Raw genomic sequence first — 45,444 nt, 5'->3', positions numbered from 1 at the left:
GGACGACGAGTTGCTCGCGTTCGGCACGGTTAAGGGTGCCGGAGCAAAGCACGCCCCGAACTCGCCCGAGATTCCGCGGCTAGATCAGGATCCCATCCACACGTTTTGGCCTATAACCCCCGGCTTCATCGTTCCCGGGCGCCGATGCGCGCCCCGGTCGAGTTCACCCGCTGTTCACCTCGCGGGCGGCTCCGCGCCACTCGGTCTTCCTACCGTGGTCGAGGCGAGCGGATGCGCGCCGTCCCAGGGTCCCCAGCCCTGCACCGACCTTCCGAAGGGAACACCGTGAAGTTCACGAAGCTCGGCCGCGCTGCGGTCATCGCCGCAGCCGGCACGCTCCTCCTCAGCTCCTGCGCCGCCAACGAGCCCGCCGCCGATGGAGCCGCCCCCGAGGGCACGCAGGCCGCCGGCTCGACCCTGTCGGGCGACGTCGCGGGCGCCGGCGCTTCGTCGATGGGCGCGGCCCAGGAGGCCTGGATCGCCGGCTTCCAGACCGAGAACCCCGACGTCAACGTCACCTACGACCCGGCCGGCTCGGGTGCGGGGCGCGAGCAGTTCATCGCGGGCGGCGTCTCGTTCGCCGGCTCCGACGCCTACCTCAAGGACGAGGAGCTCGAGGGCGAGTTCGCCGCGTGCGTGCCCGACACGCTCCCGGTCGACCTGCCCGTCTACATCTCGCCCATCGCGATCATCTTCAACGTCGAGGGCGTCGACTCGCTCAACCTGGACGCCTCGACGATCGCCAAGATCTTCTCCGGTCAGATCACGAGCTGGGACGACCCGGCGATCGCCGAGCAGAACGAGGGCGTCGAGCTGCCCGCCACGCCGATCCAGCCCGTGCACCGCTCGGACGACTCGGGCACGACCGAGAACTTCACCGAGTACCTCGCCGCGACGGCCGCCGCCGACTGGACCGAGGGCGTGTTCGAGACGTGGCCGTCGTCGGTCTACAGCACGAGCGAGGGCGCCCAGGGCACCTCGGGCGTCGTCGACGCCGTCTCGAACGGCACGGGCACGATCGGCTACGCCGACGCCTCGCGCGCGGGCGACCTCGGCACGGTGGCGCTCAAGGTCGGCGAGGAGTACGTGCCGTTCACGGCCGAGGCCGCCGCTGCAGCCGTCGACGCCTCGCCGCGCGTCGAGGGCCGCCACGACGGCGACATCGCCGTCGAGCTCGACCGCACGACGACCGAGGCCGGCGTCTACCCGCTCGTGCTCATCTCCTACGCGATCGCGTGCACCGAGTACCAGGACGCTGAGGCGGCCGAGCTCGTCAAGGCCTACCTGAGCTATGTCGCGTCGGAGGAGGGCCAGCTCGCCGGCGAGGCGAACGCCGGCAACGCCCCCATCTCGGATGCGCTGCGCGGCGAGATCCTCGACGTCGTCGAGACGATCAAGTAGCCATACTGGTCTGAGACCCCGCGGCACCGCCGCACTGGACCGGCTGGGGCGCTCGTCGCCCCGGCCGGTCGCCATGACCGGCCCACCCCGATTCGCTGGAGCCCCATGACCACCGCAGCACCGGCCGCGACGACGAGAGCCTCCGCGCCCAACCGTCCGGCCGACGTCATCTTCCGGGCGGTCTCGACGACCGCCGGCGTGCTCATCCTCGTCGCCCTCGCCGGCGTCGCGATCTTCCTGGTCGCGCAGGCCGTCCCCGCGATCATCGGGCCGCTCCCGGATGACGACAGCTTCTGGGCCTGGGTGTGGCCGCTCACGTTCGGCACCCTCTGGTCGGCGTTCCTGGCGATGGTCATGGCGGTGCCGATGGCGATCGCGATCGCGCTGTTCATCACGCACTTCGCGCCCCGCCGCCTCGCCGCGATCCTCGGCTACCTGATCGACCTGCTCGCGGCGATCCCGTCGGTCATCTACGGGCTGTGGGGCATCGCGGTGCTCGCGCCCTTCATGCAGCCCGCGTACACGTGGCTCGCCGACAACCTCGGCTGGATCCCGCTCTTCTCGCCCCCCGCCTCCGGCACGGGCCGCACGATCCTCACCGCCGCGATCGTCCTCGCGGTGATGGTGCTGCCCATCATCACCGCGCTCTGCCGCGAGATCTTCCTGCAGACCCCGCGGCTGAACGAGGAGGCATCGCTCGCGCTCGGCGCGACCCGCTGGGAGATGATCCGCATGGCGGTCCTGCCGCACGGCCGCTCGGGCATCATCGCCTCCTCGATCCTCGGCCTCGGCCGAGCCCTCGGCGAGACGATGGCGGTCGCGATGGTGCTCGCCTCGGCCGGCGCGGTGACCTTCGTCGTCGTCGGCTCGCAGAACCCCTCGACGATCGCCGCGAACATCGCGCTGCGCTTCCCCGAGGCGCACGGCATCACCGTGAACATGCTCATCGGCTCCGGCCTCGTGCTCTTCGCGATCACGCTGCTGGTCAACGCCATCTCGCGCTGGATCATCGCGAAGACGACCGTCGACGGAGGTCGCTAGACCATGACCACCACGATCGGCGCGCCCCGCCAGGCGCAGAACCCGCTCACCGCCGGCCAGCTGCCGCGCTGGAGCCCGTGGGCCGTGCTCGGCGGCGCGCTCCTCGTCGGCGCGGCAGTCGCAGGCCTCGTCGCCGGCGCCTCCGGCGGCCAGTTCAGCATCGTCACGACGGCCGTCGTCGGCTTCGTGCTCTACCTCGTCGCGATCACCGTCGTGAGCCAGCTCATCGAGGGCGGGCGCAAGGCGACCGACCGCTTCGTCACCGGGCTCGTGACCGGCGCGTTCCTGCTCGCGCTCATCCCGCTCGTCTCGCTCGTCATCACGGTGACCGCGAACGGCCTCGCCCGGTTCGACCTCGAGTTCTTCACCTACACGATGCGCAACATCGTCGGCGAGGGCGGCGGGGTGCTGCACGCGATCGTCGGCACGCTCCTCGTGACGCTCTGGGCGGCGATCATCTCCGTGCCGGTCGGCATCTTCACCGCGATCTACCTCGTCGAGTACGGCAAGGGCAAGCTCGCGAAGGCCATCACGTTCTTCGTCGACGTCATGACGGGCATCCCCTCGATCGTCGCGGGACTGTTCGCCTACGCGCTCTTCGCGCTCTTCTTCGGGGAGGGCGTGCGCTCGGGCATCGGTGGCGCGGTCGCCCTCAGCCTGCTCATGATCCCGACGGTCGTGCGCTCGACCGAGGAGATGCTGAAGCTCGTCCCGAACGACCTGCGCGAGGCATCCCTCGCCCTCGGCGTGCCGAAGTGGCTGACGATCGCGAAGGTCGTGCTCCCCACCGCGCTCGCCGGCATCGTCACGGGCGTGACGCTCGCGATCGCCCGCGTCATCGGTGAGACGGCGCCGCTGCTCATCATCGCCGGCTTCACGACGAACATGAACTACAACGTGTTCGAGGGCCGCATGATGACGCTGCCGGTGTTCGCCTACAACCAGTACGTGAGCCCGGGCGTCCAGGAGCAGGCGTACTTCGACCGCGCGTGGGCCGCGGCGCTCGTCCTCATCCTCATCGTGATGATCCTCAACATCGTGGCGCGACTCATCGCCCACTTCTTCGCCCCGAAGGCCGGAAGGTAATACGCACATGTCCAAGCGCATCGAGATCAACGACCTCGACGTCTACTACGGCGCGTTCAAGGCCGTCGAGGGCGTCTCGCTCGAGATCGAGCCCCGCTCGGTCACGGCGTTCATCGGGCCCTCCGGCTGCGGCAAGTCGACCGTGCTGCGCACGATCAACCGCATGCACGAGGTGATCGCGGGTGCCTACGTCGACGGGGAGATCCTGCTCGACGGCGCCAACCTCTATGGCACGGGCGTCGACCCGGTCAACGTGCGGCGACAGATCGGGATGGTCTTCCAGCGCCCGAACCCGTTCCCGACGATGACGATCCGCGAGAACGTGCTCGCCGGCGTGCTGCTCAACAACCGCCGGATGTCCAAGGGCGACCAGGACGACCTCGTCGAGCGCTCGCTGCGCGGCGCGAACCTCTGGAACGAGGTGAAGGACCGCCTCGGCATCCCGGGTTCGGGCCTCTCGGGCGGCCAGCAGCAGCGCCTCTGCATCGCTCGCGCGATCGCGGTGAGCCCCGACGTGCTGCTGATGGACGAGCCGTGCTCGGCGCTCGACCCGATCTCGACGCTCGCGATCGAGGACCTCATCGAGGAGCTCAAGCAGGAGTACACGATCGTGATCGTGACCCACAACATGCAGCAGGCGAGCCGCGTCTCCGACAAGACGGCGTTCTTCAACATCGCCGGCACGGGGAAGCCGGGGAAGCTCATCGAGTACGACGAGACGACCCGCATCTTCTCGAACCCGTCGGTGCAGTCGACCGAGGACTACGTCTCGGGCCGCTTCGGCTGATCCGCCGCGCGCCCCGCCCGCAGCCCCGCCCCCGTTGGTCGAGTAGTCGTCCGGAGGACGACGTATCGGGGCCGGTGGACCATCCCGTTGGTCGAGTAGTCGTCCGGAGGACGACGTATCGGGGCTGGTGGACCATCCCGTTGGTCGAGTAGTCGTCCGGAGGACGACGTATCGGGGCCGGTGGACCATCCCGTTGGTCGAGTAGTCGTCCGGAGGACGACGTATCGGGGCCGGTGGACCATCCCGTTGGTCGAGTAGTCGTCCGGAGGACGACGTATCGAGACTGGTGTGCTGCGTCTCGATACGGCGCCTCCGGCGCCTACTCGACGGGCGGGGTGCGGCGCCCACTCGACGACCGGGGGGGCGACGTCCACTCGACGAACAGGGGTGCGGCACCTACTCGGCGCGCCGCTCCCGGTACCCCGCCCAGTCGCGCTTCTTCGCCGCCGCGGAGACCGCGTCGAAGTCGCCGCGGATGAGCGCCTCTCGCTTCGCTCGGCTCCAGCCCTGGATCTGCTTCTCGAGCGCGAAGCACGCGGCGATCGAGTCGTCGTAGTGCGCGAAGGCCAGCTCGACGGGTCGACGCTGCTTCGTGTACTTCGCGCCCTCGCCGCGCTGGTGCTGGTCGAGGCGACGCTCCATGTCCCATGTGCTGCCTGCGTACAGGGAGCCGTCGGAGCAGCGGAGGAGGTAGACCCAGGGCATGCGGGGATGGTGCACGAAGAGCCGGGGCTCGCAGTCGCTGCTCGGGCGTCGCTGTGGAGAGGCGTCTCGATACGGCGCCTGCGGCACCTACTCGACGAGCGGGGAGGAGGCACCTACTCGACGAGCGGGGAGGAGGCACCTACTCGACGAGCGGGGAGGAGGCACCTACTCGACGAGCGGGGAGGGGGCGCCTGCTCGACGAGCGGGGAGGGGTGCCTGTTCGACGAGGGGGAGGGGGCGCCTGCTCGACGAGCGGGGAGGAGGCGCGTGCTCGACGAGCGGGGAGGAGGCGCCTGCTCGACGAACGGGTGGGCGGTACCTGCTCGACGAGCGGAGGGGACGGCGGGGAGCGCGCGGTCAGTCGGCCGGCGGGCCGTGCGTCTCGAGGGCGACGAGCGACGGCTCGGCGCCCGCGCTCACGTGCAGCACCGTGAACTCGGCCGTGTGCAGCATCGACGCGCGGTGCGTGCGCTCGGTCTCCGCCGCATCCGTCACGTGCACGACCGCCGAGACGATGTTGCCGATCACCGGCGCGTGGCTGCACAGCACCGTCCCGCGGCGCTTCCGCACCGCCTTCGCGATGCGCCGCTCGATCTCCTCGCGCTGCCCGACCGGCCACTCCTGGCTCAGCTCGTGCAGCGCCTTCGCCGCGACGCCGAGCACCGCCTCGAGCGGCTCGACGGTCTGCAGGCACCGAAGGGCGTCGGAGGAGAGGATGCGCTCCGGCCCGAAGGCGGCGATCCCGCGCGCGATCGACGCCGACTGGCGCTCGCCGCGCGACGTGAGGGGCCGCGCGACGTCCTCGCCGTCGAAGGAGTAGGGATCCGCGGCCTTCCCGTGCCGCAGCGCGACGATCGGGAACGTCTGCTCCTGGCCGCGCGCGAGGCGCTCCTCGAAGCGCGCGATGATCGCCGCGTCGTGCTCGTAGCTCACGCGCCGCCGCGCCTCGTCGAGCGGCAGCCAGTGCAGCGCCATGATCTCGTCGTTCGGCTCGAACGGGCCGAGGCCCGCATCGCCGAGCGGCGCCTGCCAGTAGTAGACGACCTTGTCGCGGCCGTCGGGCAGTCGGTACTCGCTCGTGCCGAGCGGCGCCCCGAGCGTCACGGCGCAGCCGGTCTCCTCCTCGATCTCGCGCGCGGCGCACTCGGGCAGCGACTCGCCCGGGTCGAGCTTGCCCTTCGGCAGCGACAGGTCGCGGTGCTGCGTGCGCTCGACGAGCAGCGCCTCGACGCCGCTCTTCCCGCGCCGCCACACGAGCGCGCCCGCGGCGAGCACGGGTGCGGCCGCGGCGGTCACCGGCCGCCCGCGCGCTTGCGGCGCTGGATCTGGATCATCCGGTCGCGGTGCAGGTCGTCGAGCGGCGCGCCCTCGTCGTCGTAGAAGCGGCGCGTCCAGGTGCCGTCGGCCTCCGCCCACCACGACGCCGTCTGCGGCGACATCGCGCGATCGAAGTGCTGCGAGATGTCGCGCATGTGCTCGGTCGAGGTGAGCTGGATGAGCGCCTCGACGCGGCGGTCGAGGTTGCGGTGCATCATGTCGGCCGAGCCGATGAAGACCTCCTCGGCGCCGTCGTTCCAGAACGCGAACACGCGCGAGTGCTCGAGGTAGCGGCCGACGATCGAGCGCACCGTGATGTTCTCGCTCAGCCCCGGCACGCCCGGCTTGATCGAGCAGATGCCGCGCACCCAGATCTGCACCTCGACGCCCGCGCGGCTCGCGCGGTAGAGCGCGTCGATGAGCTGCTCGTCGACGATCGCGTTGATCTTGAAGCGGATGCGCGCCTTCCGGCCGGCCTTGGCGGCCTCCGTCTCGCGCTCGATGCGGTCGAGCAGCCCCTTTCGCAAGTGGCGCGGAGCGACGAGCAGCCGCTGGTACGACTTCTCCTTCGCGTAGCCGGAGAGCTCGTTGAAGAGCCGCGTGATGTCGCGCCCCACCTGGTCGTTGTCGGTGAAGAGCCCGAAGTCCTCGTAGATGCGGCTCGTCTTCGGGTTGTAGTTGCCGGTGCCGATGTGGCAGTAGTGGCGCAGCCGCCCCTGCTCGCGGCGCACGATGAGCATGAGCTTGCAGTGCGTCTTGAGACCGACGATGCCGTAGACGACGTGCACGCCCGCGCGCTCGAGCTGCTTGGCCCAGCGGATGTTCGCCTGCTCGTCGAAGCGGGCCTTCACCTCCACGAGCGCCAGCACTTGCTTGCCAGCTGCGGCCGCGCGGATGAGCGCCGCGACGACGGGCGAGTCGCCCGAGGTGCGGTAGAGCGTCTGCTTGATCGCGAGCACGTCGGGGTCGTCGGCCGCCTGCTCGAGCAGCGCCTGCACGCTCGTCGCGAACGACTCGTAGGGGTGGTGCACGAGCACGTCCTTGCGCGTGATCGCCGCGAAGAGGTCGGGCTTCTCGTCCTGGTCGCCTGGCAGGAACGGCGTCGCGGTGACCGGCACGCGCTTCGTGTAGCGCAGGTCGGGCCGGTCGATGCCCGCGAGCTGGAAGAGCCCGGTGAGGTCGAGCAGCCCCGGCAACGGGTAGACCTCGTGCTCGGTGATGCCGAGCTCGTCGACGAGCAGGTCGAGCGTGTCGGCGTCGATGTCCTCCGCGACCTCGAGCCGGATGGGCGGGCCGAACTTGCGCCGCGAGAGCTCCTCCTCGAGCGCGCTGATGAGGTTCTCGGTGTCGTCCTCGTCGATCGAGACGTCCTCGTTGCGCGTGACGCGGAAGACGTGGTGGTCGATGATGCTCATCCCCGAGAACACCTCGTCGAGGTTGTTCGCGATGAGCCCCTCGAGCGGCAGGAACCGCTGCGCGCCGTCGGCGGCGCGGGGGAGCTCGATGAAGCGCGGCAGCACCGCCGGCACCTTGAGGCGCGCGAACTGCGGCTCGTCCTCGCCCGGCACCTGCACGCGCACGGCGAGGTTGAGGGAGAGGCCGGAGATGTAGGGGAACGGATGCGCGGGGTCGACCGCGAGCGGCATCAGGACGGGGAAGATCTCGGCCTCGAAGCGCGCCGACATCGCCTCGCGCTCCTCGTCGGTGAGGTCGTGCCACGTGACGACGTGGATGCCGGCCTCACCCAGGTCGACCTGGAACGACTCGCGCGCCGCGCGCGCGTGCCGCAGCTGCAGGTCGTGCGCGCGCTGCACGACCGCGTGCAGCAGCTCCTGCGGCGAGCGGCCCACGTTCGTCGGCACGGCGAGGCCCGTCGCGATGCGGCGCTTGAGGCCCGCGACCCGCACCATGAAGAACTCGTCGAGGTTCGATGCGAAGATCGCGAGGAAGTTGGCGCGCTCGAGCAGCGGCACGCGCGGGTCCTCGCCCATCTCGAGCACGCGCTCGTTGAAGGCGAGCCAGGAGAGCTCGCGGTCGAGGAAGCGGTCGGCGGGCAGGCCGTCCTCGGTCGCGGTGCCCTGCAGCTCGGCCGACCAGCTCGACTCATCGTCGTAGTCGTCGAAGTCCGCCTTGTTGGCGTCGTGGAAGCTGCGCTCCTCGCCGAGGGTGCGAGCCGGGCGCTCGCGGAGCGTCTCCGAGCTCGCGGGAGCGCTGGTGGCGGTGCCGTCAGTCATGGCGCCATCCTCTCAATCCGAGGTGCCATCGTCCTGGGTGACCGTCCCGTGCCTCCATCGCACGTCGATCGCCCACTGCGAGAATCCTGCCCGTCGGTAGAGCCCGAGCGCAGCCTCGTTGTCGCCCTCGACATACAGGTGCGCGGTCGTCGCGCCCACCGCGCGCATCCGCGCGAACGCGGCCTCGAGCATCCGTCGCCCGATGCCCGCGCCCTGCCGGCCGGGCGCGACGCCCAGCACGTAGAGCTCGGCGACGTCGCCGCCCGGCTTGACCCACGCGAAGCCGTCGAGGCCCGCCTCGCCCGGCAGCACGACGAGGTTCGCGTCGTCGTGCCACGGCTCCGCCATGCGCGCGGCGAGGTCGCTCGCGCTCATGCGGCCCTGCTCGGGGTGGTCGGCGAACGCGGCGGCGTTGAGGGCGAGCAGGGCGGCTGCGTCGTCGGGCTCGAACGCGCGCACCCCGTCGGGCAGGCGGTCGGGCTCCGCGCCGTCGGCGGCGGCCGGCACGGGGGAGCGCAGCTGCAGCAGTTCGCGCACGCGCCGCATCCCGAGGCGCTCGGCGATCGCGCGCGCCGCGGGCAGGTCGCCGTGCGCCCACGCGTCGAAGTCGCCGAGCTCGGCCGCGACGCGCTCGGCGAGCGCGAGGCCGAGCCCGCGGCCGCGGTGCTCGGGGTGCACGGCGAGCTCGACCTCCCGATCGGCGTCGCTCACGACCGCGAGCGCGGTCTCGTCGCCGATCGCGCGACGCTGCCCGCGGGCGAGCTCGACGAGCGCCTGGTCGTTGAAGGGCGGCATGCCGTCGCGCGCGGCGCACGCGGCGCCGAGGGCGCGAGCGGTGTCGATCATGCGGTCTCCAGGTCGAAGCGGTAGCCGACGCCGCGCACGGTGCCGATGAGGCCCTCGAGGTCGCCGAGCTTCGCGCGCAGCCGTCGCACGTGCACGTCGACGGTGCGGGTGCCGCCGAAGTAGTCGTAGCCCCACACCTCGCTCAGCAGCTGCTCGCGCGTGAAGACGCGCGAGGGGTGCGCGGCGAGGAACCGCAGCAGCTCGAACTCCTTGTAGGTCAGGTCGATCGGTCGGCCGTCGACCCTCGCCTGGTAGCTCGCCTCGTCGATGCTGAGGCCGCTCGCGACGATCGGCTTGGCCTCGGTGCGCGCGCTGACGGCGAGGCGGATGCGCGCTTCGAGCTCGGCGGGACCGGCCGAGTCGAGCACGACGTCGGTCACGCCCCACTCGGCGCTCACGGCCGCGAACCCGCCCTCGGAGAGCACGAGCAGCACCGGCGCCGCGTCGCGGTCGAGCAGCCGGCACAGCGCCTTCGCGCTCGCGAGCTCGACGGCGCCGTCGACGACGAGCACGTCGCCGGCGGGGGCGTGCGCGACGGCCTCCGCCGTGCCGGGGAGCGTCGTCACGCGGTGCTCCAGCAGCTCGAGACTGGGCAGCGCTCCCTGATCGCGGCGGGTGAAGATCACGACGTGCGCCATCAAGCCTCCTGCCGATTCCGATCCTAGGGTCTGCGCGGAGGCCGTCCTGACGGCGCCGGCGCGCTCGAGGGCGGGCGGCCTGGCGCGCGGCCCGGTTCGACGGCCCGAGGCGACTGCGGCATGATGAGGCCATGGCGAGCAAGGCCACGTCGTGGCGATGGGGGAGCGTGTGGCCCGTGTGGCTGCTCGCGGCCATAGGCGGCACCGCGGTCGGGGTGCTGCAGCCCTCCGACGGCATCGTCTGGCTGCCGATCGTGCTCGGCGTCTGCACGCTCGTCGCCTTCGCGATCCAGCTCGGCGGGCCCACGGAGCCCGGCGTCGTCGCGCGGCTCGCGGCGGCGGTCTTCGGCTCGGTCGTGGTGCTCGCGATCGCCTCCGCCGTGCTGGTGCCGCTCACGCAGCTGTAGCGCCCGCGCTCGGGGCGCGGGGGTAGGATCGAGCCATGGACGCCATCCCCATCATCGCCTTCGAGATCTTCTACCTCGGTCTGCTCGGGCTCGCCATGATCGCGATCCTCGGCGTCTCCTACGTGGTCATCCGCAACCTCTTCAAGGGCCAGCGCTAGCGCGGTGCTCGAGCTCGATCCCACGCTGCCCGCGGAGCTCGGCCCGCTCCAGTGGCTCGTCGGCGACTGGGAGGGCACAGGCGTGCTCTCCTTCCCGGTCGGCGACCGCACGGTGGAGCACGAGTTCGGCCAGCGCGTCTCCTTCGCCCACCACGGGCATCCGTACCTCTCCTACGAGGCCTACGCGTGGATGCTCGATGACGAGCTGACGCCGCTCGCGGCCGAGTCGGGCTTCTGGCGCCTCGCCCGCCCCGCCGAGGCGGCCGACCCCGGCCCCGGCATGCTCCCGCCCGAGGGCGAGCCCGCGTTCGGTTCGCTCGACGCGGTCGAGTCGCTCCGCCGCCCCGACGGCGCCTTCGACATCCAGGCGCTCATCGCCCACCCCGCGGGCGTCGCCGAGCTCTACCTCGGCACGATCGCCGGCCCCCGCATCGACCTCGCGACCGACGCGGTGCTGCGAGGTGCGAGCGCGAAGGAGCACACCGCATCCACCCGCATGCTCGGGCTCGTCGAGGGTCACTTGCTGTGGGCGTGGGACCTCGCGGCGCTCGGCCGCGGGCTCGAGAGCCACGCCTCGGCCCGGCTCGCGCGCGCGACCCCCGCAGGCGGCGACGAGGCGTGAGCATGCTCGCGACGTTCGCCTCGCGCATCCCCGGCGCGGTGCTCGACGAGTCGACCGGCCTGCCGCTGCACGTCGGCAATCCGATGGCCGAGCAGCGCCGACTGCGGGCCGGCGCGCTCGTGCTGCTGCCGCGCGACGTGCTGCGGCTGACCGGCCCCGACGCGCTGCCGTGGCTCGACTCGATCTCGAGCCAGGCGATCGCCGCGCTCGCCGACGGCGCCTCGAGCGAGACGCTCGTGCTCTCGCCCGAGGGGCGCATCGAGCACGTGCTGCGCCTGCGGCGCGACGGCGACGCGCTCTGGGTGATCGTCGACGCCGGCAGCGGTGACGCGCTCGAGTCGTGGCTGACGCGGATGCGCTTCTTCAAGCAAGTGGAGATCGAGCGACCCGAGGCGGTCGTCGTGGGCACTGCGGGCGAGCCTGCGGGCCCCGTCGCGTGGCTCGACGGCTGGCCCGAGGTCGCGCCCGGCGGGGTGCGCTTCGGCCAGCCGACGGGGGAGCCGTGGAGCTGGTCGGAGTCGGTGCTGAGCCCGGAGGAGGCGGCCGCGCTCGAGCCGGAGCGCTTCATCGGCACGCTCGCGGCCGAGGCGCTGCGCATCGCCGCGGGCAGGCCCGGCCTCGCGGAGGTCGACGAGCGCTCGATCCCGCACGAGCTCGACTGGCTGACGACGGCGGTGCACCTGCAGAAGGGCTGCTACCGCGGGCAGGAGACGGTCGCGAAGGTGCACAACCTCGGCGCGCCGCCGCGCCGCGTGGTGCTGCTGCACCTCGACGGCTCGCAGAACGCGCCGGTCGCGGCCGGCGACGTCGTGCTCGCGGGCGACAAGGAGGTCGGCGCGGTGACGTCCGCGGCGATCCACGACGACCTCGGTCCGATCGCGCTCGCCGTCGTGAAGCGCTCGGCGCCCGCCGACGGCGACTTCGTCGTGCGCAGCGCCGAGGGCCTCGACGTCGCGGCGGGCCAGCAGGTGCTCGTGCCGCCGAGCGCGGGCCACGCGAACCGGCCGCCGCGGCTGCCGAGGCTCGGCGCCGTCAAGCGCCCGACGCGCCCCGACGCGCCGCCCGCGTAGCGCGCCTGCCCGCGGCGCCGCCCGCGGAGCGGCTCCACGTGCGCCCGGCGGAACGGACCCGTTCTCGGCACGCGGACCCGATATGTCGGGTCCGCGAACCGAGATGGGGTCCGCTTCGCGCCGCGCGCTCACGCAGCGGCGAGTCGAACCGCTCGCGTCGACGCGACCGGTTCCCGCAGCGACTCGAACGCTTCGCGTCGACGCCACCTGCTGCAGCGGCTCCCGTCGGCGTGAAGCGGTCCGCGCGCCGATCGAGGGCCGGCAGGGGACCTCTTCCACCGAGCGGGACTTGGTGGACCGGGTCTCCGCTGCTGGGAGGCGTCGCACTGCGCGTGGCGGAGCGCCGACGCCCACGCATCACGGCAGCGGCGCGACCGCCTCCCACGCGACCGTCAGCTCCCCGAGCCGCCACCGCGCCGGGCCGCCGCTCACCGGCCAGCCCGAGTCGCGCATCCGCCCGACCGTCGCGACCCACCGCTGCGTCGCCCCGAAATCGGCGAGCGGCGCGTGCGAGGCCCACGCGCGGTCGAGCTCCGTCAGCAGCGCGTGCACGCGCTCGCCCGGCACGTTGCGGTGGATGAGCGCCTTCGGCAGCCGCTCGGCGACGACCGAGGGCGCCTCCATCGGCGCCGAGCCGAGCTCGTCGACCTTGAGCGCGATCGTGAGCGAGCGCGGCCCCGCGGCGTCGAGCGCGACCCATGAGCACACCCGCCCGACCTCGTTCGACGTGCCCTCGACGAGCAGCCCGCCGGGCGCGAGCCGCGCGAGCATCGTCGCCCAGTGGCCGGCGACCTCGTGCTCGTCGTACTGCCGCAGCACGTTCATCGCGCGGATCACGTGCGGCGGCCGCCGCGCCGGCACCTCGAAGCCGCCGAGCGCGAACGACACCCGCGCATCCGCCGCGATCGCGCGCCCGTAGCGCGAAGGGCCCGCCGCGCACGCCGCCTCGAGCTCCGCCGTCGCGAGCGCGACGCGCTCCGGATCGATCTCGAGCCCGAGCACCTCGACCGTGGGATTGCCGCGCGAGAGCCGCTCGTGCAGCTCGAGGCTCGTCGTCGCGCTCGCGCCGTAGCCGAGGTCGACGACGAGGCAGCCCGGCACGCGCGCGGCCGGCTGCGCCGCGATCCAGCGGTCGACGCGGCGCAGCCGGTTCACGCCGGTCGTGCCGCGCGTGATGCGTCCGGTCGGCTTCGCCACCCCACCATTGTCGCGCCCGTCGGGGCGTGGGTACGGTGGCGGGCATGGATGCGTGGCGCCGGGCGGTCGAGCACGTCGCGTCGCGCTCGAGCGGCGGGCCGCTCCCCGCCGACGCCCGAGCTCGGCGTGCCGGTCGCGTGGCACCCGGGGCTCGAGCTCGAGGTCGACCGCATCGAGGAGCTCGAGGCGTATCGCGGCATCGATGCGCTCGCGCTCGCCGTGGAGCTCGCCGTCGCCGGCCGCATCGACGCGCGCATCCTCGGCGAGGCGGCCGAGGGCCGTGACCCGCAGTCGGTCAAGCGTGTCTGGCACCTCATCGCCAGGTTCGGGCATCGCGCGCCGGGCTGACCGCCCAGCGCGCATCCTCGAGCCCGAGCGGGGCCGCTGCGCCCGACCGGGCTCGGCGCGCCAGCCCCGCTCGGGCGCAGCGGCCCCAGTCGCACTCGAGCGGATGCGCCGGGTTAGGCTGGCGGCATGACCGAGCGCACCCTCATCCTGCTCCGCCACGGCCAGTCCACCTGGAACGAGAAGAACCTCTTCACCGGCTGGGTCGACGTGCGGCTCACGCCGAAGGGCGAGGAGGAGGCGAAGCGCGGCGGCGAGCTGCTGCGCGAGCACGACGTGCTGCCCGACGTGCTCTACACGTCGCTGCTGTCGCGCGCGATCCAGACGGCGAACATCGCCCTCGACGCGGCCGACCGCTCGTGGATCCCGGTGCACCGCTCCTGGCGGCTCAACGAGCGCCACTACGGCGACCTGCAGGGCAAGGACAAGGCGGAGACCCTCGAGCAGTACGGCGAGGAGAAGTTCATGATCTGGCGCCGCTCGTTCGACACGCCCCCGCCCGAGATCGCCGACGACAACGAGTTCTCGCAGGCCGGCGACCCGCGCTACGCCGACATCGACGGCGAGATGCCGCGCACCGAGTGCCTCAAGGACGTCATCGAGCGCTTCCTGCCCTACTGGGAGTCGACGATCACGAAGGACCTCGAGGCCGGGAAGACGGTGCTCGTCACCGCCCACGGCAACTCCCTGCGCGCGCTCGTGAAGCACCTCGACAAGATCTCGGACGACGACATCGCGGCGCTCAACATCCCCACGGGCATCCCGCTGCTCTACCGCCTCGGCGACGACAACATGCCCGTCGCGCCCGGCGAGTACCTCGACCCCGAGGCGGCGGCGGCTGGTGCGGCTGCGGTCGCGGCGCAGGGCAAGCGCGGTGGAGCTTAGGGCGGAGACCCTTTCGGGTCTCCGCCGCGACCCCAGCGCCGAGGCCCGTCTCGGGCCTCGGTAGGAGCCGAGACGGGGAAGGGCCCGACCGCAGCGGTCGGGCCCTTCCCCGTGTGCGCCTCAGCCCTGGTCGGGCGACGCCGGCTGCACCGGCTCGGGCGCCATCTCCGGGTGCGGGTCCTCGTCGCCGACCCAGTCGCCGGTCGCGAGGTACTTGACCTTCTTCGCGATGCTCACGCCGTGGTCCGCGAAGCGCTCGTGGTACCGGCTCGCGAGCGTCGCATCCACCGTCGTGTGCGCCGCGCCCTGCCACTCGGTGCCGAGCACGTGCGCGAAGACGTCGCGGTGCAGCTGGTCGACGATCTCGTCGGCCTGCTCGATCTGCTCGGCGATCGCGAGGTCCTGCGTCTCGAGCAGGTCGCGCAGCAGCTTCGCGATCTCGATGTCCTTCGCGCCCATCTCGGCGAACGTGGGCGCGAGCGAGTCGGGCACGACGTTCAGGGGGAAGCGGTAGCGGGCCAGCAGCGCGATGTGCCGGGCGAGGTCGCCCATGCGCTCGAGCGACGCCGAGATGCGCAGCGCCGAGACGGTGATGCGCAGGTCGCGGGCGACGGGCGACTGGCGCGCGATGATGTTGATCGCGAGCTCGTCGAGCGACGACGCCTTGTCGTCGATGATCGGGTCGGTCGCGATCACCTGCTCGGCGAGCTGCACGTTCGAGTCGCCGAAGGCGCGCACGGCCGCCTCGATCGAGACCACGACGTGGTTGGCGATGTCGACGAGGCGCTCCTGCACCTCGGCGAGCTCCTGCTGGAAGACGTCGCGCATTTGCTCCTGCTCCTTCGGTGCGCCGACGCTCGACGGCGTCGAGCGGCAGCGGCACGGTACGGACTGCCAGTGTCCTGGGGCCAGGTTACCGGGCGGTGTCCGGACGCTGAACCGCGGGAGGCGCGCGTCGCGCTGGCTACGATGGGGGCGTGGATGCGTCCTGGTATGTGCTCCTGGCGCTCCTGCTGGGCTTCGGTCTGGGAGCGCTCTCGGTGCATCTGCTCGGCATCGCCGCGCAGCGCGGACGCCAGGTGATGGCGATCGCGAGCGAGCCCGTCCCCGACGGCATCGCCGCGATGGTCGACGTGCTCGAGTCGGCGGGCGTCGTGCTCGACGGCTCCAACCAGGTGCTCCTCTCGTCGCCCGGCGCCGTGACGCTCGACCTCGTCGACGGGCGCGCGCTGCGCAGCCACGACATCCTCGAGGCCGTGCGCCGCGTGTGGCGCACGGGGCACGAGGAGGTGCTCGACCTCGTGCACCGCCGCGGCCGCATCGGTGTCGGCACCGAGCTGCACCTGCGCGTGCGCGTCGCCCCGCTCGGCAACCGCTTCATGCTCGTGCTCGCCGCCGACCGCACCGAGGAGCTGCGGCTCGCGGGTGTGCGGCGCGACTTCGTCGCCAACGTCAGCCACGAGCTCAAGACGCCCATCGGCGCCGTCGCGGTGCTCGCCGAGGCGATCGAGGCGGCCGCCGAGGATCCCGATCGCGTGCGCACGTTCGCGCAGCGCATGCAGCTCGAGGCGGATCGGCTCGGCCGCATGACGAAGGAGCTCATCGAGCTCTCGCGCATCCAGGCCGACGACCCGCTCGATCAGCCGGAGCTCGTCGAGATCACCGAGGTCGTCGACGTCGCGGTCGACCGCACGCGCGTGCTCGCGGATGCGAAGCGGATGCGCGTGGTGACGCGCGTGCTGGAGGACGCCGAGGTGCTCGGCTCGGCCGAGCTCATCACGATGGCGGTGCAGAACCTCGTGGCGAACGCCGTGCAGTACTCGCCGGAGGCGACGCACGTCGGCATCGGCGTGCGCGTCGTCGACGGAGTGGTCGAGATCGCGGTGACCGACAAGGGCGTCGGCATCGCGCAGGAGGACCGCGAGCGGGTGTTCGAGCGCTTCTACCGCGTCGACCCCGCGCGCAGCCGCGTGACCGGCGGCACGGGCCTCGGCCTCAGTATCGTGAAGCACGTCGCCGTGAGCCACGGCGGCGAGGTCACCCTCTGGTCGCGCCCGGGTCAGGGCTCGACGTTCACCCTGCGACTGCCCGTCGCCGAGACGCCTGCCCGCGAGGAGACTGCATGACGCGCATCCTGATCGTCGAGGACGAGCTCGCGCTCGCCGAGCCGCTCGCCTACCTGCTCGAGCTCGAGGGGTACGAGACGGCGCACGCGGCCGACGGGGACGCGGCGGTCGAGCGCTTCGAGCGGGAAGGGGCCGACCTCATCCTGCTCGACGTCATGCTCCCGGGGCGCAGCGGCACCGACGTGTGCCGGCACATCCGCCGCACCTCGAAGGTGCCGATCATCATGCTGACCGCGAAGGACTCCGAGGTCGACACGATCGTCGGGCTCGAGCTCGGTGCCGACGACTACGTCACCAAGCCGTACTCGACCCGCGAGCTCGTGGCGCGCATCCGTGCCGTCCTCCGTCGCCGCGCAGTCGAGGAGGAGGACGCGGATGACGACTCGGTCGTCGAGGTGGGGCGCGTGCGGCTCGACGCCGACAGCCACACCGTCACGGTCGACGGGGCAGAGGTGGCGATGCCGCTGCGCGAGTTCGAGCTGCTCGAGTACCTCATGCGCAACGCCGGCCGCGTGCTCACGCGGGGGCAGCTCATCGACCGGGTGTGGGGGAGCGACTACTTCGGCGACACGAAGACGCTCGACGTGCACATCAAGCGGCTGCGGGCGAAGATCGAGGAGCAGCCCTCGAGCCCGACCCAGCTCGTGACGCTGCGGGGGTTGGGCTACCGCTTCGAGCTCCGCGCTGGAGCTTGAAGCGCAGACCCTTTCAGGTCTGAGCCCGGTGGGCTACTGGGCCGGGCCGAAGTCTGCGTAGTCGGGGAACTCGGTCGAGTGCACGGGCACGCCCACGCCCGTCGGCTCGGCGCCGTCGGCCTGGAACGAGACGTTGCGCAGCCCGCCGAACTCGATCTCGCCGACCTCGAAGAGCAGCTGCTCGCCGTCGGGGAAGCCGAAGGTCGTCGTGCCCTGGCCGACGCGGACCTCCTCGGCCTCGTCGTCGACGCGCACCTCGACGAAGGTCGCCTCGCCGGGGTTCGTGAAGGTGACGAGCAGGTTGAGCGTGTCGCCGTCCGGGTCGCCGATGAGCAGCGCGTTGTGCCACTCGACCGTGCCGGTCGAGCCCGAGACGCCGTCGGAGGGGTCGTACTCGATCGTCGTCGCCTGCGGGGTGAGCAGGTTGCAGCCGGTGGCTGCCAGGACGACGACCGCGGCTGCGGCGGCTGCGGCGAGGGGGCGGTGCTGCACGGGATCCCTTTCGACGATGGCCGCGGGCGCAGAGTGCGCGACCGCGGTCACGACCACTCTAATACCCGCCCGATGGACGCTCCGCGCGGGGCTGAGGGGCGTGATCCAACCACGCCCCGCGGGCCTGAGCGAGCGACACGCTGTGATAAAATCGAGGTTCTGGCTATGACGAGGAGCATTCGATGAACTTTGAGGTCGGAGAGACGGTCGTCTACCCCCACCACGGTGCCGCGACGATCACCGAGGTCAAGGTGCGCAAGATCAAGGGCGTCGAGACCACCTACCTCAAGCTCAACGTCGCACAGGGCGGGCTGACGATCGAGGTGCCGGCGCAGAACGTCGACATGGTGGGCGTCCGCGACGTCATCGGCGAGGAGGGCCTCGACAAGGTCTTCGAGGTGCTGCGCGCCGACTTCACCGAGGAGCCCACCAACTGGGCCCGCCGCTACAAGGCGAACGTCGAGAAGCTCGCGTCCGGTGACGTCATCAAGGTGAGCGAGGTCGTCCGCGACCTCAGCCGCCGCGACCAGGACCGCGGCCTCTCGGCCGGCGAGAAGCGCATGCTCGCGAAGGCGCGGCAGATCCTGGTCTCCGAGCTCGCGCTCGCCGAGCACACCGATGAGGACGCCGCCGCGGCGCGCCTCGACGAGGCGCTCGCCCCCGCGAGCTGACCCGCAGGCCTGCAGGCACGTACCTGGGGCGAGGCATCCGATCTCTCGATCGGGTGCCTCGTCCCACGTCCGGGCGCGGCCGCGCGAGGCATCTAGGCTCGAGCGCGTGACCGACACCGCCATCATCGTCGTCGCCGCGGGCAGCGGCACGCGCCTCGGGCGCGGCGTGCCGAAGGCCTTCGCCGAGCTCGCGGGCGCGACGATCCTCGAGCATGCGCTGCGCGGGCTCGCCGGCATCGACGCATCGATCGTCGTCGTCGTGCCTGCAGGGTTCGAGGCGGATGCGTCGGCGGCGGCCGAGCGCGCCGGTGCCGTCGCGTCGGTGGTCGTCGGCGGCGCGACGCGGGCCGACTCGGTCGCGGCGGGACTCGAGCGGGTGGGCGAGGAGCGCTTCGTGCTCGTGCACGACGCCGCCCGGGCGCTCGCGCCGCGCTCGCTCGTCGAGCGGGTCGTCGAGGCGCTGCGGGGCGGGGCGCGCGCCGCCGTGCCGGTGCTGCCCGTCGTCGACACCATCCGCGAGTCGGGGGCTGCGGGGCTCGGGCGCATCGTCGACCGCTCGACGCTCCGCGCGATGCAGACGCCGCAGGGCTTCGACGCCCAGCTGCTCCGTGCCGCCTACGCGGAGGCGCTCGCGCGCGCCGACTCGACCGACGACGCCCAGCTCGTGCAGGCGCTCGGCGAACCGGTCGCGTCGGTGCCGGGCGACGAGCTCGCGTTCAAGATCACGACGGCGGCGGACGCCGACCGCGCGGAGGCGCTGCTCGCGCCGGAGGGGGGTCGCGTGGACGAGCTGCGCACCGGGATCGGCGTCGACGTGCACGCCTTCGGCGGCGACGGGCCGCTCATGCTCGCGGGGCTCGAGTGGGAGGGGCAGGGCCTCGCCGGCCACTCCGACGGCGACGTGGTGTGCCACGCGATCGTCGACGCGCTGCTCGGCGCCGCGGGGCTCGGCGACATCGGCTCTCTCGTCGGCGTCGACGACCCGCAATACGCCGGCGCACGCGGCGAGGTGTTCGTGCGCGCCGCGCTCGAGCGGCTCGGCGCGGACGGCTGGGCGCCCGTGAACGTCGCCGTGCAGGTGCTCGGCGTGCGCCCGCGCATCGGCGCCCGCCGCGACGAGGCGCAAGCGGCGCTCAGCGCGATGCTCGGCGCCCCGGTGAGCGTGAGCGGCACGACGGCCGACGGCCTCGGCGCCATCGGCCGCGGCGAGGGCGTGCAGGCGATCGCGACGGCCCTCATCCGCCGCCGCTCACCGCTCGTCGAGTAGTGCCGCAGGCACGTATCGAGACGAATCCGCTGGCGCATGCCGATCTCGATACGGCGCCTGCGGCGCCTACTCGATCAGCGGTGGAGGCGAGATGAGCCCAGTAGCCTTGGGCACCGTGACCGTGCGCATCTACGACTCGAAGCAGCAGGCGATCGTCGACCTGCAGCCGCTCAAGGCCGGCGAGGTCTCGATGTACGTCTGCGGTCCGACGGTGCAGTCGGCGCCGCACATCGGCCACGTGCGCAGCGCCGTCGCCTACGACGTCTGGCGCCGCTGGCTCGAGCACCGCGGCCACCGCGTCACGTTCGTGCGCAACGTCACCGACATCGACGACAAGGTGCTCGTCAACGCGGTCGACGAGCCGTGGTGGGCGCTCGCCTACCGCGTCGAGCTCGAGTTCTCGGCGGCGTACCGCGCCGTCGGCGTCGCCGCGCCGACGTACGAGCCGCGAGCCACCGCCTCCGTGCCCGAGATGCACGCGCTCATCGCCGAGCTCATCGAGCGCGGCCACGCCTACCCGGCGCTCGACGGCTCGGCCGACGTCTACTTCGACGTGCGCTCCTGGCGCGAGTACGGCGCGCTCACGCGCCAGTCGCTCGACAACATGGAGCCGGCCGCCGACGCCGACCCGCGCGGCAAGCGCGACCCGCGCGACTTCGCGCTCTGGAAGGCGCAGAAGCCCGAGGAGCCCGCCTCGGCCTCGTGGGACTCGCCGTGGGGCCGCGGCCGGCCGGGCTGGCACATCGAGTGCTCGGCGATGTCGCGCCGCTACCTCGGCGACGCGTTCGACATCCACGGCGGTGGGCTCGACCTGCGCTTCCCGCACCACGAGAACGAGCTCGCGCAGTCGACGGCGGCGGGGCTGGGCTTCGCGAGCGTCTGGAGCCACAACGGCCTCGTGCACGTCGACGGCGAGAAGATGTCGAAGTCGCTCGGCAACTCGATCTTCGCCGCCGACCTCGTGCGCGCGGTGCGCCCGATCGTCGTGCGCTACTTCCTGCTCGCGCCCCACTACCGCTCGACGATCGACCTCCGCACCGCGGGCGGCGACCTGGATGGCGGCTCGCTCGGCGAGGCAGAGGCCGCGTTCGGCCGCGTCGAGTCGATGCTCGAGCGCGCGGCGCGCGCGGGCGAGCTGCCGGAGTCGGACGTGCCGCTTGCGTTCGGCGCGGCGATGGACGACGACCTCTCGACCCCGCAAGCGATCGCGGTGCTGCACGAGTCGACGCGCGCCGCGAACGCCGCGCTCGACGCGGGGGAGGCGGATGCCGCGCTCGCGCGAGCGGGGGAGGTGCGGGCGATGCTGCGCGTGCTGGGCCTCGACCCGGCGGACGAGGTGTGGCATTCTGGAACGTCGGCCGCGACCGGGGCGCTCTCGAGCCTCGTCGAGTCGCTGCTGGCAGAGCGCCGCGAGGCGCGCGCGAAGAAGGACTTCGCCGCCTCCGACCGCATCCGCGATGCGCTCGCCGCCGCCGGCATCGCCGTCGAGGACGGCAAGGACACCACCACCTGGAGCATCTCATGACCAAGTCGCAGCGATCGCCGCGCAAGAAGGGCCCGCAGAAGGGCACGGGCGGCCACGGCCGGAAGGCGCTCGAGGGCAAGGGCCCCACGCCGAAGGCCGAGGACCGCTCGTGGCACGTCGCCGGCAAGCGCAAGTCGGCGCGCGAGCGCTTCGAGGCAGCCGCGCAGAAGGGCCGCCGCCCCGAGCCGCCCCGCCACCGCAAGCCCTCGTCGGCGAAGGACGACTCCGAGCTCGTCACCGGCCGCAACAGCGTGCTCGAGGCGCTGCGCACGAAGACGCCCGCGACGACGCTCATCCTCGCCGCCCGGCTCGAGATGGACGAGCGGGTCAAGGAGATCCTCTCGATCGCGAACAAGCGCGGACTGCCGGTGCTCGAGGTCATGCGGCCCGAGCTCGACCGGCTCTCGGGCCACGACGCCGTGCACCAGGGCGTCGCGCTCAAGGTGCCGCCGTACCAGTACGCGCACCCGATCGAGCTGCTCGAGCAGATCGTCGACCGGCAGCAGACGCCGCTGCTCGTCGCGCTCGACGGCATCACCGACCCGCGGAACCTCGGCGCGATCATCCGCTCGGCCGCCGCGTTCGGCGCGCAGGGCGTCATCGTGCCGCAGCGCCGCTCGGTCGGCGTGACCGCGTCGGCGTGGAAGACGAGCGCCGGCGCCGCCGCGCGCGTGCCGGTCGCGATGGCCACGAACCTCACGACGACGCTCAAGGAGCTGAAGTCGCAGGGCGTGTTCGTCGTCGGGCTCGACGGCGACGGCGACGTGCCGCTGCACGAGCTCGACCTCGCGGGCGGTCCGCTCGTGATCGTCGTCGGCAGCGAGGGCAAGGGGCTCTCGCGGCTCGTGGCCGAGACGTGCGATGCGATCGTCTCGATCCCCATCTCGTCGGCGACCGAGTCGCTCAACGCCGGCATCGCCGCATCCGTCACGCTCTACGAGGTCGCGAAGCGCCGCTCCTCCCGCTGATCGAGCAGCGGCCGCCCCTCTGCGACCGGGGCGGTTCCGCCTGACGGGGGCGGGCACGCCGGCCCCGCTCGGGCGGATGCGCCCCGGTGGGCGGTACGTCTTGCTGCGAGGGTCAGACGCGGTCGCGCCAGTCGCCCTCGTCGTCCTCCTCGTCGAGCAAGCCCTGCACGGTGATGATGGGCATCGTCATCGTGAGCGGCAGGTCGAGCAGCGCCGCCTCGTCGCGCCGGAACGCGAGCTGCGTCGCGATGTACTGCTCGGCGGCCTCGGCGAGCGGCACCTCGCGCTGCTCGCGCTCGGAGAGGAACCAGCGGTGCTCGAGCACCTCGTGGAAGATCTCGGCGGGCTCGAGCTTGCCGCGCAGCTCGATCGGCACCGACTGCACGATCGGCTGGAACACCTGCTCGAGCCACTCGTGGACGAGCGCCTCGTCGCCGACGTACGGCCGCAGGTCGCGCTGCGTCGCGACGTACTGGTCGAGGTCGTTGAGCAGCCGCCGCGCCTGGTTCTCCTGCGCGTCGATCCCGGTGAGCGACTGCAGGCGGCGGTGGTGGTGGCCCGGGTCGACGACCTTGGGCTGGATGCGCACGGTCGTGCCGCCGTCGCCCGTGCGGATCGCGAGCTCGCCGATGTCGTAGCCGAGCGCGTTGAGCCGCTCGATGCGGGCCGAGATGCGCCAGCGCTCGTCGGCGGGCAGCACCTCGTCGCTGTGGAGCTCGTGCCAGAGCGAGCGGTACTGGTCGACGATCGAGCCGGCGACCCGCACGGGGTCGATCGACTCGTCGAGGCGGTCGCCCGCGGCGAGGTCGAGCAGCTCACCCGCGATGTTGACGCGCGCGAGCTCGAGGTCGTCCTCGCGGCGGCCGTCCGAGAGGCCGTCGCGGAGCAGCGTGCCGGTCTCGGCGTCGACGAGGTAGGCGGCGAAGGCGCCGGCGTCGCGGCGGAAGAGCGTGTTCGAGAGCGAGACGTCGCCCCAGTAGAAGCCGACGAGGTGGAGCCGCACGAGCAGCCCCGCGAGCGCGTCGACGAGGCGCTGCGCGGTCGGCGCCTTGAGCGCGGAGGAGTAGAGGGCGCGGTAGGGGAGCGAGAAGCGCAGATGTCGGGTGACGAGCGCCGCGGCGAGCGGGTTGCCGTCGGCGTCGACGCGGTCGGCGATCACCGCGAGCGGCTCGACGCACGGCACCTCGAGCCGCTGCAGCGTGCGGAGCATCGCGTACTCGCGCGCCGCCATCTCAGGCGTCGTCTCCTTGATCGCCACGACGCGGCCGCCGAGCCGCGCGAAGCGCACGAGGTGGCGTGAGATGCCCTTCGGCAGCTGCACGACGTCGGCCTCGGTCCACTGCTCGAGCGGCTCGTCCCACGGCAGGTCGAGCAGCGTCGCGTCCATCACGGCGGAGGTGATGCGCAGGTCGGACCGCATGCCGCCATGGTAGGCGCGACCGGGCGCGCGCGCTCGGGCCGATCGCACGCATCCGTCGACGACGACGGCCCCGTCGCCAGGACGGGGCCGTCGCTCGGTGCCGGTCAGAGGCGGTTGCCGCTGTCGGAGTCGAACAGGTGCATGTGCTCCGGGTCGGGCGTGATGTACACGGTGTCGCCGAGCGAGGCGTGCGTGCGCCCGTCGACTCGCGCGACGATGTCGACGCGCTTGCCCTCGACGTCGGCGTGGCCGTAGAGGTAGCCGTCGGCGCCGAGCTCCTCGACGAGGTCGACGAGCACCGGCAGGCCGTCGCCGCCCGACTCGGCGACCGAGATGTCCTCGGGGCGCACGCCGACGACGACGTGGCCCTTCGCGGCCGCGAGCTGCTCGCGCGGGATGGGCGTCACGTGCGTGCCGAACTCGATGCCGCGCTCGGAGACGGGCAGCTCCATGAGGTTCATGGCGGGGCTGCCGATGAAGCCGGCGACGAACTGGTTCGCCGGCTGGCCGTAGAGCTCGCGCGGGGTGCCGACCTGCTGCAGCACGCCGTCCTTGAGCACCGCGATGCGGTCGCCCATCGTGAGCGCCTCGGTCTGGTCGTGCGTGACGTAGACCGTCGTGACGCCGAGGCGGCGCTGGAGCGAGGCGATCTGCGTGCGGGTCTGCACGCGCAGCTTGGCGTCGAGGTTCGACAGCGGCTCGTCCATGAGGAACACCTGCGGCTGGCGGACGATCGCGCGGCCCATCGCGACGCGCTGGCGCTGACCGCCCGAGAGGGCCTTCGGCTTGCGGCTCAGGTACGGCTCGAGGTCGAGCAGCTTCGCTGCCTCCTCGACGCGCTTCGCGCGCTCCTCCTTGGCGACGCCGGCGATCTTGAGCGCGAAGCCCATGTTCTCGGCGACCGTCATGTGCGGGTAGAGCGCGTAGTTCTGGAACACCATCGCGATGTCGCGGTCCTTCGGCGGCATGTCGGTGACCTCGCGGTCGCCGATCAGGATGCGGCCGTCGTTGACCTCCTCGAGGCCCGCGAGCATGCGGAGGGTCGTGGACTTGCCGCAGCCGGAGGGGCCGACCAGCACGAGGAACTCCCCGTCGCCGATCTCGAGGTCGATCGCGTCGACTGCGGGGCGGTTGCCGCCGGGGTAGACCCGGGTGGCCTTGTCGAACGTCACAGACGCCATTGTCGATACTCCCTTTCCACCGGCAGGTACGTGCCGGACGATCCGTCGTGGTGAGGACGGGCGTCGTCGCCCGCGTGCTCATCCTGGCACGTCGGCCTGCCGGTACCCTAGAAGACGGCGCGCCTTCCCCAGCGGCGCCCACCGCCGTGACCACGGCCGACCCAGGACAAGGACGCATGAGCGAGAAGCTGACGAAGAACGAGCGTCGTGCGCAGGCCCGCGAGCAGGCCCGCCGGATGCAGGAGGAGCGCCGCAAGAAGGAGCGCCTCAAGAAGGGCCTGACGATCGGCGGCATCATCGTGGCTGCCGTGGCGATCGTCGCCATCGTGGCGGTCGTGATCGTCAACAGCATCCGCCCCGCGGGCCCCGGACCCGAGAACATGGCGAGCAACGGCATCGTGATCGGCGCCGGCTTCGAGGCGGAGCGCACGCCGGCGACGCCGCCGGAGGGCGAGCCGACGCCGACCGAGCCGCGCGACGACCAGATCCAGATCCGGATCTACCAGGACTACATGTGCCCCGCGTGCGGCGCCTTCGACGAGGCCAACCGCGCGACGCTCGAGCAGCTGCTCGAGACCGGCGCGGCGACCGTCGAGGTGCACCCGATCTCGATCCTCGACCGCGCGTCGCTCGGCACGAAGTACTCGACGCGCTCCGCCTCCGCCGCCGCGTGCGTCGCCGAGCACGCGCCCGACCAGTTCTGGGCGTTCAACTCCGCGATGTTCGACAACCGCCCCGAGGAGGGCGCGCCGGGCCTGACGAACGACGAGATCGTCGATGTCGCCGAGTCGGCGGGCATCGACACGTCGGGCGGGCTCGCCGACTGCATCACCGAAGGCCGCTTCATGAGCTGGGTCGAGGACGCCACCGTGCGCGCCGGCACCGAGCCGCTGCCCGGCACGGACGGCGAGGTCGCCGACCGCACGCCGACGGTCATCGTCAACGGCGAGCGCTACCCCGGCGCCCCCGGCGATGCGGCAGGCTTCCAGGCGTTCGTCACGGCCACGGCCGGCTCGCTCAGCGAGTCGCCCGAGCCCGCGGAGTCGCCCGCCCCGAGCGACGGCTGAGCGCATGCGCACCCTGTCGGCAGGTGGCGCGCTCGTCGCGCTCGCCGTGCTGGCAGGGTGCGCGGCGTCGCCGCCCCCGCCCATCACCACGATCGGCGAGCTCGGCGCCGCCTACCTCGACGCGGGCGGGCAGTGCGACGACCTCGTCGAGCAGTACCGCGAGAGCGACGTCGACCCGGTCGTCGCGACGTGCGGCGCCGACACCGAGCTCATCCTCGCCGCCAGCGCCGATGCGGCGCTCGCGGTCGCGACCGAGCGGCAGCTGCAGGAGCAGACCGTGCTCGTCTTCGACCGCTGGGTGATCCGCGACCCCGAGCTCGAGACGATCCAGCAGGAGCTCGGCGGCCAGATCGTCACCCTCGCGCCCGCCGACGGCCCCGCGAACATGGCCGACGCGATCGCCTTCGACGCCGACGGCGCGATCGAGCGCGACCCCGTGCCCGCCGAGGGCGCGCCCGAGCCGCTGCCCGACGCATCCGACGTGCCCGATGTGCTCGTCGTGGTCGACCCGGCGTGCGAGTACTGCGACCGGCTGCTCGAGGCGAGCGGCGAGCGGCTCGAGGAGCTCGCCGACGCGGGTGAGGCGCGCGTGGCCTACTTGCCCGTCTCGCTCGGCGATTCGATCGGCAACGGCTACGCGTCGACGCTCGGTGCCAACGGGCTCGCGTGCGTCGCCGATGCGGAGCCCGAGGCGTACCGCCCGTTCCAGACCGCGCTGCTGGCGATGCTGCAGCGGCAGCCCTTCGATGCGGCCTCGGTCACCGCGCTCGCCGCCGAGCACGGCGCTGAGGCGGGCGACTGCATCGCCGAGGGTCGCTTCGCGTGGTGGGTGCGGCAAGCGACCGTGCGCGCGATCGAGGAGCCGCTGCAGGGAGTCGAGCCGCTGCGCGGCGTGCCGACGGTGACCGTCGACGGCGTCACGTTCGACGGCGACGTTGACGATGCGGATGCGCTGGCGGCGTTCATCGCGGAGGGCCGGTAGGTCTCGGTACGCCCGGCCTGCGGCCGGGCTACTCGACCTTGCGTCCTCCGCGCTCAACGCGCCGTCGGCGCATTGAGCGCTGCGGACGCAAGAGCCCCCTGTCAGGATCGAACTGACGACCTACGCTTTACAAGAGCGTTGCTCTACCACTGAGCTAAGGAGGCGCGGCGCGGGTTCGCCCGCGGCGCCCAGCCATTCTAGGCTTGCCCGGTGAGCCGCTTGCGCCCCTGGGATCCCGAGCGCGACGCCGCCGCGGTGCTGGCGGCCTTCCTCGCCTCGCCCGACCTGCACCGGCAGGCGCCGCCCCTCGAGACGCTCGACGCCGCGCGCGACTACCTCGGCGCGATCGCGACCGACGCGCTCGCGATCGACCAGGGCGGCGAGGCGGTCGGATGCGTCGTGGCCGCCGAGCGGGAACCCGTGCACGGCACCGCCTGGATGTCGTACTGGCTCGCGCCCGCGGCGCGCGGCCGAGGGCTCGCGAGCCGCGCCCTCGACACGCTCTCCCGCCGCGTGTTCGCCGAGGGGCTGCACCGGCTCGAGCTCGGCGCTCGCGCGAACAACCCGGCCTCGATCGCGGTCGCCGAGCGCGCGGGCTACGTGCGCGAGGGCGTCGAGCGGGAGCGGCTCCGCTACGTCGACGAGCACGGCATGGCCACGCGCTTCGACGTCGTGCGGTTCGCGCGGCTCTCGCCCGACCCCGCGCCCGACCTCGAGCCATTGGCGGTCGCGTGATCCACCTCCTCTGGCTGCTCGCGTCGATCGCGGCCGGTGCGGGCCTCGCGGTGCAGAGCCGCATCAACGGCGAGCTCGGCGCTCGGCTCGACCACGGCATGCTCGCCGCCCTCATCTCGTTCTGCGTCGGGCTCGGGCTGCTCGCCGTGCTGCTGCTCGTCTCGCCCGGCGCGAGGGCCGGAGTGCGCAGGCTTGTCGGCGTCATCCGCGACGGATCGATGCCGTGGTGGTACGCGACGACGGGGCTGCTCGGTGCGTTCCTCGTCGCGACACAGGGCGTCGTCGTCGGCACGACCGGCGTCGCGCTCTACACCGTCGGCGTCGTCGCTGGGCAGACGACGAGCGCGCTCGCCGTCGACCGGGCAGGCTTCGGCGGGCTCGCGCGGAAGCCGATCACCGCGCCGCGCGTCATCGGGGCGCTGCTCGCGCTCGTCGCCGTCGGCATCGCGCTCGTCGGCGCGGGGGAGCTGCAGGGCGCGTGGCTCGTCGTGCTGCCCTTCATCGCGGGCCTGCTGCAGTCGTTCCAGCAGGCGTTCGGCGGCCTCGTGCAGCGGCACTCGCGCTCGGCGATCGCGCAGACCGTCTCGAACTTCCTCGTCGGCACGGTCGCGCTCGCGGCGTTCGTCGGCGTCCAGTCGCTCGCGGGCGTCACCGCGCGCCCGCTGCCCGCCGAGCCGTGGCTCTACGCGGGCGGCATCCTCGGCATCGTCTTCATCGCGCTCATGTCGGTCGCGGTGCACCACCTCGGCGTGCTCACGATGGGCCTCGGCGTCATCTGCGGGCAGGTCGTCGCGTCGCTCCTGCTCGACTGGCTGTTCCCGGCCGGCCACCCCGTGACGGCGTGGTCGCTCCTCGGCGCGGGCCTCACGATCGTCGCGGTCGCGGTGTCGTCGCTCCGTCGGCCCGTCAGGGCCGTCCGCTCGGCCTGAGCTCCATCGTCAGCGCAGGCCGAGGAAGCGGGCCGCGGCCTCGCCGCCCTCGATGCCGAGCGTCCACGTCGGGCGCCGCAGCGCATCCGCCGTCAGCCGCAGGTCGAGCTCGCGCTCGACGACGCCCTCGCGCGGGGAGTGGCGGCTCTCGCCGTTCGGCTGGTAGCCGAGCGCGCGGCTCACGCCGAGCGACGCGGCGTTCCAGTCGTACGCGGTGGTCTCGGCGACCTCGGCGCCGAGCGAGTCGAACGCCCAGAGCAGCGCCGCGAGCCGCATCTCGGTGCCGAAGCCGCGGCCCTGCGCGTCGCGACGCAGCCAGGAGCCCGTCTCGATCGTGCGCTCGGCGGGGAAGCGGCGCGCGACGACGTCCTGCGCGCCGATGAGCGCGCCGTCGGCCCACACCCCGAGCATCACCGCCCAGTCGTCGCGCTCTGCGCGCACGCGCGCCTGCCAGATCCAGCGCGCCGAGCTCGCCGCCAGGTCGGGCGACTCGTCCCACGGCCGGCCGAAGGGAGTGCGCGGCGCGTGGTCGTGGATGCCCGCCGCTGCCGCGGCGACGTAGTGCGGGATGTCGTCGTCGGCGAGCGGCCGGAGCTCGAGCCGCGGGGTCGTCAGCCGCAGGCCGAGCAGCGGCCAGATCTCGTCGAGCGTCATCACGCCGCCACGCTAGCGGCGACGCGGTGCCTCGACGCGGTGCCTCAGGACTCGGGCGTGAAGCTCATCGCGACGGAGTTCATGCAGAAGCGGTCGCCCGTCGGCGTCTGGGGCGCGTCCTTGAAGACGTGGCCGAGGTGGCTGTGGCACTTCGCGCAGCGCACCTCCGTGCGCACCATGCCGAGCGAGCGGTCCTCGACGAGCTCGACGGCGTCCTCGCGCGCGTCGAAGAAGCTGGGCCAGCCGCAGCCGGAGTCGAACTTCGTCTCGTCGTCGAAGAGCTCGTTGCCGCATGCGCCGCACGCGTAGACGCCCTGGCGCGACTCGTCGAGCAGCGCGCCCGTCCAGGGACGCTCCGTGCCGGCCTCGCGCAGCACGCGGTAGGCGTCGGGCGAGAGGGCCTCGCGCCACTCGGAGTCGGAGCGTTCGATGGGATCGGTCATGTCGCAATGGTACGCGCGGCGCCATTGCGCTCCCTGTGTTTCGCGGCGGGCGGAACGCCCCGCCGCCCGTAGGATCGGCACCATGCCGACCGAGCCGCGACCCGCCAGCGCACCGGCTGCCGACGACGCTGCGGCCCCGGACTCCGCCGCGCTGGACTCCGCCGCATTGGCCTTCGCGGCCGCCGACTCGGTCGTCGAGCCCGAGGGGCAGTCGACGACGGATGCGTCGGCCCACGACCTGCAGTCGGCGCGCGAGCAGCGCATCCGCCGCGTGCTCGACTTCGAGGGCGGCTGGACGAGCCACGGCGGCGCGAAGGCCCGCGCGATCCGCGCCGAGTTCGGCTGGACCACGACCCGCTACTACCAGGTGCTCGACGGGCTGCTCGAGACGCCCGAGGCGCTCCACCACGACCCGATGCTCGTGCGGCGACTGCTGCGCGTGCGCGAGGGCCGATGAGCCGCACGCAGCGCGTCGGCGCCCACCGCTCGAGCGCATCGCAGCGCACGCCGCGCTGGGTGATCCTGCTGTGCGCGCTCGCCGCGACGATCGTGCTCATCGCGATCGGCCTCTTCCTGCTCGACCGGCTGCGGCCGCAGTCGGCGCCGCCCGCGCCGATCGCGAGCGAGGCCGCCGAGGTCGTCTCCGACCCGGGGCAGATCGATCCCGGCGTCGACGCATCCATCACCGTCCTCGACCAGTCGGGCGAGCACGAGCTCGCCGCCGGCGTGGGCCAAGCGCTCTCGGACGCGGGCTGGAGCGTGCTCGCGACCGGCGGCTCGGAAGGCGGCGACGTCGAGCGCACCGTCGTCTGGTACGACGACGAGTCGCTCGCGCCCGTCGCGCGCGGGCTCGCGCAGGGCCTCGGCGTCGGCGAGGCGCGGCTCTCGGACGGCCGCATCACCGGCACGCCGATCACGATCGTGCTCGGTGCGGATGCGGTGGGCACGGCCCCGAGCGCCGAGCCGCAGGAGGGCGGTGCGGTCACGCACTCGCCCACGCCCAGCGCGCCCTGACGCCGACCCCCGCGCGGCTTGCACTCGTCAGGTGAGAGTGCCAGACTCGTGTACTGGCACTCCTATCGTCGGAGTGCCAGATGAACGTCCACAGCGTCCAGGAGGGACGAACTGCAATGGCAAAGATGATCGCATTCAACGAGGAGGCCCGCCGCGGGCTGGAGCGTGGACTCAACACGCTCGCCGACGCGGTGAAGGTGACCCTCGGCCCGCGCGGCCGCAACGTCGTGCTGGAGAAGAAGTGGGGCGCCCCCACCATCACGAACGACGGCGTGTCGATCGCCAAGGAGATCGAACTCGAGGACCCCTTCGAGAAGATCGGCGCCGAGCTCGTCAAGGAGGTCGCGAAGAAGACCGACGACGTCGCCGGTGACGGCACGACGACGGCGACCGTGCTCGCGCAGGCGCTGGTCCGCGAGGGCCTCCGCAACGTCGCAGCCGGCGCCGACCCGATCAGCCTCAAGCGCGGCATCGAGAAGGCCACCGCCGCGGTGAGCGAGCAGCTGCTCGCCAACGCCAAGGAGGTCGAGACCAAGGAGGAGATCGCCGCCACGGCTTCGATCTCGGCCGCCGACGAGGAGATCGGCGCGCTCATCGCCGAGGCCATCGACAAGGTCGGCAAGGAGGGCGTCGTCACCGTCGAGGAGTCGAACACCTTCGGCACCGAGCTCGAGCTCACCGAGGGCATGCGCTTCGACAAGGGCTTCCTGTCGCAGTACTTCGTGACCGACCCCGAGCGCCAGGAGACGGTCTTCGAGGACCCGTACATTCTGATCGTCAACTCGAAGATCTCGAACATCAAGGACCTGCTCCCGATCGTCGACAAGGTGATCCAGGCGGGCAAGCAGCTCGTCATCATCGCCGAGGACGTCGAGGGCGAGGCGCTCGCGACGCTCGTCGTCAACAAGATCCGCGGCATCTTCAAGTCGGTCGCCGTCAAGGCCCCCGGCTTCGGCGACCGCCGCAAGGCGATGCTCGCCGACATGGCGATCCTCACGGGCGGCCAGGTCATCTCCGAGGAGGTCGGCCTCAAGCTCGAGAGCGCGACGCTCGACCTGCTGGGCCGTGCCCGCAAGGTCGTCATCACGAAGGACGAGACGACGATCGTCGAGGGCGCAGGCGAGGCCGAGGCCATCGCGGGCCGCGTTCGCCAGATCCGCTCGGAGATCGAGAACACCGACAGCGACTACGACCGCGAGAAGCTCCAGGAGCGCCTCGCGAAGCTCGCCGGCGGCGTCGCCGTCATCAAGGCGGGTGCCGCGACCGAGGTCGAGCTCAAGGAGCGCAAGCACCGCATCGAGGACGCCGTCCGCAACGCGAAGGCTGCTGTCGAGGAGGGCATCGTCGCCGGTGGTGGCGTCGCGCTCATCCAGGCCGCGAAGACCGCGTTCGAGGGCCTCGAGCTCGTCGGCGACGAGGCGACGGGCGCGAACATCGTGCGCGTGGCCGTCGACGCGCCGCTCAAGCAGATCGCCACGAACGCCGGCCTCGAGCCGGGCGTCGTCGCCGAGAAGGTGCGCAGCCTCGAGGTCGGCCACGGCCTCAACGCCGCGACCGGCGAGTACGTCGACATGCTCGCCGCGGGCATCGCCGACCCGGTGAAGGTGACGCGCTCGGCGCTCGCCAACGCCGCGTCGATCGCCGGCCTCTTCCTCACGACCGAGGCCGTCGTCGCCGACAAGCCCGAGAAGCAGCCGGCGATGCCGGCCGACCCCACGGGTGGCATGGACTTCTGATGCCGCAGCGCTCAGGTCCGCACAGCGGACCTGAGCGCGGAGGCATCAGGGTCGAGTAGCGAGCGGCGCAGCCGCTCGCGTATCGAGACCCAGGAGCTCCACCAGTCGAAAGGCCCCAGCAGCAACGCTGGGGCCTTTCGCCGTGTCCGGGTCTCGATACGCCCGGCCTGCGGCCGGGCTACTCGACCAACGGGAAGTGCGGCCGGCGGCCGGGCTGCTCGACCAACGGGACGGGTGGCCTGCGGCCGGGCTGCTCGACCAACGGGGGAGTCAGCCCGCGAACAGCCGCGTGTTGCCCTGCTCCACCTCGTCGTACTGGCGGCCGGCCATCGCGAGCGCCTCGTTGATGCTCGCGAGCGACTCCTCGACCCGCAGCTGCGTCGCGCGCCAGTCCTGCACGACGCCCTGGAAGGCGATCGACGCCTGGCCCGTCCACGAGTCCTGCAGCGCCTGCAGCTGCGCGAGCATCGCCGCGGACTCCGACTGCAGCCGCGACGCGGTCGACCGCACCGCGAGGTGCGCGCCGTGGATGGCGTCGCCGTCGACGACGTACCTGCTCATGATCCCTCGATCCCGCGCGGAGCATCCGCGCTCGAGTCAGACGGTAGGGGGATGCGTCGGGTCAGCGGCGCGAGCCGGCGTGCGCCTGTGGATGGTCGCCCGAGATCGTGTTGGGGTAGTCCGCCGGGCGGAGCTTGTGGCTGAGCGCCATCACCGCCTCGTCGGAGGCGAGCGGGATCGCGAAGCGGAACGTCGCGCCGCCGCCCGGCGTCTCGACCACGTCGATGCGGCCGCCGTGCGCGCGCACGATGCCGCGCACGATCGCGAGGCCGAGGCCCGAGCCGCCCGTCTCCCGAGCGCGCGACTCGTCGGTGCGGAAGAAGCGCTCGAAGACCTTGCCGCGCTGGTCGGCCGGCACTCCCGGCCCGTGGTCGACGACCATCACGACCGCGCGGCGCCGCCGCGCGGTGACGCCGACCGCGAGCTCGATCGGCGAGCCCTCCGGCGTGTAGCGCAGCGCGTTGCCGATGAGGTTCGAGATCACCTGGCGCAGCGCGAGCTCGTCGCCGAGCACGATCGCGGGCGGGGTGAGCGGCGGCGGGGTGAAGATCGCGTCGGGCAGCGCGTCGTCGACGTCGTCCTCCACGGGACCCATCGCATCCGCGTCGATCGGGAGCACGTGCACCTGCCGGTCGGGCGAGCCGGCGCGCGTGTCGGAGGCGGCGTCGTTGACGAGCGGCACGAGGTCGAGCGGTTGCAGGTCCATCGGGCGGCGCTCGTCGAGCCGCGCGAGCTGCAGGAGGTCCTCGACGAGCCGAGCCATGCGCTTCGCCTCGCCCTCGATGCGCTCCATCGCGCTCGCGACGTCCTCGGGGCGCGAGATCGCGCCCATCCGGTAGAGCTCGGCGTAGCCGCGCACCGACACGAGCGGCGTGCGCAGCTCGTGGCTCGCGTCGCCGACGAACTGCCGCATCTGCTTCACCGACTCGTCGCGCTGCTCGATCGCGGCCTCGATGCGATCGAGCATGCCGTTGAGCGAGCGCTGCAGCGAGCCGACCTCGGTGCGCGGGTGCTCGGTCGACAGGCGAGTCTCGTAGTCGCCGTCGGCGAAGCGCTCGGCCTGCTTCGCCGTGCGCCGCAGGCCGCGGAGCGTCGAGACGGCGAGGATGCGCGTGAGGGCGGCCCCGAGCACGACCGCGAGCACCGAGAAGCCGGCGAAGACGAGCATGAACGTGCCGGTGGTCGCCTCGAGCCGCTCGGTGTTGACCGCGACGACCGAGATGAGCAGCTCGCCGGTGCCCTCGACCGTCGTGGGCGCGACGAGCGTGCGCCACGTCGACTGCCCGTCGATCGAGGGGATCGTGAACGCCTTCGGCTGCTCGACGAGCGTCGCGAGCGAGAGCCCCGACAGGTCGGGGTTCTCGGGGTTGGGCAGCTTGTTGTCGCAGACGATGACGCCGTCGGCCTGGGCGACGCCCAGGTAGTAGGTGTTGGGCATCCGCTGCGCGAGGTCGCACTGCTCGGGCGAGTCGCGGCGAGTGACCGGCTCACTCGTGAACGCGAGCAGCGCCTCCTCGATCTCGACGTCGATGTCGGCGACCTGCGCGTCGCGGATGATGCTGAGCGTGCCCATGCCCGCGAGCACGAGCCCGAAGGTCATCACCACGACGATGAGTGCACTGATCCGCCCGGCCAGCGACGCGCGGCCGAGCAGGCGGATCAGCGCCCGTCGCACCTACGCCTTCGGGGACTTCAGCATGTAGCCGAAGCCGCGCTTGGTGACGATCATCGGCTCGCTCGCGCCGTCGTCGATCTTGCGCCGCAGGTAGGAGATGTAGGACTCGACGATGCCGACGTCGCCGTTGAAGTCGTACTCCCAGACGTGGTCGAGGATCTGCGCCTTCGACAGCACGCGGTTGGCGTTGAGCATGAGGTAGCGCAGCAGCTTGAACTCGGTGGGGGAGAGCTCGATCTCCTCGCCGCGCACCGTCACCTCGTGCGTGTCCTGGTTCATCGCGAGGTCGCCGACGTGGATCGTCGCGTCGTCGGTCTCGGCCATCGTGCGGCGCAGGATCGCCTTGATGCGGGCGATGATCTCGTCGAGCGAGAACGGCTTCGTGACGTAGTCGTCGCCGCCGACGGTGAGGCCGTTGATCTTGTCCTCGGTGTCGTCCTTCGCGGTGAGGAAGAGGATGGGCGAGGTGAAGCCGGATGCGCGCAGCCGCTTGGTCACGCCGAAGCCGTTGATGTCCGGGAGCATGACGTCGAGCAGGATGAGGTCGGGCTCGTCCTCGAGGACGGCGGAGATCGCGGCGGCTCCCGCGCCGACGGCGCGCACGTCGAAGCCCGCGAAGCGCAGGCTCGTCGTCAGCAGGTCGCGGATGTGCGGCTCGTCGTCGACGACGAGGACTTTGGCGTTCGGCTCGGTCATGCGGACAGTCTCTGGTGATTGCCTGAGAAGAGTCTGGGAGTCGCCGGAACGCGCTCAGACCGCTGCGCGGTCGGCGAGACCGAGCTCGTGCTCGTCGAGGATCGTGTAGGCGTAGCCCTGCTCGGCGAGGAAGCGCTGGCGGCCGAGCGCGAACTCCTGGTCGACCGTGTCGCGCGCGACGATCGTGTAGAAGCTCGCCGTGCGGCCGCCCTTCGGCCGCAGCAGCCGGCCGAGCCGCTGCGCCTCCTCCTGGCGCGAGCCGAACGAGCCCGACACCTGCACGGCGAGGGATGCGTCGGGCAGGTCGACGGAGAAGTTCGCGACCTTCGAGACCACGAGCACGCGCTCCTGCCCGGTGCGGAAGGCCTGGAAGAGCTCCTCGCGCTCGGAGACGGGCGTCTCGCCCGTGATGAGCGGCGCGTCGAGCGCGGCGGCGAGCTCGTGGAGCTGGTCGAGGTACTGCCCGATGACGAGCGTGGGCTCGTCGGGGTGCTGCGCGAGCACGCGGCGGACGGTGTCGATCTTGCGGGGGCTCGAGGCGGCGATGCGGTAGCGGTCGCGGTCGCCGGAGGCGGCGTACTCGAGCCGCTCGTCCTCGTCGAGGTCGATGCGCACCTCGAAGCACTCGGCGGGCGCGATGAAGCCCTGCGCCTCGATCTCCTTCCACGGGGCGTCGAAGCGCTTGGGCCCGATGAGGCTGAAGACGTCCGACTCGCGGCCGTCCTCGCGCACGAGCGTCGCGGTGAGGCCGAGCCGGCGCCGCGCCTGCAGGTCGGCGGTGAGCTTGAAGACCGGCGCGGGCAGCAGGTGCACCTCGTCGTAGACGATGAGGCCCCAGTCGAGCGCGTCGAGCACGCCGAGGTGGGCGTACTCGCCGCCGCGCTTGACCGTGAGGATCTGGTAGGTCGCGATCGTGACCGGCTTGATCTCCTTCGACGCTCCGGAGTACTCGCCGATCTCGTCCTCGGTGAGGCTCGTGCGGGCGAGCAGCTCGGCCCGCCACTGCCTCGCCGAGACGGTGTTCGTGACCAGGATGAGGGTCGTGGTGTCGGTCGCCGCCATCGCGGCCGCGCCGACGATCGTCTTGCCGGCGCCGCACGGGAGCACGACGACGCCCGAGCCGGCGTCGGCGAAGTGCGTCACCGCATCCGCCTGGTACGGCCGCAGGGTCCAGCCGTCCTCGACGAGCTCGATGTCGAGCGGAGTGCCGGGCGTGTAGCCCGCGAGGTCCTCGGCGGGCCAGCCGAGCTTGACGAGCTCCTGCTTGAGCTCGCCGCGCGCCCAGTCGACGACGCGGATGCCGCCGTCGGCGGGGCCGTCGAGCAGCGGCGCGATCTTCTTCGAGCGCCGCACCTCCTCGAGCACGGGGCGGTCCTGGCTGCGGAGCACGAGCCCCTCGTCGTCGCGCTCGATCACGAGCCGGCCGTAGCGACCGATCGTCTCGCGGATGTCCTGCGCGACGCCGGCGGGGACGGGGAACTTCGCGTAGCGGTCGAGGGTGCCGATGATCTCGTCGGCGGTGTGGCCGGCGGCGCGCGCGTTCCACAGACCGAGGCGCGTCACGCGGTAGGTGTGGATGTGCTCGGGAGCGCGCTCGAGCTCGGCGAACACCTGCAGCGCCTGCCGGGCTGCGGCCGCGTCGGGATGCGCGACCTCGAGCAGCACGGTCCGGTCGGACTGGACGATCAGGGGGCCGAGAGTCATAGCGTTCCAGCCTACTGCCCTGCAGGGGTACAGCCCCAGCGTTCGCCGACGGCGTTCCGGCCCGATGGCGCGTCAGTTCGCGACGCCGAGCCCCGCGACCTTCGTGATCGCGCTGAGCGGGAGGGTGCGCTCGACGTCGCGGTTCGCGTCGCGGGCGCGCAGCCTGCCGTTCGCGACCGCGAGCGGCACGAGCTCGACGTCGACCGGCTCGCTCGACGTCGTCACCGTGAGGCGCACGGGCATGCGCTCGCGCACCGCCGACTGCAGCTGCCGCTCGAGCCACGCGCGCTCCTGCTCGCCGACCTCGAAGCCCGCGTCGCGCAAGCGCGCGACGAGCCGGTGCCGCTCGCGCTCCCGGCGCGGCGCGCGCTCGGGGCGGCGCAGCACGAGCTCGCCCTCGTCGTCCTCGAGCACGGCGGGGTAGCGCTCCTCGAGCAGCGACTCGAGCACCTCCTCGGCGCTCAGCCGGAAGGTCAGGCGGTGCGGGCCGGTCTGCACGGGGCCCGCGTTGACGAGCGCGCGATCGACGGCGATCGTGCGGATCAGCTGCTCGTCGTCGCTCCGCACCTGCGCGCGGGCGCCGCCCTCGGCGGTCGGGTCGACGGAGCGCACCCGCACGCTGCCGAAGCGCGCGGCGGTGTCGCGCACGAGGTAGGCGACCGGTTGCGGCACGCCGGTGAGCGAGATGCCCGCGAGGAACTCGAGCACCCCGTCGGCGCTCTCGCCGCTCGCGAGGCCCGCGGCGACGCTCTGCGCGGTGATGCGCCACTGCGAGGCGATGCCGGCGCGCTCGATGCGGGCGATGCCGCGCAGGCGCGCGTCGACGGCGGCGCGGAGCGGCCCGGGGGCGACGGCCGAGAGGTCGGGCTGCAGGTAGACGGATGCGGTGGCGGGCGGCACGTGGGCGGCGAGCGTCTCGCGCGCGGCACCCGGGTCGTGGGCGAGCACGGCGGCGAGCGTCGTCGGGTGCCTGCCGTCGACGAGCCCGAGCCGGCGCGCCTGCCGCGCCTGCCGCTCGCGGACGGCCCGCACGGCGTCGTCGGCGAGCGGGAAGTCGCCGGTCGCGACGGCCGCGAGGTCGCCGGTCGCCTCGAGCCAGGCGGTCGCGACCCGGAGCCAGCGGTCGGGCACGGGCGAGGCGAGCCACGCGTCGGCGTCGACGGTCGCGCGGAGCCGGCCGTCGTGCTTGTCGACGAGGCCCGCGGCGCTCGCGAGCTCGAGCCGCTCGTCGAGCTGCCCCGGCTCGGCGTCGATCGAGGCGGCGAGGTCGCGCACGACGGCCGCCGGCAGCTGCGCGCGCGAGCGGAGCGTGACGGGGTGATCGGCGATGCGATGCACGAGCTCGGCGATCTTGATCGCCTCGTCGATCGCGAGCTGCGGCGCGGTGGGGGAGTCGATGGGCGCCGCGTCGATGGGCGCCGCGCCCGCTGCGGCGCTCGCGGCGCGACGGTCGAGCGCGTCGGCTGCGAGCGCGGCGACCGGCGGCAGCGCGACGCCGTCGACGCCGAGCAGCAGGATGTCGAGCCTCGGCGACGACGTGCGCGCCGCGAGCCCGGCGAGCTCTGCGCCCGACCGCCACCGGAGCGCTAGCGCGATCGACGCATCCGTCAGCAGGTGCTCGGCGAGGTCGAACGTCGAGGCGAGCTGCGGGGGTGCCTGCCGCTCGGTGACGAGCAGGTCGAGCGCGTCGTCGGGCATCGCCTGGATGCGGGCCGCGAGCGCGACGACGTCCATCAGCGCCTGCGGGACTTGCCCGCCGCGCTCACGATGACGAGCACCACGAGGCAGACGATGGCGAGGGGGAGCGCGATGAGCGGGAGCCAGTAGGCGTACTGCCAGGCGATGCCCGCGAAGAGCTCGACGCTGTCGCGGAACGCGACGTGCAGCATGGCGCCGGCGAAGCCGAGCACCGCGATCGCGGCGAGCGCGACGACCAGGAACGCCAGCACGCGCTCGACCGCGTCGCGCGGCGACCGCGCGACCGGCGCCTGCTGCTGCGGCGCCTTCTTGCGGGGGCGCTGCGTCGGGTTGCTGCTCGCCTTCGGCATCCCACCAGGATACCGCCGTGGGAGGCAGCCCCGGCACGCCCACTACGCTGGGTGCCGTGCGGCGGGGTGCCGCACCTCGATCCTGAGCGGGAGGGTGCCATGCCGACGGGCAGGGTGAAGTTCTTCGACGAGGCCAAGGGCTTCGGCTTCATCGCCGGCGACGACGGCGTCGAGGTCTTCCTGCACGCGTCGGCGGTGCCGGAGGGCGTGCAGGTGAAGCCGGGCTCCAAGGTCGAGTACGGCATCGCCGAGGGCCGGCGCGGCCCGCAGGCGCTCTCGCTGCGCGTGCTCGGCAGCACGGCCGTCAAGGCCGCGCGACGCGACACCGAGGACATGGCGATCATCGTCGAGGACCTCGTGCGGCTGCTCGACACGATCGGCAACGACCTGCGGCGCGGCCGCTACCCGAGCGCCGCGCACGGCTCGACCGTCGCGCAGATGCTCCGGAGGGTCGCTGATGACCTCGACGCCTGAGCGCGCGGAGAGCGCGACCGTCGACGGCGCGGCCCTCGACATCGTGCCCGGCTACGACGGCTCGGCTCCGGCTGCCGACGCGCCGGAGGCGACGGAGGCGCCCGAGATCTCGGAACCGACGAGCGCCGCTGACGTCGACGAGCCGACGACCGCCGACGAGGCGTCGACCGACGAGCCCGCGGAAGCGGCCGACGAGACCGCGGAGCCGGCGCCCGAGCAGCCCGCCGTCGTGCCCGTCCCGACGGTGCCGTCGATGGAGGAGCTCGAGCTCGCGCTCTCGGCGCTCGACGAGGTCGCGCCCAAGGGCGCGGTCGGCGAGGTGGAGGACGCGCTCGCGGAGGGCGACCGCGTCGTCGCGATCCGGCACGCGTCGAAGCTGCCCGGCTACCCCGACTGGTCGTGGACCGTGCTGCTCTCGCGCGGCATCGAGGGCGGCCCGACGGTGCTCGAGGTCGCGCTGCTGCCGAGCGAGGGCTCGCTGCTCGCGCCCGCGTGGGTGCCGTGGTCGGAGCGGCTCGCCGACTACCTCGCGGCCAGGGAGGCCGCCGCCGAGGAGGGCGACGACGAGGAGCTCGAGTCGGATCTCGAGTCAGACCTCGACGACGACTTCGACGACGACTTCGAGGACGTCGACGACGACGGCGACGGGCACGGCGACCACGCCGACGACGTCGCCGACGACGACGAGGAGTAGCGCCCCGGCGGCTACCGCGCGTCGAGCAGGAAGTCGAGGCTCCGCGTGAGCTGCACCACGTCGGCCGGCTCGATCGCCGCGAACGTCGCGACCCGCAGCTGGTTGCGGCCGAGCTTCCGGTAGGGCTCGGTGTCGACGACGCCGTTCTGCCGGAGCGCCTTCGCGAGCGCCGCCGCGTCGACCGACGCGTCGAAGTCGATCGTCACGACGACGTTCGAGCGGTGTGCGGGGTCGACGACGAAGGGCGTCGCCTCGGGCCGCGCCTCGGCCCACGCGTAGAGGGTGCCGGCCGACTGGGCCGTGCGCGCCGCCATCGCGTCGAGGCCGCCCTGCTCGAGCATCCAGCGCAGCTGCTCCTGCAGCAGCAGGAGCGTCGAGAGCGCGGGGGTGTTGAGGGTCTGGTCGAGCCGCGAGTTCACGACCGCCTGCTGCAGCGAGAGGAACTCGGGGATGTAGCGCCCGGACGCCGCGACCCGCTCGACCCGCTCGATCGCGGCGGGCGAGGCGATCGCGAACCACAGACCGCCGTCGGAGGCGAAGTTCTTCTGCGGGGCGAAGTAGTAGAGGTCGGCCGCGGAGACGTCGACCGCGAGACCGCCCGCCGCACTCGTGGCGTCGACGACCGCGAGCGCATCCGCCTGGGCCCCGATCACCGGGTGGAAGACGCCCGTCGAGGTCTCGTTGTGCGGGTAGGCGACGACGTCGACGCCCTCCACGGGGTCGAGCGTGGGGCGGGAGCCGGGCTCGGCGGCGGCGACGCTCGGCGCCTCGAGCCACGGCGCCGCGGCAGCCTTCGCGAACTTGCCGCCGAACTCGCCGAACACGAGGTGGTGCGAGCGGTGCTGGATGAGGGAGAAGGCCGCCGCGTCCCAGAACGCGGTCGAGCCGCCGTTGCCGAGCAGCACCTCGTAGCCGTCGGGGAGCGAGAAGAGCTGCCCGAGCTGCTCGCGCACCGAGCGCACGAGCGCCTTGACCGGCGCCTGCCGGTGGCTCGTGCCGAGCAGCGCCATGTTGGCCTCGAGATGCGCGACCTGCTCGGGCCGCACCTTCGAGGGCCCGCAGCCGAACCTCCCGTCGGCGGGGAGCAGCTCGGCAGGGATGCGCAGATCGTTCACACCGATGATCCTACGAGCGGCTGAAGCATAGGGTGGGATGGGTTGGAATGCGCCAGGGATGGCTGAGGCAGAGGAAGCGGTACTGGGCGTGGCGGATCTCGTCGATACGACAGAGATGTACCTCCGCACGATCCTCGATCTCGAGGAGGAGGGCATCGCGCCCCTGCGCGCCCGCATCTCCGAGCGCCTGAACCACTCCGGACCGACCGTCTCGCAGACGATCAACCGCATGTCGCGCGACGGGCTCGTGATCGTCGGCGCCGACCGGCACCTCGAGCTCACCGAGGAGGGGCGCGCGCTCGCGATCCGCGTGCTGCGCAAGCACCGGCTCGCCGAGCGGCTGCTCGCCGACGTGATCGGCCTCGACTGGAGCCTCGTGCACGACGAGGCCTGCCGGTGGGAGCACGTGATGAGCGAGCAGGTCGAGCGCCGGCTGCTGACGCTGCTCGGCAACCCGACGGAGTCGCCCTACGGCACGCCGATCCCGGGGCTCGACGAGCTGGGGCTGCCCGCCGCGGAGCCGTTCCTCGACGGCGTGATGACGGCGACGGATGCGCGGGGCGAGCACGTGGTGCGCCGGCTCGGCGAGCCGATCCAGGCCGACGTCGAGGGGCTCGGCGAGCTGCAGGCGGCGGGCCTCGTGCCCGGCGCGACGGTCGTGGTGAGCGCGGCTGCCGGCCGCATCCGCCTCGATGTCGCCGGCGGCGAAGCGATCGAGCTGCCCGTCGAGCTGGCCCGCCACGTCTACCTCACAGCCTGAGGACGCCTCGCTTCCAGCCTTCGTCCAGGCCGCTCGGAGGCTCGCCGGTAGCCTGTGGACGATTGTGACGATTCGGTAACGCTCGGGTACTCTCGCACGGTCAGCCCTGCACCTCGCGGTGCGGGAACTGCACCGCTTGGGGGAACACGAACGCATGGGACAGCACTCGACGACGGCCATCGCCGTCTCACCGATGGCCGAGCGTGGAGCGCCCGCGTCGACGATGACGAGCTCGCTCCGCAAGGGTGCGAAGAGCTTCGGCGTCGTCTGCATCGCCGCGGGCCTCGTGGGGGCGCTCTCGCTCCCCGCCGCCGCCTTCGCGCCGCAGTCGGAGTCGTACAGCCAGGCCGAGCTCGCGAGCATCATCGCCGAGAACTCGCAGCGCGTGACGGTCTCCGAGGACGCCCGGGTCGACCTCGTCGCCCGCGACGGCATCTCGGGCACGACGGCTGCCGAGCTCGAGGAGATCCGGAACGCGGCGCGCGAGGCGGAGGAGGCCCGCCAGGCCGAGCTCGCCGAGGCGCGCGCGCAGCTCGCCGCGACGGCGACGACCGCCGCCGGCGGCACCGCCGCGTCGGCGACGACCGCCGCGGCCGCCCTGCCGGTCAACGCGCCGCCTGCCAACGGCTCGATCGTCGGCATCGCCCAGTCCCAGCTCGGCGTGCCCTACGTCTGGGGCGGCTCGAGCCCCGCGACGGGCTTCGACTGCTCGGGCTTCACGAAGTGGGTCTACGGCCAGGCCGGCCACTACCTGCCCCACTCCTCGAACGCCCAGGCGGGCTACGGCTCGCCGGTGTCGGCGTCGGCCGTCGCGGCCGGCGACCTGCTGGTGTGGAGCGGCCACGTGGCCATCTACGTCGGCGGCAACCAGATCATCCACGCGGCCACGAGCGGCAAGCCTGTGAAGTACTCGAGCTACTCGGCCATGGTCGCCGCGTTCGGGACTCCGCAGGTCCGGCGGTTCTGAGCCGCTTCCACGAGTTGCTCTGCAGAGGGTGACAAAGAGGTAACGGTTTGGTAACGTTGCCCGAGGTGCCGCCCGGCGGCGCATCGTTCTCACGAAAGTTTTGGAGTATCAGCCTGTGACGAGTCCTACCGAGATGTCGGCCGACCAGCCCGGCAAGAAGCGCATCGATCGCGCTGCCGTGGTCCGGAACGCACGACGCGTCGGCGTGATCGCCGTGGCGGCCGCGCTGGCCACCCCGCTCGCACTCCCGGCCTTCGCGTCCAGCAGCGACAGCGAGACCGGTCAGTCCTACTCGGCGTTCGTCGCCCAGGACGCGCAGTCCGTCTCGGGCATCGTGACGGCCGGCGAGAGCGAGCTGAGCGGCTCGCGGCTCGAGGTGTCCGCCACGACTGCGGCAGAGCTGCAGGAGATCCGAGCAGAGCTCGAGGCGGCTGCAGAGGCCGAGCGTCGCGAGCAGGCGGCGGCGGCGGAGGAGCGTGCGACCGCGGAGCGCCAGGAGCGCGCCACGACGAATTCGGGCACCGCGGGCGGTTCGTCGGCGCCGGCACCTGCCGCTGCAGCGCCGGCGGGCGCGACCGGCAGCGCGATCGCCAACGCCGCGCTCGCGCAGGTCGGGGTGTCGCAGGACTGCGTGCAGCTCGTGCGTCGCTCGATCGCTGCCGCCGGTCTCCCGTACTCGGGCATGCAGTCGCTCTTCAACCTCGGTCCGACCATCCCGATGTCGCAGGCTTCGCCCGGCGATGTCATCTACTACTCGAACGGCGGCACCGGTCGCGCGCACATCGCCATCTACATCGGTGGCGGCCGTGCGGTGCACGGCGGCTGGTCCGGCTACAACACGGTGGTCGCGGGCGTCAACATCGGCGGCTCGGCCCCGGTGTTCATCGACATCACCTGATCGTCGACTCGTTGAGCGCCCGTCCCGCTGGGGCGGGCGCTCCGCGTTCTGCCCGGCGCTAGACTCGTCGGGCCTGCCTCTGTAGCTCAATGGAAGAGCATCTCCGTCCTAAGGAGCTGGTTGGGGGTTCGAGTCCCTCCAGGGGCACCGTGTGATGAGTCGTGACATAGGTCTCACTTGAGTCGCGACATAGGTCACGAAGAGAGAACCCCTGGCCATCGGCCGGGGGCTCTTCTCGTGTTGCGCCAGTAGGCGCGGTCGGGGTCGATGTCGTTGGTGGCGAGGACTTCGCCGGTTTCGAGCGCTTTCGGGGTGGCGCGGTAGGTGTCGCCGGGTGTTGCGCGGTTGTTGGCGCGGTGGGGTGCCAGTTGAGGATCTCGACGTCGCTGCCGTCGGCCAGTCGCCAGTGGGTGAAGTCGGACTGCCAGGTCTCGTTGGGCTGCGCCGCCTCGAACCGGATCCACGACGACCGGGGGCGCTTGCGCGGCTCGGGGGTGATCAGTCCGGCCTCGTGCAGGATGCGGCGGATCGTGGACGTCGAAGGCGCGAGGTGTCCCTCTCGCTCGAGGTGCCAGCCGATGGTGACCGGGCCGGCGTCGCGGCCCTCGGCGCTCAGCTGCCGCCGCAGCTGCACGATCCGCTCGCGGACCTCGGGCGGCGTCCGTCTCGGGCTGCTGTGAGGCGCGCGGGAGCGTGGCTCGATCGCGTCGATGCCGCCTTCCCGGTACCGGGCCAGGAGTCGATGGAGGTGCCGGCGGGTGATGCCGTACTCGGCCGCCGCAGCGGTCACCGTCAGCTGCTTCGAGACGATCATCAGGACGGCGACGCGAGCGCGAGACATGCCAGCGACTGTGACCGATGTCGCGACTCATCAGGGACCTATCAAGTGAGACCTATGTCACGAACCCCGACACCTCCAGGGGCACCGTTGTGATGACGCGGGACATCGTTCATAGATGTTCCGCGTCATCGTTCATATTGGGGAGAAGCCCTGGCCATCGGCCGGGGCTTCTGTCGTTGTTGCGCCAGTAGGGGCGGTCGGGGTCGACGGTGTGGGTGGAGAGGACTTTGAACCGTCCCCGGTTTAATGGCTCTTCGCAGTTGACGGTGTAGACGTTCGGGTCGCGTCGGTTCGGGGATAGGGGTCGAGGTCTTCCAGGATGGAAGTTCCTACACTCACCGTCCGAAAGACCTCGACGTGCTCAACG

At 72.4% G+C, this 45,444-nt stretch carries 47 protein-coding genes, 2 tRNA genes and 1 pseudogene; 29 read left to right on the top strand and 21 right to left on the bottom strand.

Annotation, left to right across the window (positions count from 1 at the left end):
- The first annotated feature begins 285 nt into the window (after window positions 1–285).
- The 4 genes from ACP7BI_RS13065 to pstB all read left to right on the top strand — a co-directional run bounded on the left by ACP7BI_RS13065 (window position 286) and on the right by pstB (window position 4,315).
- A complete protein-coding gene (locus tag ACP7BI_RS13065; RefSeq protein ID WP_425847047.1) occupies window positions 286–1,401 on the top strand; it encodes a phosphate ABC transporter substrate-binding protein PstS in 1,116 nt (371 codons plus the stop codon).
- Window positions 1,402–1,506: 105 nt separating this feature from the next.
- On the top strand, window positions 1,507–2,442 hold the full coding sequence (gene pstC, locus ACP7BI_RS13060) for a phosphate ABC transporter permease subunit PstC (RefSeq protein ID WP_425847044.1): 936 nt from the start codon (window positions 1,507–1,509) through the stop codon (window positions 2,440–2,442).
- A gap of 3 nt (window positions 2,443–2,445) precedes the next feature.
- Window positions 2,446–3,528 carry a phosphate ABC transporter permease PstA gene (gene pstA / locus ACP7BI_RS13055; protein ID WP_425847041.1) on the top strand — a complete coding sequence of 361 codons (1,083 nt, stop codon included), beginning with the start codon at window positions 2,446–2,448 and terminating at the stop codon, window positions 3,526–3,528.
- Between the two features lie 7 nt (window positions 3,529–3,535).
- Entirely contained in the window at window positions 3,536–4,315 is a 780-nt protein-coding gene (gene pstB, locus ACP7BI_RS13050; RefSeq protein ID WP_211450310.1) for a phosphate ABC transporter ATP-binding protein PstB, read from the top strand.
- Window positions 4,316–4,711: 396 nt separating this feature from the next.
- Here pstB and ACP7BI_RS13045 read toward each other — a convergent pair whose 3' ends face one another.
- The 5 genes from ACP7BI_RS13045 to ACP7BI_RS13025 all read right to left on the bottom strand — a co-directional run bounded on the left by ACP7BI_RS13045 (window position 4,712) and on the right by ACP7BI_RS13025 (window position 10,055).
- On the bottom strand, window positions 4,712–5,020 hold the full coding sequence (locus ACP7BI_RS13045; protein ID WP_425847038.1) for a GIY-YIG nuclease family protein: 309 nt from the start codon (window positions 5,018–5,020) through the stop codon (window positions 4,712–4,714).
- A gap of 357 nt (window positions 5,021–5,377) precedes the next feature.
- Window positions 5,378–6,316, bottom strand: coding sequence for an NUDIX hydrolase (locus ACP7BI_RS13040; protein WP_425847035.1), 939 nt, complete (start codon window positions 6,314–6,316; stop codon window positions 5,378–5,380).
- Window positions 6,313–8,571: an RNA degradosome polyphosphate kinase gene (locus tag ACP7BI_RS13035; RefSeq protein ID WP_425847032.1), complete on the bottom strand. Its 2,259-nt coding sequence runs from the start codon at window positions 8,569–8,571 to the stop codon at window positions 6,313–6,315. The genes ACP7BI_RS13040 and ACP7BI_RS13035 overlap by 4 nt, the downstream gene beginning before the upstream one ends.
- A gap of 12 nt (window positions 8,572–8,583) precedes the next feature.
- Window positions 8,584–9,417 carry a mycothiol synthase gene (gene mshD / locus ACP7BI_RS13030; protein WP_425847029.1) on the bottom strand — a complete coding sequence of 278 codons (834 nt, stop codon included), beginning with the start codon at window positions 9,415–9,417 and terminating at the stop codon, window positions 8,584–8,586.
- Entirely contained in the window at window positions 9,414–10,055 is a 642-nt protein-coding gene (locus tag ACP7BI_RS13025) for a response regulator transcription factor (RefSeq protein ID WP_425847026.1), read from the bottom strand. Before ACP7BI_RS13025 ends, mshD begins: the two co-directional genes overlap by 4 nt.
- Window positions 10,056–10,186: 131 nt before the next feature.
- Between ACP7BI_RS13025 and ACP7BI_RS13020 the strand changes: the two genes are divergently transcribed.
- Genes ACP7BI_RS13020 through ACP7BI_RS13005 form a run of 4 tightly spaced genes read left to right on the top strand, consistent with a single transcriptional unit; the run spans window position 10,187 to window position 12,312 of the window.
- The gene (locus tag ACP7BI_RS13020) at window positions 10,187–10,462 is read left to right on the top strand and encodes a hypothetical protein (RefSeq protein WP_425847024.1); all 276 of its coding nucleotides are present in this window, start codon (window positions 10,187–10,189) and stop codon (window positions 10,460–10,462) included.
- A 35-nt stretch (window positions 10,463–10,497) separates the two neighbouring features.
- Window positions 10,498–10,620 (top strand): hypothetical protein, encoded by a 123-nt coding sequence (locus ACP7BI_RS13015; RefSeq protein WP_021010736.1) that lies wholly within the window; start codon window positions 10,498–10,500, stop codon window positions 10,618–10,620.
- Window positions 10,621–10,624: 4 nt separating this feature from the next.
- Window positions 10,625–11,242, top strand: a complete 618-nt coding sequence (locus tag ACP7BI_RS13010) for an FABP family protein (RefSeq protein ID WP_425847021.1) — start codon at window positions 10,625–10,627, stop codon at window positions 11,240–11,242.
- A gap of 2 nt (window positions 11,243–11,244) precedes the next feature.
- Window positions 11,245–12,312, top strand: a complete 1,068-nt coding sequence (locus tag ACP7BI_RS13005; protein WP_425847019.1) for a YgfZ/GcvT domain-containing protein — start codon at window positions 11,245–11,247, stop codon at window positions 12,310–12,312.
- 357 nt (window positions 12,313–12,669) lie between these two features.
- Here the strand turns inward: ACP7BI_RS13005 and ACP7BI_RS13000 are convergent, their stop codons facing one another.
- Window positions 12,670–13,509, bottom strand: a complete 840-nt coding sequence (locus tag ACP7BI_RS13000) for a class I SAM-dependent methyltransferase (protein WP_425847017.1) — start codon at window positions 13,507–13,509, stop codon at window positions 12,670–12,672.
- 48 nt (window positions 13,510–13,557) lie between these two features.
- Between ACP7BI_RS13000 and ACP7BI_RS12995 the strand changes: the two genes are divergently transcribed.
- Both ACP7BI_RS12995 and ACP7BI_RS12990 read left to right on the top strand, forming a co-directional pair.
- Complete coding sequence (locus ACP7BI_RS12995; RefSeq protein ID WP_425847014.1) at window positions 13,558–13,857, top strand: hypothetical protein; 300 nt, start codon at window positions 13,558–13,560, stop codon at window positions 13,855–13,857.
- A 126-nt stretch (window positions 13,858–13,983) separates the two neighbouring features.
- Window positions 13,984–14,739, top strand: a complete 756-nt coding sequence (locus tag ACP7BI_RS12990) for a phosphoglyceromutase (RefSeq protein WP_425847011.1) — start codon at window positions 13,984–13,986, stop codon at window positions 14,737–14,739.
- Between the two features lie 120 nt (window positions 14,740–14,859).
- Here the strand turns inward: ACP7BI_RS12990 and phoU are convergent, their stop codons facing one another.
- Window positions 14,860–15,567, bottom strand: a complete 708-nt coding sequence (gene phoU, locus ACP7BI_RS12985) for a phosphate signaling complex protein PhoU (protein ID WP_425847008.1) — start codon at window positions 15,565–15,567, stop codon at window positions 14,860–14,862.
- 149 nt (window positions 15,568–15,716) lie between these two features.
- Here phoU and ACP7BI_RS12980 point away from each other — a divergent pair, with 149 nt between their 5' ends.
- Complete coding sequence (locus ACP7BI_RS12980; protein WP_425847005.1) at window positions 15,717–16,865, top strand: sensor histidine kinase; 1,149 nt, start codon at window positions 15,717–15,719, stop codon at window positions 16,863–16,865.
- Window positions 16,862–17,560, top strand: coding sequence for a response regulator (locus tag ACP7BI_RS12975; RefSeq protein WP_425847002.1), 699 nt, complete (start codon window positions 16,862–16,864; stop codon window positions 17,558–17,560). Before ACP7BI_RS12980 ends, ACP7BI_RS12975 begins: the two co-directional genes overlap by 4 nt.
- Window positions 17,561–17,593: 33 nt before the next feature.
- On the opposite strand, the gene ACP7BI_RS12970 is transcribed toward ACP7BI_RS12975, so the two are convergent.
- On the bottom strand, window positions 17,594–18,052 hold the full coding sequence (locus ACP7BI_RS12970; RefSeq protein ID WP_425846999.1) for a hypothetical protein: 459 nt from the start codon (window positions 18,050–18,052) through the stop codon (window positions 17,594–17,596).
- A gap of 182 nt (window positions 18,053–18,234) precedes the next feature.
- Here ACP7BI_RS12970 and ACP7BI_RS12965 point away from each other — a divergent pair, with 182 nt between their 5' ends.
- From ACP7BI_RS12965 to rlmB, 4 genes are all read left to right on the top strand, one after another.
- Window positions 18,235–18,723, top strand: coding sequence for a CarD family transcriptional regulator (locus ACP7BI_RS12965; protein WP_021010726.1), 489 nt, complete (start codon window positions 18,235–18,237; stop codon window positions 18,721–18,723).
- 106 nt (window positions 18,724–18,829) lie between these two features.
- Window positions 18,830–19,990 (top strand): 2-C-methyl-D-erythritol 4-phosphate cytidylyltransferase, encoded by a 1,161-nt coding sequence (gene ispD / locus ACP7BI_RS12960; RefSeq protein ID WP_425846997.1) that lies wholly within the window; start codon window positions 18,830–18,832, stop codon window positions 19,988–19,990.
- A 115-nt stretch (window positions 19,991–20,105) separates the two neighbouring features.
- Window positions 20,106–21,515: a cysteine--tRNA ligase gene (gene cysS, locus ACP7BI_RS12955; protein WP_425846994.1), complete on the top strand. Its 1,410-nt coding sequence runs from the start codon at window positions 20,106–20,108 to the stop codon at window positions 21,513–21,515.
- A complete protein-coding gene (gene rlmB, locus ACP7BI_RS12950; RefSeq protein WP_211450280.1) occupies window positions 21,512–22,483 on the top strand; it encodes a 23S rRNA (guanosine(2251)-2'-O)-methyltransferase RlmB in 972 nt (323 codons plus the stop codon). The genes cysS and rlmB overlap by 4 nt, the downstream gene beginning before the upstream one ends.
- A 112-nt stretch (window positions 22,484–22,595) precedes the next feature.
- On the opposite strand, the gene ACP7BI_RS12945 is transcribed toward rlmB, so the two are convergent.
- Together ACP7BI_RS12945 and ACP7BI_RS12940 are read right to left on the bottom strand one after the other, a co-directional pair.
- Window positions 22,596–23,903 (bottom strand): DUF4032 domain-containing protein, encoded by a 1,308-nt coding sequence (locus tag ACP7BI_RS12945; RefSeq protein ID WP_425846991.1) that lies wholly within the window; start codon window positions 23,901–23,903, stop codon window positions 22,596–22,598.
- A 104-nt stretch (window positions 23,904–24,007) separates the two neighbouring features.
- Window positions 24,008–25,084, bottom strand: coding sequence for an ABC transporter ATP-binding protein (locus ACP7BI_RS12940; protein ID WP_425846989.1), 1,077 nt, complete (start codon window positions 25,082–25,084; stop codon window positions 24,008–24,010).
- Window positions 25,085–25,260: 176 nt separating this feature from the next.
- Here ACP7BI_RS12940 and ACP7BI_RS12935 point away from each other — a divergent pair, with 176 nt between their 5' ends.
- Window positions 25,261–26,151, top strand: coding sequence for a DsbA family protein (locus ACP7BI_RS12935; RefSeq protein WP_425846986.1), 891 nt, complete (start codon window positions 25,261–25,263; stop codon window positions 26,149–26,151).
- Window positions 26,152–26,155: 4 nt separating this feature from the next.
- On the top strand, window positions 26,156–27,133 hold the full coding sequence (locus tag ACP7BI_RS12930; protein ID WP_425846983.1) for a DsbA family protein: 978 nt from the start codon (window positions 26,156–26,158) through the stop codon (window positions 27,131–27,133).
- A 92-nt stretch (window positions 27,134–27,225) separates the two neighbouring features.
- Here ACP7BI_RS12930 and ACP7BI_RS12925 read toward each other — a convergent pair.
- Window positions 27,226–27,297, bottom strand: a tRNA-Thr gene (locus tag ACP7BI_RS12925).
- Between the two features lie 46 nt (window positions 27,298–27,343).
- Here ACP7BI_RS12925 and ACP7BI_RS12920 point away from each other — a divergent pair.
- A complete protein-coding gene (locus ACP7BI_RS12920) occupies window positions 27,344–27,868 on the top strand; it encodes a GNAT family N-acetyltransferase (RefSeq protein ID WP_425846980.1) in 525 nt (174 codons plus the stop codon).
- Window positions 27,865–28,797 carry a DMT family transporter gene (locus ACP7BI_RS12915; protein WP_425846977.1) on the top strand — a complete coding sequence of 311 codons (933 nt, stop codon included), beginning with the start codon at window positions 27,865–27,867 and terminating at the stop codon, window positions 28,795–28,797. Before ACP7BI_RS12920 ends, ACP7BI_RS12915 begins: the two co-directional genes overlap by 4 nt.
- A 9-nt stretch (window positions 28,798–28,806) precedes the next feature.
- On the opposite strand, the gene ACP7BI_RS12910 is transcribed toward ACP7BI_RS12915, so the two are convergent.
- Window positions 28,807–29,451, bottom strand: a complete 645-nt coding sequence (locus ACP7BI_RS12910) for a GNAT family N-acetyltransferase (RefSeq protein ID WP_425847053.1) — start codon at window positions 29,449–29,451, stop codon at window positions 28,807–28,809.
- A 44-nt stretch (window positions 29,452–29,495) separates the two neighbouring features.
- Complete coding sequence (msrB, locus tag ACP7BI_RS12905) at window positions 29,496–29,894, bottom strand: peptide-methionine (R)-S-oxide reductase MsrB (protein ID WP_211450261.1); 399 nt, start codon at window positions 29,892–29,894, stop codon at window positions 29,496–29,498.
- A gap of 82 nt (window positions 29,895–29,976) precedes the next feature.
- Here msrB and ACP7BI_RS12900 point away from each other — a divergent pair, with 82 nt between their 5' ends.
- From ACP7BI_RS12900 to groL, 3 genes are all read left to right on the top strand, one after another.
- Window positions 29,977–30,351, top strand: a complete 375-nt coding sequence (locus ACP7BI_RS12900; RefSeq protein WP_425846974.1) for a DUF3263 domain-containing protein — start codon at window positions 29,977–29,979, stop codon at window positions 30,349–30,351.
- Window positions 30,348–30,908, top strand: coding sequence for a LytR C-terminal domain-containing protein (locus tag ACP7BI_RS12895; RefSeq protein ID WP_425846971.1), 561 nt, complete (start codon window positions 30,348–30,350; stop codon window positions 30,906–30,908). The genes ACP7BI_RS12900 and ACP7BI_RS12895 overlap by 4 nt, the downstream gene beginning before the upstream one ends.
- Window positions 30,909–31,024: 116 nt before the next feature.
- Window positions 31,025–32,644, top strand: coding sequence for a chaperonin GroEL (gene groL, locus ACP7BI_RS12890; RefSeq protein ID WP_211450256.1), 1,620 nt, complete (start codon window positions 31,025–31,027; stop codon window positions 32,642–32,644).
- A 270-nt stretch (window positions 32,645–32,914) separates the two neighbouring features.
- Here the strand turns inward: groL and ACP7BI_RS12885 are convergent, their stop codons facing one another.
- From ACP7BI_RS12885 to ACP7BI_RS12860, 6 genes are all read right to left on the bottom strand, one after another.
- On the bottom strand, window positions 32,915–33,205 hold the full coding sequence (locus tag ACP7BI_RS12885; RefSeq protein ID WP_026374331.1) for a WXG100 family type VII secretion target: 291 nt from the start codon (window positions 33,203–33,205) through the stop codon (window positions 32,915–32,917).
- Window positions 33,206–33,266: 61 nt separating this feature from the next.
- Window positions 33,267–34,880: a sensor histidine kinase gene (locus ACP7BI_RS12880; protein WP_425846968.1), complete on the bottom strand. Its 1,614-nt coding sequence runs from the start codon at window positions 34,878–34,880 to the stop codon at window positions 33,267–33,269.
- Entirely contained in the window at window positions 34,881–35,576 is a 696-nt protein-coding gene (locus ACP7BI_RS12875; protein WP_021010709.1) for a response regulator transcription factor, read from the bottom strand.
- A 54-nt stretch (window positions 35,577–35,630) separates the two neighbouring features.
- A complete protein-coding gene (locus ACP7BI_RS12870) occupies window positions 35,631–37,280 on the bottom strand; it encodes a DNA repair helicase XPB (protein WP_425846965.1) in 1,650 nt (549 codons plus the stop codon).
- Between the two features lie 72 nt (window positions 37,281–37,352).
- Window positions 37,353–39,014, bottom strand: coding sequence for a helicase-associated domain-containing protein (locus ACP7BI_RS12865; protein WP_425846962.1), 1,662 nt, complete (start codon window positions 39,012–39,014; stop codon window positions 37,353–37,355).
- The gene (locus ACP7BI_RS12860) at window positions 39,014–39,328 is read right to left on the bottom strand and encodes a hypothetical protein (protein ID WP_026374334.1); all 315 of its coding nucleotides are present in this window, start codon (window positions 39,326–39,328) and stop codon (window positions 39,014–39,016) included. Before ACP7BI_RS12860 ends, ACP7BI_RS12865 begins: the two co-directional genes overlap by 1 nt.
- A gap of 99 nt (window positions 39,329–39,427) precedes the next feature.
- Here ACP7BI_RS12860 and ACP7BI_RS12855 point away from each other — a divergent pair, with 99 nt between their 5' ends.
- Entirely contained in the window at window positions 39,428–39,802 is a 375-nt protein-coding gene (locus tag ACP7BI_RS12855; protein WP_211450248.1) for a cold-shock protein, read from the top strand.
- A complete protein-coding gene (locus ACP7BI_RS12850; RefSeq protein WP_425846959.1) occupies window positions 39,786–40,496 on the top strand; it encodes a DUF3027 domain-containing protein in 711 nt (236 codons plus the stop codon). The genes ACP7BI_RS12855 and ACP7BI_RS12850 overlap by 17 nt, the downstream gene beginning before the upstream one ends.
- 11 nt (window positions 40,497–40,507) lie before the next feature.
- On the opposite strand, the gene serC is transcribed toward ACP7BI_RS12850, so the two are convergent.
- Window positions 40,508–41,611 (bottom strand): phosphoserine transaminase, encoded by a 1,104-nt coding sequence (gene serC / locus ACP7BI_RS12845; protein WP_425846956.1) that lies wholly within the window; start codon window positions 41,609–41,611, stop codon window positions 40,508–40,510.
- Window positions 41,612–41,699: 88 nt separating this feature from the next.
- Between serC and ACP7BI_RS12840 the strand changes: the two genes are divergently transcribed.
- From ACP7BI_RS12840 to ACP7BI_RS12825, 4 genes are all read left to right on the top strand, one after another.
- A complete protein-coding gene (locus tag ACP7BI_RS12840) occupies window positions 41,700–42,371 on the top strand; it encodes an iron dependent repressor, metal binding and dimerization domain protein (protein ID WP_425847050.1) in 672 nt (223 codons plus the stop codon).
- 154 nt (window positions 42,372–42,525) lie between these two features.
- Window positions 42,526–43,338, top strand: coding sequence for a C40 family peptidase (locus ACP7BI_RS12835; RefSeq protein WP_425846954.1), 813 nt, complete (start codon window positions 42,526–42,528; stop codon window positions 43,336–43,338).
- Window positions 43,339–43,453: 115 nt separating this feature from the next.
- Window positions 43,454–44,236 carry an NlpC/P60 family protein gene (locus ACP7BI_RS12830; RefSeq protein WP_208063783.1) on the top strand — a complete coding sequence of 261 codons (783 nt, stop codon included), beginning with the start codon at window positions 43,454–43,456 and terminating at the stop codon, window positions 44,234–44,236.
- Between the two features lie 75 nt (window positions 44,237–44,311).
- Window positions 44,312–44,383, top strand: a tRNA-Arg gene (locus tag ACP7BI_RS12825).
- A gap of 217 nt (window positions 44,384–44,600) precedes the next feature.
- Here the strand turns inward: ACP7BI_RS12825 and ACP7BI_RS12820 are convergent.
- A pseudogene (locus ACP7BI_RS12820) lies at window positions 44,601–45,077 on the bottom strand (helix-turn-helix domain-containing protein); the annotation flags it as partial.
- Between the last annotated feature and the right edge of the window lie 367 nt (window positions 45,078–45,444).

This window comes from Agrococcus sp. TSP3-2-1, assembly GCF_049897585.1.
Lineage (GTDB): Bacteria > Actinomycetota > Actinomycetes > Actinomycetales > Microbacteriaceae > Agrococcus.
Note: the sequence above shows the minus strand (reverse complement) of the source record. Positions and strands in the feature narration are given on the sequence as shown.

Bases quoted from the DNA above. Each gene is read 5' to 3' on its own strand.
- pstC (WP_425847044.1), top strand. From the start codon at position 1,507: ATGACCACCGCAGCACCGGCCGCGACGACGAGAGCCTCCGCGCCCAAC.
- pstA (WP_425847041.1), top strand. From the start codon at position 2,446: ATGACCACCACGATCGGCGCGCCCCGCCAGGCGCAGAACCCGCTCACC.
- pstB (WP_211450310.1), top strand. From the start codon at position 3,536: ATGTCCAAGCGCATCGAGATCAACGACCTCGACGTCTACTACGGCGCG.
- ACP7BI_RS13045 (WP_425847038.1), bottom strand. From the start codon at position 5,020: ATGCCCTGGGTCTACCTCCTCCGCTGCTCCGACGGCTCCCTGTACGCA.
- ACP7BI_RS13035 (WP_425847032.1), bottom strand. From the start codon at position 8,571: ATGACTGACGGCACCGCCACCAGCGCTCCCGCGAGCTCGGAGACGCTC.
- mshD (WP_425847029.1), bottom strand. From the start codon at position 9,417: ATGATCGACACCGCTCGCGCCCTCGGCGCCGCGTGCGCCGCGCGCGAC.
- ACP7BI_RS13025 (WP_425847026.1), bottom strand. From the start codon at position 10,055: ATGGCGCACGTCGTGATCTTCACCCGCCGCGATCAGGGAGCGCTGCCC.
- ACP7BI_RS13020 (WP_425847024.1), top strand. From the start codon at position 10,187: ATGGCGAGCAAGGCCACGTCGTGGCGATGGGGGAGCGTGTGGCCCGTG.
- ACP7BI_RS13015 (WP_021010736.1), top strand. From the start codon at position 10,498: ATGGACGCCATCCCCATCATCGCCTTCGAGATCTTCTACCTCGGTCTG.
- ACP7BI_RS13005 (WP_425847019.1), top strand. From the start codon at position 11,245: ATGCTCGCGACGTTCGCCTCGCGCATCCCCGGCGCGGTGCTCGACGAG.
- ACP7BI_RS12995 (WP_425847014.1), top strand. From the start codon at position 13,558: ATGCGTGGCGCCGGGCGGTCGAGCACGTCGCGTCGCGCTCGAGCGGCG.
- ACP7BI_RS12990 (WP_425847011.1), top strand. From the start codon at position 13,984: ATGACCGAGCGCACCCTCATCCTGCTCCGCCACGGCCAGTCCACCTGG.
- phoU (WP_425847008.1), bottom strand. From the start codon at position 15,567: ATGCGCGACGTCTTCCAGCAGGAGCTCGCCGAGGTGCAGGAGCGCCTC.
- ACP7BI_RS12975 (WP_425847002.1), top strand. From the start codon at position 16,862: ATGACGCGCATCCTGATCGTCGAGGACGAGCTCGCGCTCGCCGAGCCG.
- ACP7BI_RS12965 (WP_021010726.1), top strand. From the start codon at position 18,235: ATGAACTTTGAGGTCGGAGAGACGGTCGTCTACCCCCACCACGGTGCC.
- rlmB (WP_211450280.1), top strand. From the start codon at position 21,512: ATGACCAAGTCGCAGCGATCGCCGCGCAAGAAGGGCCCGCAGAAGGGC.
- ACP7BI_RS12945 (WP_425846991.1), bottom strand. From the start codon at position 23,903: ATGCGGTCCGACCTGCGCATCACCTCCGCCGTGATGGACGCGACGCTG.
- ACP7BI_RS12940 (WP_425846989.1), bottom strand. From the start codon at position 25,084: ATGGCGTCTGTGACGTTCGACAAGGCCACCCGGGTCTACCCCGGCGGC.
- ACP7BI_RS12935 (WP_425846986.1), top strand. From the start codon at position 25,261: ATGAGCGAGAAGCTGACGAAGAACGAGCGTCGTGCGCAGGCCCGCGAG.
- ACP7BI_RS12930 (WP_425846983.1), top strand. From the start codon at position 26,156: ATGCGCACCCTGTCGGCAGGTGGCGCGCTCGTCGCGCTCGCCGTGCTG.
- ACP7BI_RS12910 (WP_425847053.1), bottom strand. From the start codon at position 29,451: ATGACGCTCGACGAGATCTGGCCGCTGCTCGGCCTGCGGCTGACGACC.
- msrB (WP_211450261.1), bottom strand. From the start codon at position 29,894: ATGACCGATCCCATCGAACGCTCCGACTCCGAGTGGCGCGAGGCCCTC.
- ACP7BI_RS12900 (WP_425846974.1), top strand. From the start codon at position 29,977: ATGCCGACCGAGCCGCGACCCGCCAGCGCACCGGCTGCCGACGACGCT.
- ACP7BI_RS12895 (WP_425846971.1), top strand. From the start codon at position 30,348: ATGAGCCGCACGCAGCGCGTCGGCGCCCACCGCTCGAGCGCATCGCAG.
- groL (WP_211450256.1), top strand. From the start codon at position 31,025: ATGGCAAAGATGATCGCATTCAACGAGGAGGCCCGCCGCGGGCTGGAG.
- ACP7BI_RS12885 (WP_026374331.1), bottom strand. From the start codon at position 33,205: ATGAGCAGGTACGTCGTCGACGGCGACGCCATCCACGGCGCGCACCTC.
- ACP7BI_RS12875 (WP_021010709.1), bottom strand. From the start codon at position 35,576: ATGACCGAGCCGAACGCCAAAGTCCTCGTCGTCGACGACGAGCCGCAC.
- ACP7BI_RS12870 (WP_425846965.1), bottom strand. From the start codon at position 37,280: ATGACTCTCGGCCCCCTGATCGTCCAGTCCGACCGGACCGTGCTGCTC.
- ACP7BI_RS12865 (WP_425846962.1), bottom strand. From the start codon at position 39,014: ATGGACGTCGTCGCGCTCGCGGCCCGCATCCAGGCGATGCCCGACGAC.
- ACP7BI_RS12860 (WP_026374334.1), bottom strand. From the start codon at position 39,328: ATGCCGAAGGCGAGCAGCAACCCGACGCAGCGCCCCCGCAAGAAGGCG.
- ACP7BI_RS12855 (WP_211450248.1), top strand. From the start codon at position 39,428: ATGCCGACGGGCAGGGTGAAGTTCTTCGACGAGGCCAAGGGCTTCGGC.
- ACP7BI_RS12850 (WP_425846959.1), top strand. From the start codon at position 39,786: ATGACCTCGACGCCTGAGCGCGCGGAGAGCGCGACCGTCGACGGCGCG.
- ACP7BI_RS12835 (WP_425846954.1), top strand. From the start codon at position 42,526: ATGGGACAGCACTCGACGACGGCCATCGCCGTCTCACCGATGGCCGAG.